Below are 56,378 nucleotides of genomic sequence, written 5' to 3'. Positions count from 1 at the left end.
TGGTCGGGACCGGTCGCGGCGCACAAATGGGCGTGTTGATCAAGGGCCCGGAGGTGCTGGAGTCCACCCGCAAGGTCGACACCGTGGTGTTGGACAAGACCGGCACCGTCACCACCGGCAAGATGACCCTGGTCGACGTCGTCACCTCGCCAGGAACCGAACGCGCAGACCTGCTCCGGCTGGCCGGCGCATTGGAGAACGCTTCGGAGCACCCGATCGCCCAAGCCATCGCCATCGCCGCCACCGAAGAACTCGGGATCCTGGACACCCCTGAGGATTTCGCCAATGCCGAAGGCAAGGGTGTGCAGGGCATCGTCGACGGACACGCCGTCGTCGTGGGCCGCGAATCACTGCTCGCCGACTGGGCCCAACACCTGAGCCCCGAGTTGGTGCAGGCGAAAGACGCGGCCGAAGCGCAGGGCAAGACGGTGGTCGCCGTCGGCTGGGACGGTCAGGCCCGCGGCGTACTCGTCGTCGCGGATACCGTGAAGCCGACCAGTGCTCAAGCGATCTCACAGATGCGTGAGCTTGGTCTGACGCCTGTGCTGCTCACCGGCGACAACGAAGCCGTCGCCCGCCAGATCGCCGCTGAGGTCGGCATCGACACCGTGATCGCCGAGGTCATGCCCAAAGACAAAGTCGACGTCATCACCCGGCTGCAATCCGAGGGCAGGACCGTGGCGATGGTCGGCGATGGCGTCAACGATGCGCCCGCCCTCGCCCAAGCCGACCTCGGCCTGGCCATGGGTACTGGAACTGACGTGGCGATCGAGGCCTCCGACATCACCCTGGTGCGCGGCGACCTGCGCAGCGCCGTCGACGCGATCCGGCTATCCCGCAGAACATTGTCGACGATCAAGACGAACCTGTTCTGGGCGTTCGCCTATAACGTCGCTGCCATACCGGTCGCAGCCCTGGGGCTGCTCAACCCGATGCTCGCCGGCGCGGCCATGGCGTTCTCCAGCGTCTTCGTCGTGGGCAACAGCCTCCGACTGCGCGGCTTCAAATCCACATCCACATCCTCTGCCTCTACCCACTGAACCCCTTCTGCATCAAGGAGAACTCATGTCCGACAACAAGAACCTGACGTCGAGCTGCTGCTGCAGCGGCTCAACACAAGACCTCGACACGACGGTCATCAATCCGGGGACCACGAACCTCCTCGACTCCCTAACGGACGAGACAACATGCCCGGTCATGCCCGGCACGCCGGTGAACAAGGCGGCCGCCGAAGCCGCGGGCCTATTCCGCGACTACCGAGGCCGACGGTATTGGTTCTGCTGCAACGGATGTGGACCGCGCTTCGACCGAGACCCCGACAAGTACGCCAGCGCGGCGTGACCGACCTGCCGAACTCCGGCCGCCCAACCCACACACCGAAGGTGTTGCCATGACTCACGTCGACGACGCTGACCACTGCCCGGCATCGGGTTCAGTCCACCACGGCTACATCACCGACAAGGACAAGTACCTCAAACGCTTGAAACGCATTGAGGGCCAAGCCCGCGGCATCAGTCGGATGATCGAGGAGGAACGCTATTGCATCGACATCCTCACCCAAGCTGACGCACTGACCAAAGCCCTGCAAAGCGTCTCGCTGGCACTGCTCGACGACCATATCCGACACTGCGTTCGAGACGCTGCTGCCGCCGGTGGGCCGGCCGCCGACGCCAAACTCACCGAAGCATCCGAAGCCATCGCCCGCCTCGTGCGGTCATGAGCCGCACCGGCGGTGCACTGACGCCGCCTCACTCCTACACACCCGCGCGAACGAACACGTGAGACTCCTCAAGGAGAGCACAACATGACCAGCCACGACGAGCACGCATTAGCGACATCCCACAACGGCGTCCACGACGAGCACGCCGCTCACGACTCCGGCCCCCACCACGACGACGATGCCGGCCACGGGGGTCACGCCGGGCACGGCGCCGATCACGTCGCCGTGTTCCGGAAGCTCTTCTGGATCAACCTGATCATCGCCATCCCGGTCATCGCGTTCTCCACCATGTTCGCCATGCTGCTCGGCTACGCCGTGCCCGACGTGCCCGGCGCCCGCTGGATCGCGCCATTGCTGGGCACGGTCATGTACGTCGTCGGCGGTCGCCCCTTCCTCACCGGCGCCGCAAGCGAAATCCGTTCCCGCAAACCCGGAATGATGCTGCTCATCGGGCTAGCGATCACCGTCGCATTCTTCGCCTCCTGGGGCGCGAGCCTGGGCCTGCTCCACCACGAACTGGAGTTCTGGTGGGAACTGGCGCTGCTGATTGTCATCATGCTGCTCGGCCACTGGGTCGAGATGCGCTCCCTGGCTCAGACCACCTCCGCACTGGACTCCCTGGCCGCCCTGCTTCCCGACGAGGCCGAGAAGGTCGACGGCGACCGCATCATCACCGTCTCACCCGCCGACCTGCAGGTGGGAGATCTGGTGGTCGTGCGACCCGGTGGCAGCGTCCCCGCCGACGGCAAAATCGTCGACGGGCGCGCGGACATGGACGAGTCGATGGTGACCGGTGAATCGCGGCCGGTGGCCCGCAGCGTCGGAGATGCGGTGACAGCCGGAACGGTCGCCACAGATTCCGGGTTGCGGGTCGAGATCACCGCCACCGGCGACGACACCGCCCTGGCAGGAATCCAGCGCCTGGTCACCGAAGCCCAGTACTCATCCTCGCGAGCCCAGCGCCTCGCCGATAGGGCGGCCGGCTGGCTGTTCTGGTTCGCCCTAGGGACCGCCGCCATCACCGCCGTGGCGTGGTCGATTGTCGGAGACCCTGACGCCTCCGTCGTCCGGGCGATCACCGTGCTCGTCATCGCTTGCCCCCATGCGTTGGGCTTGGCGATACCACTGGTCGTGTCCATCGCCACCGAACGCGCTGCGCGGGGCGGCGTGCTAATCAAGGATCGCCTCGCCCTGGAAGGGATGCGCACCGTCGACGCCGTGCTCTTCGACAAGACCGGCACCCTCACCAAGGGCGAACCAACCGTGACCGCGATCGAGGTCCGCGGCGACCTCGACGACGACACCGTGCTCGCCCTAGCCGCCGCCGCCGAGGCCGACAGTGAACACCCCCTGGCACGGGCGATCGTGAAAGCCGCCGAGGAGCGGGGACTGACTGTGCCACGCGCGAACGGTTTCTCGTCGTCTCCCGCCGTCGGGGTGACTGCCACGGTCGACGGGCACGAGATCCGCGTGGGCGGCCCCCGCCTGCTCGAAGAGATCGGCGCGCAAGAGGTTCACGCGGCGACCTCGTGGCGCGACGAGGGCGCGATCATCCTGCACGTCATCCGCAACGGTGCCGTGGTCGGCGGGCTGCGCCTGGCCGACGAGATCCGCCCCGAGTCGCGCGACGCCGTCGATGCCTTGCACAAGCTCGGCGTAGAGGTGGTCATGATCACCGGTGACGCCGAAGCCGTCGCGCAGGCGGTAGGTCACGAACTGGGCATCGACCGGGTGTTCGCCGGAGTACGCCCGGAAGACAAGGCGTCGAAAGTTGCTGCGCTGCAACAGGAGGGCAAGAAGGTCGCAATGGTCGGCGATGGTGTCAACGATGCCCCCGCGTTGGCACAGGCTGACATCGGCATCGCGATCGGCGCCGGCACAGATGTTGCCATCGCCTCTGCCGGCGTGATCCTGGCCAGCTCCGACCCGCGCTCGGTGCTGTCGGTCATCGAACTGTCGCGAGCCAGCTACCGGAAAATGAAGCAGAACCTCTGGTGGGGCGCCGGATACAACCTCATCGCAGTGCCGTTGGCTGCCGGTGTGCTCGCACCGCTTGGATTCGTCTTACCGATGTCGGTCGGCGCTATCCTCATGTCACTGTCGACGATCGTCGTAGCGCTCAACGCGCAACTGTTGCGCCGCCTTGACCTGACGCCCGAGGCAAGTACCCGCGCCGTCCTCAACCGCTAGGAACCGTCGACCGTGTGCAGGTATCCCGGCGCAGCTGTCCAGTGCGTCGGATCGGCCGAGATCGTGGATCATGACGACGCCGACGCGCGGAGGGCATTCCACGCGTGGTGGTTCTCCGCCGCATCCTTCCCGCCGAGGAGCGCATCGTCGCTCAGCGTGCTCAGCTGCGCTTTATCGTCTCCCCGGCCGAGGCGATTGCTATCCACCTACGGCATCGGCATGTCGGCCCTCGCCACCGTGCGGCATCCGGGCGGGGCCATCGGCCGGCGAGACTTGACGGGCGGCAACTACGAGACCGAGGCGCGCGATTGGCTGCTACGCGGGACCGCGTCAATGCACGTGGTCATGGTCTCGGTGGTCGTCTAGCAGCTCCGCCGCAGGAAGCGGTTCGTTGATTGGCACCGGCGTGGCCGCATCAGGCGCACTGCTAGGGGCGGGCGCAGGTACTTCAACCAGGTGGGCAGCAGGCGGGGGAGACGCCGGCTCCGGATCGTGACCGTGATCGGCGTCGCCGTGTTCTACGCCCGTCCCGTGATCACTGCCTCCTGTGTTCTCAGGGGGCGCTGCAGGGTCGGGCTCAGGGTGATTGTGATGGTCCTCGGCTTGTCCCGAATCAATCCCGTGATGGTGGGCCCCCGCTTCCGCACCCGCTGGCGCGTGGTGGCCATGGCGCAAACCAGATGCAGCACCCACGGTCGACGCCAGCGTCACGACCCCGATCGCGCCGAGGAGCACCATCGCGCTCCCGAAGGCCGGCAACGGTTCTCCTTGCAGGCCGCGATACCAGACCCATCCTGCGCCCATCACGACATAAATCTGAAGCAACAGCGCGCATAAGTCCGCGGCTTGGACCAATTCGGCTTCACCGGCGTGGGGGCCGAACGGCGCACCAGCGGTTCTCGACACGGACCAGAGCCCGATGACCGCGAGGTTGACCATGATGCCGAGGGCTAGCACCGGGTTGGTGGTTCGGGCGAGAACCAGGCGCGCCCAGCAGAGTTGGAAAACCGCGAGGGATGCGAAGAACAAGCCTGCCGGCATCCACTCCTGCCAGTGGGTGGGTACGACGGCGAAGTGGATAACAGAAGCGCCCAACGAGGCGAGCGCGGCGAGCCGAGCGGCGAGCCTGCTGTCGGTCTTCCTCGCTGTCCTGGGGGCCACGGAACCATGATGACAGCGCCATCCCCGACAGCGGTTGCCAGACACCACATCTCAATCCGACCGAGACCCGTTCGTCATATCCTACTGACTTGCTACGTAGATGACATCGATACTCTGCCACGAGCTGACGCCCGAGGCGAGCACCCGCGCGGTCCTTGATCGCTGACAAGCAGGCTCGGGTCAGGCCCCGAACAGGAGGTACAGGCCCGCAAACGTATAGCCGACCATTGTCAGCATCATCGCGAGCTGGCCGGTCAATTGATGGCCAACGGGCAAGACCCGTAATGCTTTATCGTGCGCGGCGATGACAGCCAGCATATGTCCGATTACAACGGAGGCGACCTTGATCGTCCACAGCAACGTCGGGTTCAGAGAGAGGACGTACTGCACGTCGGCGGCGTCAAGGCCGAGTAGGTGCCAGCCCCTGTCGAGCGGGTCGGCGAGCCGCACGATGGTTTCCTGACCGCGCTCGACGAGGTACGAGAGGTAGTGCGCGAAGATGTAGCCCACGACTATGGGAATCAGGCTATGAGCGAGGAGGGCCGGCAGTTGCCGGCGTTGCTCGCGACTCACACCGGCGGTCGCGCGAGCCGCGGCCGAGAAGGTCACTCCGACTGCGAGGACGAAAAGTAGAAGCCCGAGGGATCGCAGTACCGTGCCGCCCGCGGAGGGGCCGACGAGAGGGATGCCGGCGGCGTTGCGAGTGACGAAGTTACTGAAGACGGAAGACTGAGAGAAGCTGTCGAACGCGGTGGATCCGAGCAGCACCGCCATGACCGCTACGGTGCCTGGCCGCACCGGCATGGTCGGCAGATGATCGAGCGGATTCCCGAGAACGATGCGTCCTGTCGTGCGGTTTCTCCTGAAAGGTGCCAGCCGCGAGACTGTCACGCTGTAGACCTCGAACGGATCAGCTCGGGCGAACCACGTAGTTCCGAAAAGTGCTGCGCCAGCCAGCATTGTGACGGCGTAGAGGAGTATCCAGATCTTGATCGCCGTCAGTGAGCCAGGATCTGAACTCGCTAGTTCCAGCCATACGAACGCGAAGAGGCCAATGACACCCGGCCAGTACCCCCAGCCCGGCCGGTACTGCATGCGCCCCTCTTCGGGGGCCGCGCCGCGCCGCCCAATGTGCAAGAATCGCCATACGGTGCGCACGGGCGAGATCACGCGCCAAATTGGGCCTACGACAACCGATATGGCGACCAGGCCGACCCACAGCAGCACGTAGAACACGCCCGGTAGGGCGTTGTCACTGCCCTGGGGTCCCCAGATCGCGGCGATGGCCACCCAAACGGTGAACATTGCGGCGGCAATCGCGGCGATCCATCGGACAGCGGGGGAGTCGACGACTGCAGACACCCACTCCGGCAACTCTCGTCCCGGCTTCGCTGGGTCAAACCGCGGCGTCCGCCACGCCACGGCCACGATGGCGAAGGTCGCCGCCAACGCCCATGCGGCTCCAATCAGCGCGTAGGACAATGGCACTGGGAGATCGGTCGATCCGCCTACGCCGTGCGCCAGGAACGCTTCAGCGGCTCCGCGCGTCAAGGCCGGACTTCGATGGTGACGACGGTGACGTGCAAGTCGTGCAATTCCACTGCGACTCGCCCGGGGATGTTGACAGTGAACTCGAAGCGCTGATCTGGAGTGGCTGCAACGTCGAACACGTTCTCGGGCACCGAATGCACGTGCAGGCTGTCGACTGCGTCGCTGCTCACCTTGAGCACGATCGGCTGCCCAGCGACAGCTTGGGCCTCTGCATTGGTGGGTGTCACCGCGCCGCCGTCGATTGAGATGTCGATGACCGTGCCGGCTTCAGCGCTTGCCGAAGGGGTGCTGCCAGGGGCTTGAGGGGAGGCCGAAGGCGCGGCGGAGGAGGAGCTCGTCGACGGCGGCGGTGAGCCACACCCCGCGACCATGGCGACGGCCGCGCCCATGGTCACGCTGACTTTCAAGAAAACACTGCGAGTACTCATCGATGGTCTGTCCTTGCGAATGGCCGGGGTAGATGAAGCGTTCACGCTCGTAGCAGTTCGACGCCAACCGGGCTCTACCGCAGTGGCAGAGCCCAGCTGGGAGTGACGGTCTTCGGCAGGCAGGTCTTTACTCAGCGACAGCTGAGCGCTCGGGAGGCGCCGCAGCGCCCAGCGAGCCGGTGTCAGCGGACCGGCGAGCCCGGTCGATCGCGAAAATGCCCAGGGCAACGGCGATCACCGCGAAACCCAGTGCAGTCCAGGCGATCACAGATGTCATAGCGCTCCCGCCGCTAGGAGCAGTGTCTGTACTCGCCCCGAGTGTCACTGTCGGCACGGGGAACTCCGGGTCACTGCCTTCGGGTGCCGGTTCAGTCCAAGCGTCGGTGGTGCCATCAGCGAAGGTCTGAAAGGTTGGCAGGGAGAGAGTTTCGACATCCGGCAGCGGGCCCGCTTCGAGGACGAAGTCATCGAACTGGCCGGGCATAAGCCCCGGACCGACCGCGGTCCACGTCACCGAACTCACCACCTCATCGACTGCCGTGCCGTCGTCCCTGTAGATCGTTGGATTCGTCTTCTTCTTCTGTATATCGAGTTGCCAGCCTGCAACCGGCTGCGGCCGCACGGTGCGGATCTGAATGTCGTCAGGAATTCGCACTTCCACCTTGGTGGTAGGCGGGTTGTCTGACTCTGCGGGAACCCGCAGCGTGATCAGCCCCGTCTCTCCCGGCTCCCCGCCCTCAATGTATGCACCTACATGGGCGGTCGCCGAGGGGCTCACAAGCAGTGCCACCACTCCACTGACCATGAGAACTCCGACGATGCGCAGCAGAATCTTCAGCACCGGCCACCTCCGTGTGTGTGAATTGCAGTCTTCGAATAGGCATCGAGAGCGTTTGGCTCAGTTTGGAATTGCTTCCGCGGGAAGGGCCGGTGATCACGCCACACAGTCCCTCCGTATGCAATCTGCTATAGCCTCCCGGATGCGCTCGCGCACCCACCTCAACGAGGCACAGCCTACGGGGTAAGTCCGTAGATGGGTGTAGCTGGGTCTCGGCGGGTCGCCGCTCACGGAGTTCGCGAGGCGCACAAACGTGAACCGGCCGAGACAGTGTTTTCACGCCGTTGCGAGTGCCGTCTCCTGACCTCACCATCCCCAGCGGGACGTGCGTGTCACCAACGCTGAACCATGATGAGAGCTACATTGTCCCCAACCAAGCAGTCGAAGAACGCGGTGAACGGGCCGTGTCGAAGGAGAGCACGACATGCTGCAGCGAGGTTTCGGTGACCTGGAAGCGGTCATCATGGACCTCATCTGGAACTACGAAGATCCAGTGACGGTGCGTCGGATCTTCGACGAACTCTCCGCCGACCGGCAGATCGCGTACACCACCGTGATGTCGACGATGGACAATCTTTATCGCAAAAAGTGGCTGAGCCGTGAACGCAGCGGCAAAGCGTACTCGTACCGTGCCGTGATGAGCCGCGAGGAGCGTTCCGCTCGACTGATGCGGGCTGCCTTCGAGACCGGCGGTGACACGAACGCAGTGTTGGCCTTCTTCGTCGAGCAGATGAGCGCTGAAGAATCTGCACAGCTGCGCTCGGCATTGCGCCGTGGCGGGAACCGGCGCCGATGACGACCGGTTTATGGCTCATGCTCTACGGCACCGCGCTGGCCTGGACGGCACCATCGCTACTCGGACGGCTTACCAAGACAGGCCTCAGCCCGCAGATGGGAGTGGCAGCGTGGCTGACCGCGATGTCAACGACGGTGATCGCTTGGGTCGTCGCCCTGGTGCTTATCGGCGTTGCGGCACTCGACGGTCTGCGAAACTCTTCGACAGTCGCCCTGTGTCTTGAGTTGTTCGGTCTCTCCGAGCACGGGGGACTGCCTGGGCTGAGTGGTTCCATCGCAGTGACCGTCGCCGGCAGCGCGGTGTCCGTCATCTTTCTTCTGAGAACCGGACGATCGGTCGCACGGCTCAGGTCGCGTAGTCGCGAACACGCTAACGCGGTCATGCTGGTCGGCCGGCCGACAACCTGCCCAGGTGTTGTGGTGATCGACGCCCCCAGGCCGGCGGCTTACTGCGTGTCGGGGCGCCCCCCCGCCATTGTGGTGACCAGTGCCGCCTGGTCGGCGTTGGGCCAGTCAGAGCTGGCGGCCGTCTTGGCGCATGAGCAGGCACATATAGCGGGTCGCCACCATCAATTGCTGATCATGCTGCGAGCAGCGGCGACGGCCCTACCGCGGGTACCCGTGATGAAGCAGAGCGCACCCGCTGTTGCTGAACTGCTGGAGATGTGTGCTGACGACGCCGCCGCACGACGGCACGGGGTGAACTCGCTGCTGGGCGGCATACTCGCGATGGCGGACACCCACCCAGTGCCCGCAGAAGGCTTGGCGGCGGCCGGCACCGCCACCGCAGCGCGAGCGATGCGGTTGGCCGAGCCCACGAGCAGCCGCGCCCAATGGACTCAGCGGGCGGTGCTGGGACTGGCAATGACCTCGATGTTGGGTACGCCTGGCCTGATCGAACTGCTGTGTCACCACTGAGCGATCACGATAAGTATTTGCCAGGAACGTTCGCCCTTCGACGAATAGCTGACGCGACGTCACTCAGCACACCGATCGCGGCGCGCCCTCAATAGCGGTGCGTCGGCACCCCGCGCTTGTGATGCCCATCACAATACTGCCTTGCCGAGGGTCGCTCCGCCGCATGCCGGTGTTAGGCGGGAGGTGTTTCAGCTGTCCGACGCAGTCCAGGAACTAATGAGTCTTGATTGATGTAAGCCCCAGCCGATCTACTGAGCAAAACCGTAGATGAGCAGCACGAACGTCTGCCTCAAGAACATAACGATTCTTCAAAGGCGTTCGTAAGTAAGACTTCTCAGGGGTCATTCGTTTTGACCGGCCACCAGCTGCGATCGAACAAACACGCGGTTGTCGCGGCGCGATCACAACATGGCGTCGAATCGACGGGTCACTCAATGGCGCAACATCCGCTGCTACAGTCGGGCTCATTGTGAGGTACAACGACGCCCCCACTGCGCGACGGCACGCCGTCGTAGCGTTACTTTTGGCGCTCATAGTCCTGGTAACCGGCACAGGTTGGAAGCTCACCGAGCACAGCCCTGCGGCGCATCATGGCCCTCACGCACTGTCATCCGGTATCTTTGTCGACTTTGCTGCCGTCGTCGAGCATCCCCATGCGCAGGACGGCTCAGCGCCCATGGCGCCGGATGCGTTCGCCGAAGCGGCCCTGCCACGCAACGTGACGCTGCTGGTTGCTTTCGGCCTCGTCGCCATCATCGGCGCCGCATTCTCATGGCGGTCGACGGGCGCGTCGGTCGTTATCCGAGGCCCCCCGAGATGGGGCGGATACGTCACCGCCGGACAGCATCTGCTGCTTCGGCTCTGCATCGCGCGCCGCTGACGGGGTAGCGCCAGACTCGCGTCGCTGAGACGTGCGTCGGTGATCGCTACCCATGTCAGTCGCCGCGGCAACGAACGTCGTGGCATCACCGAAAGACCCACGTTCATGAGCCGCGCTCTGTCCATTCATTCACCCAGCCATATCGCCGTCCATCACCGCCTGCGTCGTTTTGACATGCCGGGAACGATGATCGGGAATACACCTGTTCTGAGGATCGGGGCGCCGTTCAGTGACGACAACAGCCACGGTTTCTGGGCCAAACTCGAAGGATTCAACCCCGGCGGTATGAAGGACCGCCCCGCTATGCACATGGTCGAGCGAGGCCGCGCGCGGGGTGACTTGCGGGCCGGCGGTCGAATCGTCGAATCAACAAGCGGCACATTGGGACTGGGGTTGGCTCTAGCGGGCACCGTATACGGCCATCCCGTAACCCTCGTTACAGACCCCGGCCTGGAACCGATCATTTCGCGGATGCTTACCGCCTATGGTGCCGATGTCGATGTCGTGGGCGAACCGCATCCTGCAGGCGGATGGCAGCAAGCGCGACGCAACCGGGTCATCGAGATCCTGGAATCTGACCCGAGCGCGTGGTACCCGGATCAATACAACAACCCCGATAACGTTGACGCCTACCGCGGTCTGGCAGAGGAGCTGTCTGCTCAACTCGGCACGATCGACGTACTTGTCTGCTCCGTCGGCACCGGAGGGCATTCGGCCGGAATAGCGCGGGTGCTGCGCGAAACCAATCCCGGCCTGCGGCTGATTGGGGTGGACACCATTGGCTCAACGATCTTTGGTCAGCCTGCACAATCCCGGTTGATGCGTGGGCTGGGCTCCAGTATTTACCCTCGTAACGTGGACTACGCCGCCTTCGATGAGGTTCACTGGGTCGCTCCTGCAGAGGCCGTCTGGGCATGCCGCGCCCTGGCGTCTACCCACTACGCCAGTGGCGGCTGGAGTGTTGGCGCTGTCGCACTGGTAGCTGGCTGGGTCGCGCGGACGAACTCATCGAGCACAACGGTCGCCGCCGTCTTCCCAGACGGGCCTCAGCGCTACTTCGACACCATCTACAACGACGACTACTGCCACAGCCATGGGCTCTTGGGAGGCACTCCGCCCCGGAATCCAGAGGTCATTACAGATCCCCGCGGACATATCGTCACGTCCTGGACCCGCACCTCAGCCGTTACAGATCCGACGGCAGTGGTACCTCAATGAGCTTCATGGCGCAGTTCCGTACGTTCGGCTGGCCGAGCCGGCTGCTGATGGTCAATCAGTTCGGCATCAACCTCGGTTTCTACATGCTGATGCCCTACCTCGCGGGGTACCTCGCGGGTCCGTTAGGTCTAGCGGCCTGGGCTGTCGGACTTGTTCTTGGAGTGCGGAACTTCTCTCAGCAGGGCATGTTCATCGTCGGCGGTACTCTCGCCGATCGTCTCGGCTACAAGCCGCTGATAGTCGCCGGCTGCGTACTACGCACCGGCGGGTTTGCGCTCCTGGTTGTCGCTGATTCACTACCCGCAGTGCTGATCGCCTCCGCGGCAACAGGATTCGCAGGCGCTCTCTTCAACCCGGCTGTGCGCGCCTACCTCGCCGCCGATTCTGGACCGAGACGCGTCGAGGCCTTCGCGACCTTCAACATCTTCTATCAGGCGGGCATTCTGGCCGGGCCATTGGTCGGACTTGCGTTGTTGACTCTCGACTTCCGTATCGTTGCCGCATCGGCGGCAGGCGTTTTTGCGATCCTCACTGTGGCCCAGCTTTTCGCCTTACCGCAACATCGAGTGACGCCGCAGGGCGAGAAAACCACCGTGCTGCAAGACTGGCGGACCGTCATCAGGAACCGGTCATTCTTGTTGTTCTCCACGGCGATGATCGGTTCGTACGTTCTCTCTTTCCAGGTGTACCTGGCGCTGCCATTGCATGCGAAGGCGCTGTTTCCCGCGCATGAATCCCTAATCGTGGCAATGGTGTTCGTCGTCTCGGGCCTTGTGGCTGTTGCCGGGCAGCTCCGCATCACCCGGTGGTTCACCCAGCGTTGGGGGTCAGGGCATTCGCTGGTGATCGGAATGCTGATCCTCGCAGCCGCCTTCACACCGATGATCACGATCCCCAACGTCGAACGGTGGGGCGGAGTCGCAGCGGTAACCGCGCTCGTCGTAGCGGCAGCGGTCCTCGCCGTAGGTTCTGCGGCGGTGTTCCCCTTCGAGATGGACACCGTCGTTTCGCTCGCCGAAAACCGATTGGTGGGCACATATTACGGCTTCTATAACACCATCGTCGGTATCGGCATCTTGGCAGGAAACCTGGCCACCGGTGCGCTGATGCAAGCGGCACGAGACGCCGGCCGGGATGAAATCGTCTGGATCGTGTTGACCGCGATAGGGCTGATTGCTGCCGCCGCACTGTACCGGCTAGACCGAACAGGCCGACTGGTCCCCGATTCGGCGAAGACCACAACACACGCGGCTTGACGATAAGCAATATTTCGGTGCCTCCGCCGTCCGTTGCGAGGTCGGGCTGCACTTACGAACCCGAACTGAACAAGGCGCGATCGAATAAGGCCGCTCGCTCCGAACGCGGAGCGCATCAGCAGGAAATACACGACGGTAGCGTCACGCCAGCAGAAGACGAAGGTCAGTCGTTCCTCCGCTGCCGTGAAGGCCGCCGCGAGACAGCCGCGGAGGGGAGCAAGATGACCGGCCCTCCTGTCAGCGCCAAAGCCAGAGCGATCGCGGAGTCGACAGTTCACATCCGTGACTGGCCAGGTAGTGAGAGAATCGCACCCATGCAGAGGTCTGGCCGCCCGCTGTAGGGCCGCGATGCAACCGGCCCCGGTGGAACGAGCTACGAGTGACGTCAGACATGGACGACGACGTGGATGCGCTGGCTGACGAGTTGGCCAGGCGGCTGCACCTTGGTGGGCGCAGCGAGGCGATTCTTTTCGCATTGAGAGCTAGCCTCGCGGCCGCGGGATACGAGTCGTTGATTCGTCGTGATCGCCTGCTTGAGGTGATGAAGTCTGAGATCTGGCCGCTGCTTGACGACCGCGAGCCGATCTCAAAAGACGAGCGCGAGAACATTCTTGGCCTCAACCCGTCGACGGGTGCATGACCCTTTGGAGTCCGCTGCTCGGACCGCTGTTTGTACCGGCCGTCAAATCGCGCAGAGTGGCCGTGGGGACGAGCTGCCTTGCAGACAGAGCCGGCGGGGAGGCTACATCCGCCGCGGACGGCGTCGCCGAACCGTAGGTGCCGCAGAAGCCTGCGCAAGCATGCTCTGCAACTCGGGCGTCGCGTTGTATTCGTTCTGCGCGTCGGCCGCACCCGATTCCAGATTGGTCCGGTAGATCATCGTTGCGTAGCTGTCGGCGTCGAAATGGTCGGACACATTCATGTCGGTGTGGGACCGTGGCTCCTCCGCGTAGTTCGAACCCGCGGAATCAGGGTGCCCGGAGTTCTGGTCAGCAGCGAGATCCCCGCCATCTGCATCGACAACCACAGTTCAACCATATCGCCGGAACTGACATGGCCGCGGCTCGCCGCAGGCCCACCCGAGTCACGGCAGAGGCGGTTCAAGCCCCTAGGCCCGGGAAGGCCGCGAGGCGCCACACCACGGAGGTATCGACAACCAATGAAAAAACCTGTCAGGGGGGGTGACGACGCGACAGAATGACCCGATGAGCACCTGGAACTACCGAGTGGTGCAATCAGCCGATGGCGCCGAGTACTTCATCGCCGAGGTGTACTACGACGGCGACAGGCTGAGTTGGGTCGACGACTCTCGCGACTGCCTGCGTTGGGACAAGTACGACGACCTGAAGAGCACCGTCGATCTAATTCGGCAGGCGTTCGACAAGCCCGTGCTAAGAGTGACCGACGACGAGCGTCTCGTCGAGGGCCGGCCCACCTGACCTATCGGACTCTCCGACGCTCAGGTCTGCCGTCCGACGCGGTGAGCGAGCAGTCCCGGCCACCATGTCGGACTGGCCCTGCGTGTCGTGTGCTTAGACGGCAAGTCCGAGTTTCGCGGCTTGGCTGAACGTGTCGTCGACGAGCACAACGGTGCGGTCGTCGCGGTCGATCATGGATGCGGCGATGGAGGCGCGATACCCCGATCCGCAGTGCACCCAGACCTCTCCAGCGGGAACCTCATTAGTCCTTTGGGCGACTTCGTGCAGGGGTATGTTGATCGCCCCGTTGACGTGTCCGACGTCGTATTCGCTTTGTTGGCGGACGTCGAGCACGGTCAGGTCGCCGTGGGCCAGTGCGTCGGCCAGGTCGCCGAAATCGGCGACCCGGTAGGACCGCATAGGACTGCCGTTGGAGAGGCGAGACAGGTCTCCGACTGCTGATCCGGTGACGTTGTCGACGCCAATGCGGACCAGTTCGCGCTGTGCATCTGCGATTTGGTCGTGGTCGTCGCCGATCAGGGTCAGCGGTGCGCCCCATTGATAGAGCCATCCGAGGTAGGTGACGAAGGAGGTCGACAACTCGAACGCGACGGTCCCGTCAAGGTGTCCTGCGGCGAATGCGGTGCGTTTGCGCAGGTCCACGACCCACTCTCCGGCGTCGATGCGGCGGCGCAGCTCCTCTGGCTGGACGGGCGCGGGGGGCGACAGGTTGACGGGCGCGGGTCCTTGGCTGTTGAGGACGCCCATGTGGGCGTAGTACGCGGGGTAGGCGGACAGTCCGGCGATGAGTTCATCGACGTAGGTCTGCTCGTCCTGGGTGAGCGCGGGGTTGTTGGTGCGTTGTTCGGCGATGGTGGAGGTGTCACCGCTGGCGGGGGTGGCTGAGCAGAAGCTGCCGAAGCCGTGGGTGGGATACACCTGGGTGTCAGCGGGGAGTTCGTCGGCGAGGCGGCGGACCGAGTGGAATTGGGCGTGGGTCAGGTCGTGGGTGTGCTCATCGCCGAGCAGGTCGGTGCGACCGGTGGTGCCGTGCAGCATGGAGCCGCCGGTGAAGACGCCCACTGCTGCGCCCTTGTCGTCGTGCAGGATGTAGCTGACGTGATGATGGGTGTGGCCGGGGGTGTGAACGGCCTGTAGCCGGATGGGTCCGGCGTCGATGACGTCGCCGTCGTTGATGGCGCGTCGCTGGTATGCGACGTCGTCTCCGGCAGGGACCACGTATTCGGCTCCGGTGACGTGGGCGAGTTCCAGTCCGCCGGTGACGTAGTCGTTGTGGATGTGGGTTTCCAGGACGTGGGTGATGCGGACGCCGGCGTCGCGGGCGAGGTCGAGAACCCGGTCGATGTCGCGCTGGGGGTCCACGACCACGGCGACACCGCCTTCGCTGATCAGGTAGCTGCGGTCGCCGAGTCCGGTGGTTTCGATAATGGACACGTTCACGGTGTTTCCTCTCTTTGTGCGTCCGGTGTTCCGCGTGGGAGTGGAGCGCATGCTTTGGGGTTCAGCGATGTTGGGTTAGTGGAGAAGAAGGGTGTCGACCAGGACGTAGGCGGCAACGGCGAAGACCAGGTAGGCGAACCAGTGCTGTAGTCGGCTAGTGTCGACCTTGCTGCCGAGGTGCCCCGCGATCAGTGATCCGACGATGGCGGTACCGACGAACGCGGCCGTGATGCCCCAGTCGATGTGCGCGCCATTCAGATGGGAGAACACAGCTGCTGCGGAGTTCGCGGTGATGATCAACAGCGAGGTCCCCACGGCGATGGGCATTTCGACGCCGAGCATCAGCACCAGCGCGGGGATGATGAGGAACCCGCCGCCGACGCCGAACAGCCCGGTCAGGAAGCCGACGACGATCCCGGCGGGGATGGACCGTGGTGCGCAGCGGCGCCAGTTGATTCCGTCGCTGCCGACCCTGCAGGCGGTGCCGGTGTCACCGTTGTCGCGCAGCATCCGTATCCCGGCGGCGATCATCACAATCGCGAACCCGATCATGATCGCGTGCTGTGGAAGGTGTTTCCCGACTGCGGTCCCGACGAAGGTGGCAGGGATGCCAGCGGCGGCGAAGATGCCAGCGAGTCGCCACTGCACCTGATTCGCCCGCACCTTGGGCAGTGCACCCACCGCTGACGCGACAGCTATGACGATCAGTGATACCGGAATAGCTTGGGCCACATCCAATCCGAGTATATAGACGAGGACGGGCACGGCCAGGACCGATCCGCCGCCGCCGAGGAGTCCGAGCAGGACGCCGATGACGGCACCGAAGAGTAGAGACAGGGTGATGGTCATGATCGTGGTCCGTTACCGGGTGCGTCGCAGCACCCTCAAGGTCGATTTACCGGTCGGCGCGGGCTCCGCTGAGGGAGTCGATGGCGGCCTGTAGCTTCGCGGCGGCATCGTTGGCGACGTCCCGCAGTTCCGGTTCGTTGGACACCCGGACCATCACCTGCGGGTCCATCGCGTCGATGATCACCGTTCCCCGATGAGCCACGTCGGCACGCACGACTACGTTGCAAGGCAGCAGTAGTCCGATCTGGCGGTCGGCGTTCATGGCGCGGTGTGCCAGCGGCGGGTTGCACGCGCCCAGGATCAGGTAGTCCTCCATGTCCTCACCGAGCTTTGCTTTCAGGGTGGCCTTCATGTCGATTTCGGTGAGCACGCCGAAACCTTGCTCCGACAGTGCCTTACGGGTCCGGTCGACAGCGTCATCAAAGGTGGTGTGCAGGGTTGTCGACAGTGCGTAGTTCATGTCATGTCCTTGTTTCGCGGATGGTGTTGGGGGGAGCCTTACGCGAGGGCGAGGAACAGCTTCTCCAACTCGGCCTCGGTCATCGGTTGTGAGTTCTCCGGTGTCTCGCCGGTCAAGCACTGCCGCAGTCCGGTGGCGACGATCTTGAATCCGGCTTTGTCCAACGCCTTCGATACGGCGGCCAGTTGGGTGACGACGTCCTTGCAGTCGCGGCCCTGTTCAATCATCGAAATGACGCCTGCCAGTTGACCGTGTGCACGGCGTAGCCGGTTGAGCACCACTCCGATGGCCTCTTCGTCGCCGATCATCTTTAGCTCCTCGCTATACCGGTGGGGGTATCGATACCCTGGTTCAGAAGATACCCCCCTGGGTATTGTTTGTCGAGTAGATGGAGCCTGGCAGCCTTGAGGTGCGGCTTCGGAGAAGGAGTTGAGGATGTGTCGAGCGGTGAGCTGCAAGACCTGCGGGAAGACGACCTGGGCCGGTTGCGGCCAGCACGTCGATCAGGTGTTGCGCGGTGTGCCGACGGTACAGCGTTGCAAGGGACACAAGGCGGAGTCGCGCAGGTGGACTGACGCCATCTCTCGTTTCCTGCGGCGGTCACCAACCTGATAGCGGATTGCGTGTGGGCGTCAGGCGATAAGGGGTGGGGAGCGTCGAACGCTGTGGGGGCTAGCGGGCTAGGCGGGCAGTCAATATGGCCTGCCCAGGACCGGCAAGCTCGCAGAGGCTGTCGTGCCGACCCGCCATCGCCATAAGGAGTGCTTCACCGGTGCCGGTAACTTCCGGGCCGTCGCCGTGCTTCCATGTCACATCTGTCGCCCTCAGTCGGAGTCCACGGATGCGACGCCCCGCGCCCAAACGTGGATTTCCGGGCACCAGAGGCAGAATCCGTTCCAGGCGATCAACAGGCACCGTGCGCGTATGTCCGAGTGCGCGACGAATGTCCTGATGATGGATGGTCCCATCAACGAGGGCGATCATGCCGCCGAAACCGGCGGTCAGACCTTGCGGACGCAGATGCCGACTCAGGAAGTCTTGTAACTTCGTCGGCGACAACGGTGCGAACTCTGCGACTCCGACTTCATTGGCGCGCAGTACCTTGCCCTTCGCGAATCGCTTCACCAATCCCAACGGGGACAACTCTTCGTAGCTGAGCATGTGCGCGACAACATCCTTGACCGTCCACTTCTCACAGAGGCTCGGCATCTGCCATTCTCGTGGTGACAACGTGGACAGGAACGCCGCCAGGTCGGCGCGCTCGTCATAGGCCATGTCCATCAGCGACTGCCCACCGACGCTCATCGCAGGTCCTCCGGCGTCGCCAGTTCGGCGTAGCGGCGGAGGTATAGCGGCCAACCCGCATCGCCGTTGACACCCTCGAAGACCGACCGCCAACCATCGCCGTGGCGTTCAAGGTGCCGATGCTCCAACTCAACCCGAGTGCGGTCGTCCGACTCCGCAATGAACCGCACTTCAACCTCGCTGGTCTTACTCAGATCGGTTTCCACCTGCCACGTCGGCCCGATGTCCCATGAGAAGACGACACGGTGCGGTGGATCAATGACCAGGATGCGAGACCACTCACACCGGCTACCGTCTGTCCCAACGTCGTAGATGTGGCCGCCGACCCTTGGCTCAAAGATCGTCTCGGCAATCGGGACCGTCAGCAGATTGTGTTCGCGTGGCTTAATGGCGTTGAAATCATTGGTGAACAACGCGAATGCGCGTTCAACGCCAGTGTTGACGACGACGCTCTTCCGTATCGGTTCAACTACTGGCGATGTCATGCGCCTTTCCCTTCCTCGTCGGCGATCCGTTTGAATGCGTGCAACGCCTTGTCCCAGAAAATGTCTAGCTCCGCCCGGAGGGCCTCGATGCCCTTCGGGTCGACCTGGTAAACGCGTCGCGTGCCGACTGCACGATCTACGACGAGTCCGGCGCACTTGAGCACTTTGAGATGCTGCGACACGGCCGGCCTGCTGACCGGTAGTTCCCTAGCCAGCTCGCCCACGGCCATAGGTCCACTGGCGAGGCGTTTGAATATCGCTCTCCTGGTTCCATCGGCTAGTGCCCCCCACGGATCGAGGGCCTCGTCGGTCAGCACATCGGTAAGTCTATACTTACCGATGAATGAAGTCATCCACAGTTGCGGAGGGGGTGGGGGTGCCCCTTCGCTCGCCAACGCGCCGCCTCACACAGCCAGCGTCCGCTTTCTCTGCCTAAACCGGTCGAGCGTGGGCCGTCCGCAGGAGGTCCGTCGAATGTCGTACCTCGCCAACGTCCCAACTTCTGACGTGCGATTTGTTAACGCGCCCCAGTCCGACAAGGGCCTAGCTCAATTCTGTTGGCACGCAGAGTCGACGCCCACATAATCGAGTGTTATCGGCGCGATCGAGCGCTGGGCGTCAGTCCGCAAAGTTGGGTTCGTCACTCCAGACCGCAGACCCCGTGGCCGCTCCGCGCCTAGAACGGAGAAGTAATCGTTCTGAGCCGCGTTATCACTCTTTGATCTGTCCTTCGAGTACGTAGGATGCATCCCTGGCAGACATTTCGACCCATTCGCTCCGGTTGCGTTGCGTGGGGTGTGTTGTTAGGGGCAGTCGCTTAAGCACGCTACGAAGGTCGGCTCGCTCGACCGTTCGACGGTACATAATCCAATCTGTCGCGTCGCCCCACCCCTCCTGGTCAACCACGGCAGGGCCAAGCGAAGCCGGTGAGGGCGAGCACAGCGCCCAAATGAATGGAAAGAAGCAGATCTCAGCGAATACATCGTAGGTCTGCCTAGCGCCGAGCACTTGCATCATGGAGTACGCGCTGGAAATCCGGCATGCTCGGTGCCGTACGCGTGCCACGCGCAGCTGCATCCCGGCGGGGAGGCGAACCTCGTCGCAATCTTGATGCAGTTCATCAACGAACGCGCCGTGCACAAGATTCATTGACGGGGTGAGTGCGATCATCGCCAGCAACAGTGAACGCGCTACGCGGCCGGGCGAAACATGCACGGCGGGAACCCCGCCCGAGCTGACCGGCAATGACCACGAAGCAGTCTCCATCCGATCCTGTCTCGAAACACTCCCGGCGAAGTCACCGTACGCATCGTCATACAGACTGGCGAGGTGGTTGCACGGATCGCACAAGGTCTTAAGCCACAAGCCTCCGTCCAGCGGAGTGTCATGTTGCATAACCCCGTCGCGAATATACGGTCGCATTCGGACGACTCGGCCAGATGAATTTCCCGCGCACCGGGGCGGTATGTGCGCCTTCGTCAGCGTGGTTGACCTCCGGCACAAATGGCACAAGATCCCATCCTTCGGTGTTGACCCCACGTAGTTGCGCTGTGCCGCCACAGCAGCAATGTAGCGGGGGCCTCTGACAATCATGAAAGAACTAGGAGTTGCTTCCGCGAGTTGGCTGCGGTGCGCGTCGGCTGCGACGGACACTTACATTCACCGACACTTTGTTGGATGTTGTTGGCCGTTAGCCATCCACAGATAGCCGGAGTTGGGGGAACGCAGTTTTATGACTGACTCGGCCGAAGAGATACGGCATAAGTTGGCAGCGCGGGAACTCCGGTACGCGGACGGGCTGGCTTCCGCTGAAGCTCAGCTTCTAGAGGTCGCCGAGAGCGTGGTTGCGCAGTGGGGCAAGTGGTGGCGAGATCCGAAAGCTCTGTCCGGGTTGGCCGTTGAAGCCCGCTTACACGACAAGTTCGTAATGTGTTTTCCGTTGGCTGCACACGCGATGAACCACATTGAGGCTGCACTAGCAGCGCGAAACAGGTTCCCCTGGATTGCGAAGTCGAGTACACGTATCGCGTTCGAACATGCCCTGACAGCCCAGTGGGTGTTGATGACAGCGGACGGCGAGAGAAAGCTGAAAGCAAGCTTCGACAACAGCGACCACATCCGCAGCGATCGTTTCGTCAAGGGCGTCCAAAGCCTCGGACACGGTGACGAGAGTTTCGCCGAGGCGGCGCACGGCCTCACTGACGCGCAACTGAGCGAACTTGTACAGGCTCGTTCAGACGCACCGGGTCCCGCCACCGTCGAGGGGATGTGTGAACGCTTCGCGAGCGGTGGTGCCGAACGTCTTCTCTATGACATCTACCGTGAACTGTCGGGTTCCGTGCATCCGTCGCTGTCGCTGTTGCGCGCGCACTTGCACTTCGATAGTTCTGGAGAGGTGCGACAGGTCGATGCCTCCGGGCAAGCTTCGGGAGAGATCACCTTCGGGCGTGAACTCGCGTTGAGCGCGGCGTGGGCGTTGTACGCAGTGGAGGTATGTCGTTTTGGTCAGCCTCATATGGCAGAGGTCGACTCCATAGGTACGGCCGCTGGACTTCCGGTTGACCTTCGTAACAGCGATGTGCGGCCCGACGAGCAGCCAAAGGATCACTCGGCTTACTGGCACGCCTCGCCCGTTGTTGACGCAGAGGACGACGCGCGGACACGTTGAGCCCCTATTCCACGGATCCTGTCGGCGGTGGTACCTACCCTGATCCGATGCCCTTCACCCCGCTGCACCGCAGCCTCGGCCTCCCTCCGAGCACTCTTACTGACGAGATCCTCGACGCGGCGGTCGCTGCAGGCGTGGCCGAGACGGACGATCTCGACTGGAAGTCAGAGCTCCCTCCGGCTAAGGGACTCCCGCAGACTGACCTGCCAAAAGACATCGCAGCGATGGCGAACAGCGGAGGCGGAATGATTGTCTACGGGGTTGAGGAGAGCCAAAAGGGCGCGACCGCTCGCAATGACACGGGTGAATTCACCGAGGCTCACGAGCGCGCCCTCCGTAGCGCAGCGATAACAGCGGTCACCCCGCCGGTATTCGGATTAGAGATCCACAGACTCGGCGGCCACCCGCGAGCAGTCGCCGTGATCGTGCCTGCGAGCGTTGACGGTCCGCACCTCATATACCGGGGTGAGTACTTCGGTGCACCGGTACGCAATAACGCGGACACCGTGTGGATGAAGGAACGCCAGATCGAGGCCATGTATCGAGCGCGGTTCGATGAACGCCGTCTGGCCACCGAAGCGGTGGACGCCCTGTATCGCGAGGCCGCGGCCGGACGCGACGCCGCCAGTCGGGCCTGGCTGATCGCCGTTGCGCATCCGCGCATACCAGGGACGCTCGTCCGTCTCACCAGTGACGAGGCACGTGCGGTCTTTGCGCAGGCGGAGAAAATTTCACTCAGCTACTCGAACCGCAACGGCATCCACCCGCTCCAGAATGTGAACCTATTGAACCCGAGGCCGGGCCTGCGACGGTGGGTCGCACAGAACACCGCGACCGGCGACGGTTCGCGGTGGCGCGAGGCATGGGCAAGTGTGCACCACGACGGCTCGGTCACCCTGGCGGCTGCTGTGGGCGGACACCGAAAGTCCGGTGACGGAAACTTCGAGGGCCAGCAGGTCGAGGCCCGGGCAATCGAGGCTGGCATCGCTGATTTCATGGCATTAGTCCGTGCAACGGCGACGGCGCTGTACCACGGCGAGTACGACCTGTGTGTGGGGATCGTTTGGACTGGCGGACAGCCGCTCAGCATATTGACCGTCGACGGCTCGGGCTACATATACGACGGGGCATCAACCCCGCTGTCGTCGTACACCCCAGTGCGATCGATGATCAACGCAGCCGCCGCTGAAGAGGAGTTCCATCAACAGGTGCACCAGCTGGCCCAGGACTGCGTGAACCAGGGCGGGATCACCTACCTCCACGTAATCTCGGACCCAGATCAGACCGGGGCATAGAGGCCGACGTGTTACTCCGGTGCTGGCCATCACGCGAGCAGAATGAGCATTCTCTGCGCTCACGATGTGTACGGTGCGGCTCATGCCTTCGACCGGGGTGGACGCCGATCACAGCGTCGAACCTCCGCATCGGGACGGGCGTTCGAGCCCGAGAAAGCAGTTGGACATGGTTCATAACATCGATTTCTTTATCAGCTACAACAAGGCAGACCGGTTGTGGGCTGAGTGGATCGCGTGGGTACTCGAGGCGGAGGAGTACACGACAATTGTTCAGGAGTGGGACTTCAAGCCTGGCGGCAACTTCGTCATCGAGATGGACGAAGCTACGAAGCGGTGTGAGCGAACCATCGCTGTTCTATCCCAGGATTATCTGGATGCTGAATTTACGGTGCCGGAGTGGGCCGCAAAATTTGCGCAGGATCCGAAGGGGATTGGCCGCAAACTTATCCCGGTGCGTGTCGCGGCTTGCAACATCGAGGGGTTGCTCGGCCAAGTCATCTATTGCGATCTCGTCGGACTCGATGAGGAAGCGGCGCGAAAGCGCCTGTTATCGCAGCTGAGCCCCGGCCGTACGAAACCCGCTGTAGCCCCATCATTTCCGGGGAGTTCCACGGAGCCAGCCTTCCCGGCCGCGCAACGGTCGCGGGTAGCTGCGCCGCGACGATTGTGGACACCGTTGAGCCAGCCTGTTCGTGTTAATTGGCGTGCGGACATCACACGTTCGGCGTATTCCCGCTCGACGCTCGAACTGCACACCATCCCTATTGATGAACACGGCGTGGAGGCGCGAACGCTACGCGAGTTGCCAGACTTCCTGGCCAGTCTCGGCCGGCAGGGCGGATTGTTCGACAACAACGAAGCAGTTCGAGCCGATGCCTTCGAAGACCGCGCCGAAGCATCCTCGGCTGGAGACGGAGGCCGGCTCGGACACAAAGGAATAGCCGTTTACCGCGATCGGCACGTCGTCACTTGGCTTCCGCTGCCACAAGGCAATCTCGGATCGGTCTTCGACGAGGAGGACGTAAAGAACCGTCTAATCGCGTCGCTGGCGCTGCACGCTGATACCGGACTTAACGTTCAAGGCGAGGTGGCGCTTGCAGTGTCAGTTGAGCCCATCACCATGCTAATCGTGGGGCAAGCGGGTGAAATTGAACGGCGCTCAACGGCACAATTCCTCTACACAATGACTCAAAGTTCGTCTCTCCGCATAGATCCGAGAGAAGCAGTGCCAGCGTTGGCACTCGGCGCCCAAGCGGCCGAGATCGCAGACGAGCTCACTGCGAAGTTGGCGCTCAGGCTCGGCTCCATCCGCTAGGTGCTGGCACCACACGCGGTACGGACAACGATATCGGGGACTGAGAACGCCGCCTGCTAGCCCACAGACTGCTCCAGACGCGCGATTACTTCGCCTTGGTGCATTCCGGCTTGCCACTCGACGACTCGGACCGACCGTCTTCTATGCGGCGATGTACGAGGCAACGGCCGGACTGTGTCGGGAGGTGCGACTAACCTCCGTGTCACCACGGAAGGAGACCCCCCATTGAGTCAACCTAGCGAGCAAGAGTGGGGCCATATCAACGCACATACGTACGCGGCAAATACGCCAGGCGGCCTGGTACGCCTGCCGCCCTACAGCATAATCTTGACTCTCCGGACGCTGGTCGGGACTGCGGACAACATAGTTGCTTCCCATGCGCTGCTCACCCCGGATCCTGAAACCGTCTGGAAGCTATGGGCTTTCACGCCTGATTCGATTGCAGTTGTGGAGGCGACATATGAGGCAGATAACTACGATTTCGGCGAGGACGATCAGAGGCGCCAGGGCAACGGGTTCGGCAATCCCGCAGAGCCAGCCTCAATAACTGCCTGGTCGCGGCCACTGAGGACGGTTGCGGCGTTCGAGATCGCTGAGGTGCGCCACATCTCGCGGAATCGAGGTTTCGGACGTGGAACGTCGAAGTTTTATCCGAGCGTCATCAAAATCTCGTTTGCCGATGAGGCCTCGACCGTGGTCAACGTGGAGAGCTTTCTAGATGACGAGTCCAAACGGCAGCGATGGGAAGACTTCGTGACAGCTGCTCGACAGGCCGCAACATAGGTAAGCCACCGATCGATGCACAACCACTCCAATTGATTCTGGAGAACACGCAGAATCGGAATAGGTGCGCTGGCAATGGACAGCCCTCGGCACCGGCGATCGCTAACCTGCTGTCAGTTCAAGTTCAGCAGCTCCGTTGCACATGAACAACGGCGCTAAGCCCGGACGGCCTGCTTAGCATCCTTCGGCGTTCGGCGTTCGGCGTTCGGCGTTCGGCGTTCGGCGTTCGGCGTTCGGCGTTCGGCGTTCGGCGTTCGGCGTTCGGACTGCGTCACGGACTATGGCCTCGCGCACGGCAGATACCCGAACGGCCTAGACCAGGACTTCTGCAGCGAAGATTAACAAGCTCCCGCGACACGCCCGAGTCTTGTCAAAGTAGCCAGGCGAGTCTTGTCAATCTTCGCTGCATCTCGACAGCGGCGTTGTTGTTGCGGCTTCTTGAACATGTTGTCCACCTCTCATATCAATTGCCCACGCGATGTCCGATTGGATGTTCATCTGAGCACCCGAATCGCAACAGCAACAGCAACAGCAACAGCGGCCGAAGTCCGATGATGCGGTATGTGTCAGCGAACGGAACCGCTGCCAGACTCTTCGACTCTGCGCTCGACCCGGCGTATACGACGCCGCGCGGGTAATCGCGGTCAAGTAGCCAGGCTGATGTCCTCAAAGCGGCCTGCAGACCAGAAGACATTGGTGTGTTCCCCGGGGTTCTCGCCATCCGCAGTCGTCGGTCGACCTCCACCGCGGCGAAACCACCAATGCTGTCTTGAATCTCATCGGCCCTTCGCTAGTCAGCATTCTCTCGCAGCGGGTCCTCGACCCAGTTGCGCAACGTCGCCTGATTGATCCCCAGCAGTGCGATCACAGTCGATCACCAGATCCAGGACGGTTCAAAGTGTGTGTCGCGGGCCCGGCCCGCGTCGGTTCACTCGACGGTGACCGACTTGGCCAGGTTGCGCGGCTTGTCCACGTCGTAACCACGCGCCTGCGCCACTCCGGCGGCGAACACCTGCAGCGGGATCGTGGACAGCAGCGGCTGGAAAAGGACTGAAACCGGTGGGATTTCGATCAGGTGGTCGGCGTACGGGGCCACGGTGTCGTCCCCCTCCTCGGCGATCACGATCGTGATCGCACCGCGCGCCTGGATCTCGCGGATGTTGCTCAGCAGCTTGGCGTGCAGGGTGGCCGCTTTCTTGGGAGACGGCATCACGACGATCACGGGCAGGCCGTCCTCGATCAGCGCGATCGGCCCGTGCTTGAGCTCGCCGGCCGCGAAGCCCTCGGCGTGCATGTACGCCAGCTCTTTGAGTTTCAGCGCGCCCTCGAGTGCCACCGGGTAACCGACGTGGCGGCCCAGGAACAGCACCACGGAGGCCTGGGCGAACCGCTGCGCCAGCGCAGTCACCGGCTCCATGCAGGTCAGTACCCGCGCCACCTGATCGGCCATGGCCTCCAGCTCGTGGTACTCGCGGGCCACCTCGTCGGCGTACTTCGTGCCGCGGGCCTGCGCCAGCGCAAGACCGACCAGGTAGTTCGCCGTCAGCTGCGCCAGGAACGTCTTGGTCGACGCCACCCCGACCTCCGGCCCGGCCCGGGTGTAGAGCACGGCGTCGGCCTCCCGCGGGATCTGGCTGCCGTTGGTGTTGCAGATGGCCAACACCTTGGCCTTCTGCTCCTTGGCGTGCCGCACGGCTTCCAGGGTGTCGGCGGTCTCGCCGGACTGCGAGATCGCGATCACCAGGGTGCTGCAGTCCAGAACCGGGTCCCGATAACGGAATTCGCTGGCGACTTCCACTTCGACAGGTAACCGCGTCCAGTGCTCGATGGCGTATTTGGCCAGCATGCCGGAGTGGTAGGCGGTGCCGCAGGCGACGATGAAGACCTTGTCGACCTCGCGCAGTTCCTGATCGGACAGCCGCTGCTCGTCGAGCACGATGCGGCCGTCGGCGAAGTGGCCGAGCAGGGTGTCGGCGACGGCGGTCGGCTGCTCTGCGATCTCCTTGAGCATGAAGTACTCGTAGCCGCCCTTCTCGGCGGCCGAGAGGTCCCAGTCGATGTGGAACGGGCGGGCGCGATCGGATGCGTCGACACCGTGGAAGTCGGTGATCTGGTAGCCGTCGGCGGAGAGGATCACCGCCTGGTCCTGGCCCAGTTCGACTGCTTCACGGGTGTATTCGATGAACGCCGCGACGTCGGAGCCGATGAACATTTCGCCCTCACCAACGCCGACAACCAGCGGAGTGGAGCGGCGCGCGGCCACGATGGTGCCGGGTTGGTCGGCGAAGGCGAACACCAGGGTGAAGTGGCCTTCGAGCCGGCGCACGACCGACAGCACCGAGCCCACGAAGTCTCCGGCGGTCTCCCCGTCGCGGTAGGCCCGGGCCACCAGGTGGGCGGCCACCTCGGTGTCGGTGTCACTGGCGAACTCGACACCGGAGACCTCCAGGTCGGCACGCAGCGCCGCGAAATTCTCGATGATGCCGTTGTGCACCACGGCGAACTTGCCGCTGCTGTCCCGATGTGGATGGGCATTGCGGTCGGTGGGACGGCCGTGCGAAGCCCAGCGGGTATGGCCGACGCCGGTGCTGCCGGCGAGAACGTCGCCGTCGGTATCGTCGAGCGCCGCTTCAAGATTGATCAACCTGCCGGCACGTCTCCGCACGGTCAGCCCGCCGTCTCCACCGAGCAGGGCGATGCCCGACGAGTCGTAGCCGCGATATTCCATCCGGCGCAGAGCGCCCATCAGAATGTTGCAGGCGGGCCGGCGCCCTACATAACCGACGATTGCACACATGTCCGCAGATCCTTTCGTGGGTCGTGGGTCGTGGCGCCGGTCGGCAGAAGGAGCCGAGCAGATCAGCGGCGCGCCAGCCAGTCGACCAGCCGCGTGGTGCCCAGTTCGGCCTCGTCGTCGGTGACGAGCGTTGTGTAATCGAGGTTCAGCCCGCTGTACGTTGCCGACGGGTCGTCGAGGACGTTGAGCGTTCGGCTCTGGTGGCGCAGCACGGCGCGGGCCATGTCGGAGAACGACATCTTCTGCGGGCCTCCGACGTTGTGGATGGTGTTGAGCGGCTCGTTGACGGCAACGCGGGCCAGGATTGCGGTGACCTCGGAGGAGTCGATGGGCTGGATCAGTGCGGCCGGGGCGCGCACCTCGTCGCCGGCGACCAGGGATTCGGTGATGGGTTCCGCCAATTCGTGAAACTGCGTGGCCCGCACGACCGTCCAGGGAACCCCCGAGGTCGCGGCCGCGCTCTCCTGGGCAACCTTGCCGCGGATGTATCCGGCTTTGGGGGCCATCTCGTCTGCGCCGACGATGGACAGCACGACGTAATGTTTGACGCCGGCCTTGGCGGCGGCAGCGGACAGGTTGGCCGCGGTCTGATGGAAGAAGGCTTCGGCGGAGTCCTCAGGGGTGGCGGAATTGATCACGTCGACGATGACCTCAGCGTCGGCGAGGGCATCGTCAAGGCCCTGCCCGGTGAGCAGGTCGACACCGGAGTCACGGGAGGCTGCAGTGACGCTGTGACCAGCGTCGCGGAGTAAGGGGACGAGTTGACGGCCGATCAGGCCGGTAGCGCCGATGACGGTAATGCTCTTCGTGGGTTCGGCCATTGCCGTGCTGCCTTTCTATCGAGGTGACGCGGTTGAAAAGGGTTTCGAGAGTCAGTGTTCGGCTTCGGGTTGTGCGTAGCCGGTCCGGACGGACTCTCACAGGTTAGGAGTCACCCGACCGGGGTCAGTCCATCGTGAGCGATCCGTACGCGCGACCCGCTGACGCGTACGCCCGATGGCGGCTCCACCGTCAACGCTCAGGGTGGTGCCGGTGATGCAGCTTGCGCGGGGTGAAGCGAGAAATGCGATGGCTGCGGCGATTTCACTGGGCTCCGCTGTGCGCCCGAGTGCGTTGTCGGTTCCCGGGGGGCCGGGAGCGACGCTGTTGACCCGGATGCCGTGCGGACCGAATTCGGCCGCCCAGGTGCGGGTTAGAGATCGGAGGGCAGCGCTGAACTCGGGCGCGCTGGGGAGAACGTTGATTATCGCGCCGCCGCCACGGCGGATCATCGGTGGGGCCACCGCGGCCACCAGGAAGTACACCCCTTGGAGAAGGCGTAGGTCGGCGATGACGGCGGCGGCAATCAGGATGTCGATCGGGGTCTGCCGCGCAAGAAAATCGACGTCACCTAGGTCGGCAAGGCTAGCGGGAAGGAACCGCGTGCCGCTGCCGAGCCGAGTTGCGGCCAGCTTGCCCCGGTCGGGGTCCTCGTCGCTGACGATGACGTGGGAGCCGGCGTGTGTAAGCAGCTGCGCGGTGGCCAGTCCAATGCCCGAAGTCCCGCCTGTCACCAGGGCGGTGCAACCCCTTAGTTCCGCAACGCTCACGTAGCCTCCAATACCGCGTTAGGTCAACACTGTCAGGCGCTCCGGCGGTAAGGCCCACGGAAACCCCGTAGTCCGCGAGCAGGCGCGCCAGCCGACGACCTTCGGTTCGCCCGGGGCGCCGTCACCACCGGGTGTCGGCGCATCGAGAAGTCCGCCGGGTGTCCGTCCAGCGCGCTTCTGTTGTCGCCCCGCCAGTGCGATACGCGGGTCAGTGCGTGTTCTTTCCAGCGATGATTTCCCGTACCAATGCGGCACCGCGTTCCAGGAAGTCGATACCGTCCGCGACGACCCTGCGCATCTGCGTCTTCGTCGGACGTTCAGGTCCCAACAGCGCGGTGACGGCCTGGGCCAATACAGTCGCAGGATCCGACGTCGCTGGTTCGGTGTGCTTCTCGTCGCCGAGAAGCAGGAAGCCGCGGTAGAGCGCCATGAGTGCATAGGTTTGCGCGTCAAGACTCCAGTCCGTGAGCGCAAGGCCGTTGTCCCGCCAGGTCGGCAGCAGCGTGTTCATCAGCGCGTCGGGCCCCAAGGCGTCCACGAGTGCCGCGGACGTCGGGTCCTCGGCAAGCGACCCCAGCAGTTCGTCGTCGTCGCGCAGCATCGCTTTGACGAACGGTCGATGTGCCGCCCGGTTCATCAGGCTCGGGAACAGCCGAGAGGGCCGGGCCAAATCTGGGTCGGTCCGCAGGTCGCCGATGAATTGTTCGGCCAGATCGAGGAAGTCGCGACCGATCAGACCGAGAAGGAGTTCGGATTTGCTGGACCAGTAGAGGTATACGGTGCCCGTGCCGACGTGCGCCTTCTGCGCGACGGCGGCGATTGTGACCGCCTTGCTGCCGCGCCGCTGCAACAAGTCCTGAGCAGCGTCGACGATGCGTGCCGCCGTCGGAGAATGGTGCTCCGGGAGTTCGGATGTCACGTCTGTATTCATACCGTCGCCGGCGGCCTGATTCCGAGACGTTGCAGCGCCGTGGCCGTGATGTCGGCGGTCCGCGCCTCCCCGGCGCCCTCCAGGATGGCGCTGAGAACCCGACGCCCAATCGAGAAGCGTGTCACCACGGACATCGCCCGCCGCAGCCGGACCTGGCCCGACGTGTCCGGAACAAAGAATGCCCGCTGCTTCAGGCCCACCGCCTGATACTCCTGGACATAGGGGCGCAGCCCCTGCTCCCATTCGCTCAACGCGGTCGCGGTGTCGTGGGGGTGGCGTTCAAGAAGCTCACCCAGCAGGTCGGCGCCGATCAGACCGGCCGAGACGCCCATCCCCGCATAGAGCGTGACGCACCATGCTGAATCGCCGAGCAGCACCACCCGCCCCTCGTGCCAACGGTCCATGTGGACCTGCTCGGCGGAATCGAAGAGCACATTGTCGGCGTGGTCGAGGACGCCGAGCACGTCGGCCAGCGTGGCTCCGAGGGGTTGATCGGAAAAGACCTCACGGATGCGTTCAGGGGCGGGGCGGGTGAACTCGGCGTCTACGTCGTCGGTCCGGTAGGAGATCATGATGGTCGGGTTGTGGTCTTCGAACGCGAACACCCACATCGCCCGGTCGGGCTCGACCAACTGCACGCTGACGCCCGGCTCGAGACCGGCCGGAGTGCCGGGAAATTCGAACGCGGCGACCATGTAGCCCAAGCGATGCAGGTAGTTCTCGTGTGGGCCGAATGCCAGGGACCGTACCGTTGACCGCAGTCCGTCGGCGCCGACCACGAGGTCGAAGCGTTCGGTCACGGTGTCGCCGGACTGCGAGTTCAGCAAGGTGACGTCAACCCCCTGGTCGTCCTGTGTGATGGCCGTCGGCATCGTCGAGTAACGGACCTCCACATCCGCGGGCAGCGTCGCGAAAGCGGCTTGCTCGACGTCACCACGCAACATCAACCACGGACGCCCCGGCAGATCCTTCATGGAGAAGGTGCGCAGCTGGTGTCCGCTGCGGTCAATGAGGTAGCTGAGGGCGCCGGGATTGCGGTCGTGAAGGTGGCCGAGGATGCCGAGTCGATCCGCGGAGATCATTCCTGCCTCGAAGAGTCCGATGAAGTAGCCGCCCCGTCGGCGTTCTGCGGCGCGCTCGATGATCACCGGCATCCACCCCGCGGCGCGCAGACGCGTTGCTGCGGCGATCCCGCTGACACCCATTCCGACCACCAGGGCGCGGTTGTTGTCGGGCGTCGGTCGCTTTGATGCTGCTTGTTTGGTAGTCATACTGAACATAATCGTCACTCATTCAGTTTCATTCCCTGACGTTGGGGTTGCTGAGCGCGGACTATTCCAGCTCCCTGGCCGGTTGTACCGATCGGCCCCGCCGGGGCGCCCGAGAGCGAAAGGACTCCACGATGGCTCCGATCCAATGCTGTGGAACGACAGCTGTGACCCAGCGCGAGTTGGAGGTCTCCTACGACAAGCTGGACCCCGTGGGGATGGAGGCGTTGATCGGTACCTGGGAGGTCGACCCCAGTTACGCCGAGACGCCGGGCGGCAAGATGTTCATCGAGAGTGGTTGGTGGGGGGTGCGATTCGTCGACTCCGAGACCGTCGACCCGCTGTTGTACCCGGACGCGGACGGCACAGGAGTGTTCGCCGCCGACCTGGTGTCGTTGCTTGCGCTGTTCGACACGGGTTCGCGGGACGTCTCGGCGCGGAGAAGGGACGTCGAGACCATGACGCCGAACGGGCGGGTGCGCTCGATCGAGTACCGCGGCGTGGTCAGCAGCGCACTGATTTATGACCGGGCGCCGGTCATCGACTATTTGCGCGCCGTAGACCGCGACACGATTGTGGCCGCTGTCGAACGGCGTGGCATGGTGGACCGCCCTGCATACGCGCTGCTTCGCCGTTGCGCTGAACCGCGGTGAATGGCCTCGCTGCGAATGCGATGGAACGCCCGCAAGGCCAGGCGGCACTGGTTCGGGGGAGTTCGCGCCGCCGAATCAACGGGGCGGCTGGCTTACTGCATTGTCTTGGGCGGCGCTCGACCCGGCTTCGTGTCTTGCCCAGTCCCCGGGTCATGCGCAGCTCTGCCTTCAGTGCGCGAGCGTGGCAGAATTTGCCCGTGTTTGGCCCACGGGGCGTGAGTTGACGACAACCTCCTACCAGGCCGCGGCGTTGTCGGGCCGCGATCCCGAGTGGCGAAGGCTGCAGCGGCTGCTCACTGCCCTGCGGTCTGGCCGCAGCGAGGTTCTGGTGCTCCTCGGCGAAGCTGGTATCGGCAAAACCGCTCTTCTGCAGAACCTCCGAGACTCGGCGGCTGACTGCACCGTGCTGTCTGTGGTGGGCGTGGAGTCCGACATGGATCTCGCGTTCGCCGGTCTGCAGCAGCTGTGCGCACCAGTGCTCGGCTTCCGCGGGGGACTTCCGCTACCGCAACGCGAGGCTCTGGAGCACGCTTTCGGTATCAGCGATGCCGGCGGTGCGCCACATCGCTTCTTGGTCGGGCTAGCGGTGCTAGGGCTGCTGGCTGCCGCCGCCGAGGAACGGCCAGTGCTCTGCTTGGTCGACGACGCGCAGTGGCTGGACTCGGTATCGGCGCAGACGCTGTTCTTCGTCGCGCGTCGCTTGGACGCCGAGGCGGTCGGGCTGGTGTTCGCGCTGCGCACTCCGATCGACGGCACGGCCGGCCTGCCGACCCTGGCCGTCGGCGGGCTCAACGACGGGGACGCCCGCAACCTGCTGGAGTCGGCGTTTCCGGGGCGCCTCGACTCCGCCATCGCGGACCGCATTGTCGCTGAGTCGCACGGGAACCCGTTGGCACTGCTCGAAAGCTCACGTGCCCTCAGTGTTTTCGACTCCGCCGGAGCGAAACACGGGCCGGTGAGCGCTGGCGTCGAAGGGCGATACCTCCAGCTGGTGTCGGAACTACCCGCCGAAACGCAGATGTGTCTGGTGACGGCAGCCGCGGAACCAGTGGGTGATCCGGCGCTGCTGTTCCGCGCGCTGGCGCAGCTGGACCTCAAGCCCGTCGCGATGCTGCCGGCGCAGGACATTGGACTACTCCGGATCGACACCCGCGTGCAGTTCCATCACCCGCTGGCGCGTTCGGTCGCCTACCGATCGGCCACCCCGGAACAACGGCGGCGCGCGCATGGAGCGCTGGCCGCAGTGACCGACCCCGCGGCGGATCCGGACCGTCGGGCGTGGCATCGCGCGTTGGCCTGCGAGGCACTTGACGAACCGGTGGCGCTCGACCTGGAGGCCTCGGCGGGCCGAGCGCGGCAACGGGGCGGGACAGCCGCCGCGGCGGCGTTTTTGACGCGGGCAGTCGAGTTGACACCCGACCCATCCATGCGCAGCACCCGCGCCCTGGCCGCCGCGGAAGCTCACCACGAGCTCGCGTCCTTCGACCAGTCACGCCACCTGCTGGCGACGGCCGAACTGGGCCCATTGACCGATCTGCAGCGGGCACGATTGGCCCAGCTGCGGACGCGATTGGCGTTCACGTCGGCGCGGGCCAGCGGGCATGCCGCTGCCCTGTCCGAAGCGGTCACCGAATTCACCGCGGTGGCCGCGCAACTGAAGGTCCTGGACGCTGCTCTGGCTACCGAGACGTACCTGGAGGCGCTGAGTACAGCGATGTACGTGGGTCGCAGCGCGCCCGGTCTGACTGTGCAGATCGCCGAGACCGCCCGGGCAGCGCTGGCGGACCTGCCACCGCAGACGCCACTCGACGTGATCACCCACGCGCTGGCCGATCGCCTGGCCCTGGGCGCCGCGGCGGCGATGCCGACGATGCGCCGCGCACGGGATGCCCTCATGGGGTGCGTCCGCTCGGATACAGGATGGTTCTGGCGAGCCTTTCCGCTGGTGCACGAATGCTTGATCCACGAGACGTGGGAGGACGGCTGGAGCGCGGTGTCGGCGCACGCCGTGCGGTTGGCCTCTGATGCCGGGGCAATGGCACTGCTGCCGTCGGCGCTGCTGTCGCGCGCCGGTGCACACGTAGACAACGGTGAATTGACCACAGCCGCTGGGTTAGTCGCAGAGGCCGGCGATTTGTCGAACGCCATCAACTACGTCCCGTTGCGGTATCACGGCCTCAGCGTGGCGGCATGGAAGGGTGACGATACCGAGGTTGCCGCGCTCGCGACCGCCGCAATCGAGTCGAGTCGACTCCGCGGCGAGGGCCGCGCCATCGGGTTGGCGCATTACGCCACGGCGTTGGTCAACAATGGGCGTGGCCGCTACCCCGACGCCCTTGCCGCCGCACGCCGAGGACTCGAATATGACGACCTCGGCTTCCACGGCTACGTGTTGGTCGAAGCGATCGAAGCGGCTGTGCGCACCGACGACTTGCAGTTCGCCGAGCAAGCACTTGAGCAACTGCGCGAGCGGACACTGGCGGCCGGCACGCCGCGGGCGCTGGGTTCGCTGGCCCGCTCGGAAGCGCTTCTCAACAGCGGAAAGCGCGCCGAAGCGCTCTATCTGGAGAGCATCGGGTATTTCGAGGCCACCTCCCAGGTAGTGCAACTGGCTCGGGTGCGGCTGTTGTACGGAGAGTGGTTGCGCCGCAACGGCCCTGCCACTGCGGCGCGAGAACCGCTGCGAGTTGCCCATAGGGATCTAGTCGCGATGGGGTCGATGGCGTTCGCTGAGCGGGCCCGCCGCGAGCTGCAGGCTGCGGGGCAGAAGACCAGGAAGTCGCCCACCGCCGTCGGCGATGACCTGAGCCCTCAAGAGCGCCAGATCGCCGAACTGGCAGGCAAGGGTCTGACCAACCAGGAGATCGCCGGCCAGCTGTTCCTCAGTGCGCACACCGTAGATTGGCATCTGCGCAAGGTGTACACCAAAATGGGTGTTCGCACCAGACGTGAACTCCGGCAGAAGTTCGCTTAACCGGCGTCAGGGGCCGGAGCCTCCAGCGGCAGGCACACGATGAACCGCGTGTCACCCGGCTCGGACTGCACGGTGATGTGGCCGCGGTGCCGGTTCGCCACGACCCGCCACGCCAAGTCCAGACCCAGGCCAGAGCCGGAGCCGACAGGCTTCGTGGTGAAGAACGGGTCGAAGATGCGACCGAGAATGTGCTCGGGGATCCCAGGGCCATCGTCGCAGATCTCCACCCGGACCATGGCCTCGCCGTCGCGCCGGGTGCGGACGGTGAGAGTGCCGTGCCCGTCCATCGCGTAGAGCGCGTTGTCGATCAAGTTGGTCCATACTTGGTTGAGATCAGCAGGATAGCAATGTATTTCGGGCAGAGAGAAATCGAGGTCCTTGACTAGGGTGATGGGCTTTCCCTTGTCGGCCATAGCGATCTTGTCGCCGAACATCAGCACGGTGCTGCGTAGCATTTCGTGGATATCTATGCACTGATATGGGCCGCGGTCCATCTGCGAGTAGGGTTTGACGCCGTTGACCAGGGCTGCGATGCGGGCGCCGGCTTCGGCGATCTCACGCACCCGCATCTCGGTGTCGACGAACTGCTTGATCCAGCTCACGGCGCACTCCAAAGTTGCCGCTGTCACCGCCGTTTCGATGCGCTCAAGCCACTCTTCGTCGACGCCGGCGTCGACGAACGTCGAGGTGTAGCGCCAGCTGTCGGCGATACCGCGCCTCGCGAGCCAGTCGTCGAGTGCTTCTTCGCGGTCCGCGGTCTCCAGCGGAGACAACGGTGATGGGGTCGCTACCAAGCTGGTGATGCCGGCACGGATGTCGAGCAGGTCGCCCAATGCATCGGGGGCGGTCATGGCGAGCGCCCTGAGATTGCGGTCGGACTCAGCCATACTGTCGCGCAGGTCGGCCACCGCCCGGACGGTGGCTGCAGCCGGGTTGTTCAGCTGGTGGGTGAGGCCGGCGGTAATGGTCGCCAAGGCGTGCTGGCGTTCCTGCAAACCGAGCAGTTGACGCTGACTCAGACTGCGGGCAACACTGGTGTCGAGCAGGTGCATCGCGATGGGCCACCAGCTCTGAGTGAAGCGTGCGAACGACTCGGCCTCAACCACGAATAGCCGCGATCGCAGCGTCATTCGGACAGTGACGTCGTGGACCTGGGTGGAACTGGAGATCGCACCGAAGTACGTTCCAAGCTCGGAAGTGCGATGCAACTCGACGTCACGACCGCCGGATCGCTTGGTCGCAACCACTTCACCGCCGTCGAGGAACACGTAGAAGAAACTGGCCGGCTCACCTTCATGAGCTACCGGCCCCGGCCCGACAGTGTGGACGCTTCCATTGCTGCACAACGTATCGAGTTGCTCGTCACTGAGAAACTGAAAGATGAAGACTGTCCGAAGCTCGTCTCGAAGGTCTGCAGTCACGTTAGTCGTCGAGGACAACGACATTTTCGGAGACTGGATTTCGCGGAGTGTCGATGCTGTTGGCCGCAAAGGCAGGGTCGGCGTACCCGATGCAGATGCCGCACAGAACGGTCAGGTCGTCGGGAATGTCGAGCTGCTGGCGCACCAGGTCCGGGTAGAGCGCGGTCGAGACCTGCACGCAGCTGTCAAGACCGCGTTCGGTCAGGGCGAGCAGCAGGGTCTGCAAGAACATACCCACTCCAACGGCGTCGGGCAGTCCGAGGTCGCGGTGCATGCAGACGATTCCGGCGACCGGGGCGTTGAAGAAATCCCAGTTGCGCAGCTGGGCGTTCCAGCGTCCCTGGTTGTCGTCGCGTGCTACGCCCATGGCACCGTAGAGCAGGGCGCCGAGCTGGCGGCGCAGGTGGCTGTGGGAGTCGGGCAGACCGAGTGTGGGCGGCGGGTCGGTGCGCACCTTCGCTGCCAACGACGCGGCGAGGCGGTCACGGCGGGCGCCCGATGCCAAAAACAGCCGCCAGGGCTGAACATTCGAGTTCGACGGTGCCCGCATGGCCAGCGTCAGAGCTTCGTTCAGCAATTCCCGCGGGACGGGTTTGTCGGACAGGAACATACGCGAGGAGTGGCGGCGAATCACCACGTCATCGAAGTCCATCAGGATCCTTTCAGACGGCGGTGCCGCCGCCATCGACGTGCAATGTGGTGCCGGTGATGAAACTGGCGCTCGGTGAGGCCAGGAAGTAGATCGCCTCGGCGATCTCCGCGGGATCGGCGGTGCGTCCCAGGGGCAGGGCGCGGCCGAGTTCGTCGTTGGTTGCGCCCCATTCGGCGACGACGCCCTCGGTGGCGGTCGGGCCCGGGGCGACGTTGTTGACCCGGATGTTGTGGGCGCCGAATTCGACGGCCCAGGTCCGGGTCAACTGCTCGACTGCAGCTTTCGACGCGCTGTACACCGAGGCGCCGGGAACACCTTTGGACGCCACCATGGAGGTGATGTTGACGATGGCCCCGCCACCGCGGCGGATCATAGCGGGAACTGTTGCAGCAACCAGGAAGTAGAGACCGCGCACGTTGGTGGCGAAAGTGTGCCCGAAGTCGCTCTCGTCCTGGTCGACGGTCAGTGCGGCGGGAAATCGTGCCGCATTGTTGACCAGGATGTCGAGTTCGAAGCCGCGGGAGAGCCGGTCCACGCCGTCCGGATCGGCCATGTCGACGGCGACGAACCGGGCGTGCGGCCCGAGTTCGTCCTGCGCGTGTTCTCCGCGTTCCCGGTTACGCCCGGTGACGACGACGAAGGCACCGGCGTCCACCAGTCGACGAGCGGTGGCAAGCCCGATGCCGGCGGTGCCGCCGGTGACCAGCGCGGTGCGGCCTGCCAGCTCGCTTTCGATCACTGTTGACTCAGCCAATCGACCAGGCGGGTGCTGCCCCGTTCAGCGCCGTCATCGGTGACCAGGCTGTTCTGCTGGACCGGAACGCCGAAATAGGTCGCCTGTGGGTCGACAGTGACGGGCAGATCCTTGCCCTGATGGGAGAAGACGGTGCGGGCCATCTCGGCGAACGGCATCTTCTCCGGCCCGCCGAAATTCAGCACGCCGTTGCGAGGCGCCTCGGCGGCAATGCGCGCGACGACGCCGGCGACCTCGGCGGCGGCGACGGGCTGGATCAGCGCATCCGGTACGCGGACTTCACCGTCCACCAGCAGTGACCCGGCGATGCCTTCGGTGAATTCGTGGAACTGGGTGGCCCGCACGATGGTGTAGGGCACACCGGAGGTGGCCACTAGCTCCTCCTGGAGGTGTTTGCCGCGCAAATAGCCGTCGGCCTCGATACCGTCCACGCCCACAATGGACAGCAGCACATAGTTCTTCACCTGCGCCGTTGTGGCCTCCGACAGCAGCGTGGTCGCCGCGCCGGTGAAGAATTCCAAGGCCGGGCCGGGTTCCAAGCTGGGTGAGTTGAGGACGTCGACGATGACGTCGGCACCGTCGAACGCGGCCGCCACACCATCGCCCGAGATGGCATCCACCCCTGACGAACGCGACGCCGCGGCGACCTGATGGCCCGCTTCGGTGAGCAATTCGACAACCCGGGAGCCAATCTGTCCGGTGGCGCCCACAACGGTGATCTTCATCAGTGTCCTTTCGGGATGCGGCGGGCTTTGCGTTGTTCGAGTTCGACGTCGTCGACGAGGACGAACATGTCGACGCCCGGTCGGCACAGCATGGTCACCAGGAAGCGCAGCGGGACGTCTTCGCGATTGTTGCCGTCGGAGTAGTGGATGACGTCGCCACCCGGTTCCCAGAAGGCTTCGCCGGCCTTGATGACCCGCGGCGCTTCACCTTCCAGCTCGAAGAGCATCTCGCCTTCCAGGACGTAGCCGAAGCACGGTCCGCCGGGGTGACGGTGCGGCGGCGCGCCCGCGTCGCCGGGGCCCCATTCGATGATCGCGGTCATCGCATCGGCGTCCTGGGGGATGATCGGCGGTGTGACGGACTGGATGACCGTCATGGCCTTCGTGAGCTTTTCCATCACCTCAGACATGTGCCGCACCCTTCTGTAGATTCTGTTGTCTCTTACCGCCTTTGGGCCAGGAGTAGCTACCCGGCTTACGGGCCTCCTTGGTCAAGAACGACACGGTGCCCTTGCACACTTGCTCTTTGATGATGGCCGCGAGGCGCCCGCCGAGATGCACCGGCATGGCGACATCATTGAAATGCGACATCTGAATGGTGCCGGCGTGGCGACCCAGGCTGATGCACTGACCCACTGAGGCAGGGTTCAGGTTCGTGGGTTTCTTGCCATCCAGGCGGGCCAGAAGGGCATCGGCGGCGTGGGAGGCCAGCGGCATGGCGAGCTGGCAGCTCATCCGCAGCGGCACGCCCGACGGGGATGCGGCGTCGCCGGCGGCGATGATCGAGGAATCATCGATGCTGCTGAGGGTCTCGTCGGTGAGCAGCCGGCCGAGCCGGTCCGTGGTCAAGCCGCTGGCGGCGGCCAGGTTCGGTACACCGAAACCGGCTGTCCATACCGTCGCTGCACTGGGCAAGTTCGTGCCGTCGCGCAACGTGACGCGATCCGCATGTACGTGACTGACAAGGGCGTTCTCTACTACGGTCACGCCCAGCATCTTCAGGCGTTTGGCCACCGAGTGGCGGCCACCCTTTGCCAGCGACGGGCCTAGTGCCCCGGTGACCAGGGTGACGTGTCGGCCGGCCTCGGCGAACTCAGACGCCGCTTCAATCCCGGTCAGGCCTCCGCCGACGACCACGATGGGCGCCAGCAGCGGGACGTCCGACAGTCGTTGGGTAAGCCGTTGGGCAGCCTCATATTCGCCAAGTGGAACGGCGAAGTCGCGAGCACCGGGTACCGCATCGGGCACCGGTGCGGTGCTGCCGACGGCGTACACCAGGTAGTCGTAGTCCAGCGTGGCTCCCGAAGCCAGGTGCAGTTGACGGCCGGTGGCGTCGATGCGCGTGGCGGTGTCGACCACCAGCTTGGCGCGGTCGGTCAGGACCGTCGCGTAGTCCTGCACGGCGTCGTCATTGCCGGCTACCAACTGGTGCAGGCGAATTCGCTCGACGAAATGCGGGCGCGGGTTGACCATGATGATGTCGGTGTCGGAACGCTGGCTCAGCCTGTTGGCGGCCAGGACGCCGGCGTATCCGCCGCCGACGACTACAACGGTGGTGGTCATGAGATCTCCTGTGCATAGGCGCTGTTACTGAAGTGGCCGGCCTTCGCGAGCAGTGCGTCAGCCGAGTCGATGGGTGGGTAGATCCACTGGGTATTGACGGCGTGCTTCATCGCTTTGGCTTCGGCGCCTGCCTTCTCGACGGTGCGTTCCCAGCCCACCGTCGTCAACGCCCCGGCGGCACCGAGATCGATGCAGCTGCTGTACGGAGCCGCAGTAAACGGAAGCATCGGCAAACCGAGCAAATCCGCGGCGACGTTGTGGCCCGCGTACTTACCCATTGGCTGTGCGTGTTGACAGCTTTGGATGGTCGGGTGGCCGCCATCGGCGACGGCCGCAGCGGTGTCGCCGGCAGCGTAGACGGTCGGCGTCACACGCAGGTACTCGTCTACGGGCAGGCGGCCGAACCGGTCGCGTTCGGCGGGGATTTGCGCCGTCAGCGGGCTGGCCGACATGCCGACGGTCCAGATCAGCGTCGCGGCTGGGATCACCTCGCCATCATCGAGAGTCACCTGCCCCTCGGTGGCTGAGACAACGGTGCGACCCAGGCGTCGCTCGACACCTAGCGTGTCAAGCGCGTCAACAATCAAGGGACGCGGCGCATCTCCTAGCTCAGGACCTGGCGCCTCGGCGCGCTCCACCAGGATCACCCGAACTTCTTGGTTCGGCGCGACATCGCGAAGCCGCCCGACGAGTTCCGTAGCGATCTCCAGTCCTGTGAAACCGGCACCGACCACAACCGCGGTGTACCGAGCGTGTGTTGACAGCTGCGGCAAGTGATGCAAATGAGTATCGAGAGCAACCGCGGCGTCGAGCGTGTCGATGTCGAACGCGTGCGCGGCGCCGGGGAAAGCAGGCCGGTTGAGCTGGCTGCCGGTGGCCAGCACCAGCCGGTCATAAGCCGCTTTAACCAATACGCCATCGACGCCGCGGGCCATCACAGTCTGCGAGGCGGCGTCGATGGACTCCACTCGTGCGTTGAGACGCTCGACACCAATGGGCTTGAGCAGCCTATCCAGGTCGATCCGCATCTTGTCCGGATTGCGTTCGTAGAGCCGCGGCCGGATCACCATGTCATCGCCGGCGCTGATCAGCCGCACCCGCAAGTTATCGCTGCCCGCCGATCGGGCCAGCCGCACGGCACCTGCCGCGCTCCACACTCCCGCGAAGCCCCCGCCAAGTATCAGAGCGTCCTTCATGACCGCCGTGCCCTTCTATCGTCGAGTGATGTCTTGACAGTTGCATGCAACGAGGTACCAAGGACCACGCAAATCCCGTAGTCCATGAGAGGGTTACGTGGCTACCCCTGGGTTCAGCGAGGTGCGGCCGGCTCGAATACCGCGTCAACCACCCGGAACTTCCGGAGCCGACACCCGCCACGCCTACCGGCGCGGCAGGCTCTACACCTGCTCGCAGTAACTGGGTGGTCATAGCGTTGCAGTGTCAGAACAGCTGGTGGGCGAACGCCGCTTTCCGTCAGCAAACCTGCGCCGCGCCTGCGACGCCTGCCACCCAGCGTCGTCGTGGGCCATCAACACGCACGATTGCGCCACAAGATAGACGAGTTGGCGGCTGATGGAGGGAGAGCCGTCTGCCTAGGGTTGCTGTCGATCCATCCCCAGTGGACACGAAAGTGAGAAGTCGAGGTATGGACGCAACCTGAGAAAGGCGGACGCAGATAGAGGCCAGCTCTCGGCTGCATACGAAGTCTCAGAAGTCACAGATGCTGTGGAATCCATTGAGCGTGGCGGAATCTCATGCCAAAGTGTCGAACTGGAGGCGAGTTTCGGATGACCTGAGGTCAGGCGGTGCGGTGCTGGGGTGCCTCGTAGGAAATGCAGCGATTCGTGAGACAAACCTCGATGCAGCCGCCGTGAGACAAAAATTAAACACCCTGGTCAGACACGTGTGCTGGTGCAGCCAAGTTCGAGAACCTACAGACATGTGTGACTTCTCATACTTCATGACCAATTGGTCACGACGTGTGAGACAGATCCGGGGTGAAGCCTCCCGGGGTTCGTGCACCCTCGGGGTTCTGTGAGCCGGCCGGTTGGCCGTCACGAGTTCGGAATAGTAGCGGGCCTCGGCTTCGGCGGGTGGAATGCGTCGGAGTCGGGCATGAGACGCTGCGGTCGAACCAGGGTACCTAGTCGGCGGTGATGTACTCGACGTCGCCAAGGGTGTGCAGCGGGTCCGGGGCGAAACCGGGAAATCCGTTGGGATACATCCGTTCTTGTACAGCCCGATGGTGATCTCGGCCAGCATGTTGTCATAGGCATCCCCGAGACTGCCGATCGAAGGGCGTAGCCGGAAGACTGAGTGGCTCAACGAATCTCACACTGGTGTACTGACCAGGTTCAACCAGGGGACGCAACAGCCCGACGATGGAGGTGTATTAGTGGACGACCACCGGGACGGCCGCCGATACGTAGAGATCTCGAACGCGCATTCTGGACGCAGATCGCGGCCGGGGTAGCGGGACTCAACTACGAGTGGCCCAGACTCGGCCGATAGTCCGCCACCTCGGACTCAGCAGCAAGAATCGCACCCAACTCGCCCTCCTGCTGGGCAACAAACACGCCGATCACTTGGCGGCACACCTCCGGCACGCTCACCCCACGCATATCAGCGATACGTTTCAACCCGATCAGCATTGACGTAGACACGTGAAACTGCACGGCGAATTGACCGCACGAACCATCCTCGGGTGCCAACCCCGGTCCTACCACCACGAGATCATTCGCCCCGAACTCGTCCACCTCAGAACGAAGCGCCCTCTCTACGACCCCACCACCAGTGCCGCCAGCAGCGCGGTCCGCTGAGTCTCCGAATTCCTCATGGCTGAACAAACCCATTCCGCCAACGTTAGACCTCGCAGAACTTCCGAAGCCGCCAAGTGAGCGGCGCCGCTTGCCGGGTCTGACCGACTGCGACGGGGTCTGCCGTGGAGTTGCTCGCTCCACGCGAGCGGAAACTGCCTCACGGGTAACCTCGCCAGATGCCGCGGAAACTCACTGATGACGAAATCACGGCGCTTCTCGACAGCCGCCCGGGTTGGGCGATCCTGACCACCATCGAGAAGGACGGATTCCCGCACACCGTGCCGCTGGGGTACTTCCGGCTGGGCGGCGATGTCGTCATGGGTGTGCGAGACGGCACGCGCAAAGTGGCCAACGCTGAGCGCAACCCGGCCGTGAGCGTCATGCTTGAAGTCGGCTCCACCATGGCGGATATCCGCGGGGTGATGTTCCAGGGTCACGCACGCATCGTTCGGGAACCCGCTGAGGCGCTGGAGCTCGCACGGCACGGTGCCCGGTCGCGCGGCGTGCCGGAGTCCGAGTGGCCCACCGCGCCGAGACCGGGTGCCACCTACATCTACGTGACCCCCGTGCGAACCCTGTCTTGGGACTACGGCGACTCGACGTCCGACGACGATTAGCCCCGAGTAGGCGTGGTGGGCAGTGTAGATAACCCGAGCGGCCTGAGGATGGGCACTGCCGCCGGCCGGTCTTGGCTGTACTGATGGGCACGTTTTCGGTGCGCATCGACAAGGCCACCGAGTCGGGCGTGACGTGGACGTCGTGGATGTTGTGGTCCACCGACGGGTCGGCGTAGCACGCAGGCGGTGGTCCGGTTGGGACCGATACCCGCGACGACAGCATTAGAACAGAAGGGCACTGACATCCAGCGCACGCCAGCACAATTGAGCGAGATCCGGCAGCGGTTCCTCGCGGTGGACACCGCCATTGTCGGCGACGTCCTACACGATCCAAGGTGAGATGGCCACCTACTCGGGCACCGGCGACGCACTGAAGATGCAGGCCTGCCACGGCATCAGCCCCGATGGGGTCTCGGTGTGGAGCGGTGGCGGCGAGGTGGTGGCTGCCTTCCGCTCGGCGATCCAATCGATCGGCCGGTGGCGGGTCACAGGCTTCCAGGCTCCGGTCTACTTACCCGGAGCCACGACCGCACACGTAAGCGTCTCCCCGGGCGACTTCATCCTCGCCGACGAGGACGGCGCGATCGTCATCCCCAACAGCATCGTCGAGGACGCGTTGACCAAAGCCGAGGAGATGACCGCCCGAGAGGTCGCCGTCCGCGAGGCGATCGGCAACGGTCTCTCACTCGCTGATGCGCTCAAGCAATTCGGCCACGTCTAACTCGTCGGTAGACCGGCGACCCTCGACCACCTCGGCTCCGATCAGCGCACGGCGTCGAGCGCCCTGACCGCGATCTCGAACGGACCCTGCTGTTTGTCGAGAATGTAGAGCGACACCTCATCGATACTGGAGGGATCCAGCGTCGGCGGCGCCTCGGGCGCGGGATCGAAGCGCTTGCCCACCGGCTCGAAATCGCCTACGGGCAGTTCGTATATCCGATCGACGTCGTCCTCGGTCGAGAACCGCTGGATGTACGACCACGGCTGCGCGTCAGCGCCCACGCTCAGCACGTAGGTCTTCCCATCGCCCCGAGCGTGCACTCGGAGCGCCTTGGCTCCCGTTGCCTTCCGCCCGATCTCAGCGTCCTGCGGACTGCTCACGGACGCGAATCCACCGTTGTTCTCCAGCGAGACCTCGCCCGAGAACACGAGGCCGCCGTCGGCGAACGTCACCCTCGAGATCGACCTGCCGCCCATGACAGGGTCGTTGACCGTCGTCCAGGCGGCCACCGCGCTGGGGTCGCCCAGGTCGACGAGAGCCACGCCGGGCCCCGCGTTCGGTGTCTGCTCCGCGGTGGGGGACGGCGAGGCGCTACTGCACGACGGCGCCAGCAGCGCCGAGCACGCCAACACCGTTGCGACGACGCGGCCGTCAACACCCATTCGAATCGGCACCCATCTCGCGGCCTCGCATCGGCATGCCGTCGATCACGGCATAGAACGCCTCGAGATCGGGCACCTCGTCGACGCGCAGCTTCTCACCGCCGTCCTTTCCGATCAGCAGCACGCTGAAGGCGCCCTCGTCGACAGCGAATCGGTTCACCAGCTCTTGTGACTCCGCGGCGTCGAGGGGCCGACCGTCGAGCGTGCTGTCGCCCGGGGTCACCACGCCGAGCACCATGTCGCGACTGTCAAAGGCACATCGGCTCGCCTCGACCCGGCTCAGCGTTTCGACGAGCCGCGCGTCGGTGGCGGTCGGCGTGAACACCAGGAGCGGACGGCGTTCCCAGAGGTAGGTACCGAGTTCGTCAGCCGCGGCGGTCGCTGTGCCGACGGCCGTGCCCGCGCCCCAGACGACGAGCGTGAGCGCCACCAGCCGAACACCGCGCTTTCCTACCATGGTCGTCCCGACTGTACGGACTGTGAGGACGCCGCGTCCCTCAGACTTTCTCCGCCTCGACGAGGTCGTGCGGAACGACCGAGAACGTGCGGCCCGTGGGTCGTAGGCCGGCATCGGTCAGCAGCGCCGACAGTTCTTGCACCGAACGCAGACGTCCACCGTCGCGTTGCGTCAACGTATGGAGGTCGAGCAGCGGCGAATACGGATTCGGGCGATTGGGGTGCTGGAGATATTCGACGACCACCAGCCGGCTGCCGGTGGGCATGCTCGCCGCCACCGCGGTGAGGATCTGCCTACAGCGTTCGTCGTCCCAGTCGTGCAGCACATCCTTGAGCAGATAGACGTCGGCAGTCGCGTTGATGGTGTGGAAGATGTCCCCCTCGACACGCTCGATGCGGGCAGCGACGTCGCGTCCGGCGAGGAACCGTTCGGCTTCGGCGATCATCCCCGCGCTGTCGACCAACACCCCGCGCAGGTTCGACGGGGACTCGGCCACGATCACCGACAGCAAGGTGCCGATCCCACCGGCGACGTCGCACACCACGGCACCCTCCGGCCACGGATAGACGCGCGCGATGGCGCGGGCGCTGATCGTGGTGGCCTGGCGCATCGTCGACGCGAAGATGCGTTCCTCGTCGGGATGCGCGGCATACCAGTCCCACACCGACATTCCGTGCACTTGCTCGAAAGAGCTGCGGCCGCTGCGCACGCTGGCGGCCAGACCACCCCATGCGTCCACGGTCGACCGCATGCCCTTGTATCGCATCCAGGCCCGCAAAGACGCCGGATGGTCACTGCGCAAGACGGCTCCGGTCCGGGTCAATGCCACCGCTCCGGTTCGGTGATCCATGGTGCAGAGGCCGCACGCGACCGCACCACGCAACAGACGATGGGTCGTGTCTGCATCACTGTCGACGCGAGCGGCGATCTGCGGGGCGGTCATCGGCCCGTCGGCGAGCACATCGGCGATACCGAGTTCGGCGATGGCCGCGGCGACCTGGACGGCGCCGACGCCCTCGCCGAGATCGAGCATCGCGATCTCCGGCGGCACCAGGCGGTCGGCGAGCTGCTTGAGTCTGCGACGAAGGGCGAGCGTGGCCAGCACCACGGGGAGAGGCGTCGACGGCATGCGTGCAGGTTAGTGCGGTGGTATCGGCGGCGGCGCAGGCCGCCAGATAGCAGGCTGGGAGCATGAGCGACGTCGAGGTGGTCACCAGCCGGGAGGTGCCGCTGGGCGGTGCGCGCGCGATGACGGTTCGCCGCACGCTGCCGCAACGGATCCGATCCATGGTCGGCGCCTGGTGCTTTGTCGACCACTTCGGCCCCGACGACCTGGCCCGGACCGGCGGCATGGACGTCCCCCCGCATCCGCACACCGGACTGCAGACGGTCAGCTGGCTGTTCGACGGTGAGATCGAGCACCGCGACAGCAGCGGTGTGCAGGCCCTGGTCCGGCCCGGGGAGCTGAACCTGATGACCGGCGGATACGGGGTGGCGCACTCGGAGGTATCGACCGCCACCGCCCCGACGCTGCACGGGGTCCAGCTGTGGGTGGCACTTCCCGATCACGCCAGACACGTTCCGCGCGGATTCGTCCATCACGTGCCCTCACCGGTCCGGCTCGAGACCGCGACCGTGCGAGTCCTGGTCGGCGCCCTGGCCGGCGACTCCTCGCCGGTCGCCACCCATACCCCACTGCTGGGTGCCGAGGTGGTGCTCCATCCGCGCGCCGAGCTGATTCTCGACGTACAACCGGAGTTCGAGCACGGCGTGCTCATCGACACCGGCCCGGTCCTCCTCGACGGGGTCGAATTGGCCCGCGCCGAACTCGGCTACCTGCCATCTGGCGCGAATCGCCTCAGGCTTGCCAACCCCGGCGATCGTCCGGCCCGGGTGATGCTTTTGGGCGGACCACCTTTCATCGAGCCGGTGCTGATGTGGTGGAACTTCGTCGGACGGAGCCACGACGAGATCGCAGCGTTCCGGGATGAGTGGGAGAGCGGGTCGGAGCGCTTCGGACGCGTTGAGGGTTATCGCGGTCCGGTGCAGCGCCTGCCGGCGCCCCCGCTGCCGTCGGTACGCCTGAAGCCGAGGCTGACGCCGCCTGGCGCCGGCGACCGCAGCGCGTGGGGATAAGTCGGACCGGTCAGCGAGGCATCAACCGAGCAAAGACTCCGGTACGTCCCACTGCACGCCGGCAAATCTGCCGAAGTCGTTGTCGTAGGACACAATTCGTGCGCGGTGCTCGACCGCGAGTGCGGCCAGATGGGCATCGTTGACGAGGTTGCCCCCGGTCCCGACGCTCGACACCAAGGTGGCAAGAACGTCGGCGTGCCGGGCGGTCGGGTTGACGATCACGGCGCCCGGTGCCGAGCACCAGGCGGTGATCTGTGCCAAGGCTTCGTCGGGCGTCAGCGGCGACGGGAACAGTCCGTGCTTTGTGGCGAGCCGGGCGAAGGCGAGCATGGGCACCCACGCAAGTCCGACGACGTCGTTCCCCGACAGGGCGCCGTCGAGCCAGCGTCTGCTCGCGTCGTGGTGGTCCGACGAAGAGTTCACCGCGTAGAGAAGGACGTTGGCGTCGACGATTCTCATGAACCCCGGCGCATCCGGCGGATGAGCTCTTCGTCTTCCAGGTCCCCGGCCAACTGCAGGGCGCGATCCAGGCTGATGGACGGCACCCCGAGATCGGCGACCCGGGTCGAGAAAGCTGCCGGCGCGGGTCTGTTGGCAGCGCCGTCGCGGACGGCGTTGTTCAGCGCCTCCTTGAAGGAGATGCCCTGCTCGGCCATCCGTCGTCTGATGAGCGCCAGGGTGTCATCGTCAAGAGTCACCGTAGTGCGCATCTTGACAGCTTAGCATCACCAATGATGACAGCATGCTGTCATCGCTCTAAAGCATGCAGCCCGATCGAGAATGCCGCCTGGTCGTTTCGATCGAACGGGTCGCGGCCGGTGAGCTCCAGAATCCGACCCAGCCGGTGCCGGACCGTATTGGTGTGCAGATACAGCACGCGAGCGGTGTCGCTCAGTGAACCGTTCGCGGCGAGGAATGCGCGCAGCGTGCGGACGTGCTGGGTGCCTCGGCGCTGATCCATCTCCGCCAGCGGATCGATGAGCTGCTGGCGGAACGGCGCCAGCTGCGCTGGCGGAAGTTGTTCGAGCAGGCTCTCGAGCGTGCTCAGCTGATCGGGCCCGACGGGTCGGCCCCGACGCTGCGCGAGATCCAGCGCGATCCGCGCCTGGCCGATGGCCGAACCGATCTCCGTCAGCGCCACCGGAGCCGAATGCCCTGATGGCAGCGACAGGTCATCGGTCACATCGAGCGACTGCGTGGTCAGCATCAGGCACAGATCCGGCGCATCGCCCACCAACGCGCCGGGAACGGCCATCGACAGCAGCGCCCCCGCCCCGGCCGGCCAAGCCGAACAGGTGACCTGTCCCGACGCGAACCCGGGCCAATCCAGTAGCTGACTCAACGCATCGGGCAGCAGCATCCGGCGTTCGACGAGGGAGAGCAGCTGCCCGACGCGTTCACGGGCCAGCGCTGCCTCCACATCGCGTTCCACCTGGGTTGCCCGCACGAACCGCGCGATCAGGTCGAGCAGCGCCGGTTCCGGCGGATCGCCGCTGCCCATCCACCCGAGACTGCCCACCCCGGGCACGACGACCGACACCGTCGCCGACTCCTCCGAGGACTCTGGCTCGAGCAGGAAGTAGCACCCCAGGATCTGGCCGGCGGTGTCGAGCAGTTCCCGTGCCGACGCGTGGCGTCGCAACGCGGACAGCAGCTCCGGCACCAGTGCGTAGGTCGCCCGCGCGACCGCAATCTCCGCGCCGAGTTCGTATTCGGCGATGAACCGGCTGACCGAACTGAAGGGCACGCTCGGCTCCGCGATCAGCACCGGCAGCCGCTGCCGCGAACACGCGTCCAGCAGCGCGGCGGGCACCTCGTCGTGCCCGTCGCCGACGCCGAAACAGACCCCGGCGGCGCCCGCGCTCGCCAATGCATCGGCGAAAGTGCGGCAGTCCTGCGGGCTCTGCAGGCTCAGGCCGACCGTGCACACCAACTCCCCGCCGCGCAGGTAGCGCGACGGATCGCGCATCTCGGTGATGTGCGCCCAGCTGATCGGCCGGTCGAGATCATGCGCCGCAAAGTCGGGGACGGCCAGGCCCGGCCGCGCGTCCAGCAGCGCTCGAAAGGTGGGAGCTCCCGTATCGACGAGACCCTTCGTCATTGGACAAGCGTAACGCCGACGACATATTTGCGGGCCGTCGCGTTGTGCGATCGTCCAATGCGACCCCGTACCCCGGTGGGATCGCTACGTCTTCGGGACATCGTTTGGCCGCAACGCTGAGCCGGGGTGATAGTTCCTGGCAAAGCCCGCAGATCCAGGGGAGCACCACATGTCGTCATCGATCGCAGAGCAGTCTCAGCAGCTGCGCCGGGAGTTCTCCCTGTGGTCGGCGTTCGCCTTCGCGTTCGCCTTCATCTCGCCCATCGTCGCCCTCTACGCCATTTTCGGCCTCGCTCTCAGTGCCGCCGGACCCTCGTTCTGGTGGGGTTTCCTGCTGGTGTTCGGCGGGCAGTTCCTGGTCGCGCTGGTGTTCGCGATGCTGGTCTCGCGCTGGCCACTGGAGGGTTCGATCTACCAGTGGTCGCGCCGGCTGCTCGGCACCGGATACGGCTGGTTCGCCGGCTGGGCCTACATGTGGACGCTGGTGATCGCCATGGCGACCGTCGCCCTCGGCGCCGCCGGCTTCGTCGCCAACATCATCGGCATCGAGGCGCCGTCGGGAGGCACGCAGGCGTTGATCGCGCTGGTGATTCTGCTGGGCGGGACTGCGGTCAACCTCATCGGCCGCGGAGCGCTGAAGGTGTTCATGACCGCGAGCATCATCGCCGAGGTGATCGGCTCGGTCGGCCTGGGCACGTGGTTGCTGCTGTTCCACCGCGAGAACTCGCTGTCGGTGCTGTTCACCGGCGGCGGGGCGGACGTGGACGTCCTCGCCTACCTGTCCGGGCCGTTCCTGCTGGCGGTGGCGTTCATCGGTTTCTCGTTCGTCGGCTTCGAAAGCGCGGGCTCGATCGCCGAGGAGGTGCACGAGCCACGGCGCTACCTGCCCAAGGCGGTGCTGTTCTCGCTCGGCTTCATCGCCCTCGTCGTCGCCTATTCCAGCCTCGCGATCATCCTCGCGGTCCCCGATCTGGATGCGGTCGCCGAAGGCGCCGTCGCCGACCCGGTGTACGAAACGCTGACCACCGCGCTCGGGCCCGGCATCGCCAAACCCGTCCAGGTGATGTTCGTGATCGGCTTCCTCGCCAGCTTCCTCGCGCTGCAGACATCAGCCTCCCGCGTGATCTGGGCCTACGCCCGTGACGGTGCGCTGCCGGCGTCGGGCACGCTGGCCCGGCTGCGCGGTCAGGCGCGCATTCCCACCATCCCGATCCTGATCACCACCGCGGTCGGTGCGGCGCTGTTCGGCCTGAGCATCGTCGCAGGCGACGTCTACACGCTGATGGTGAACTTCACCTCCGGTGGCTTCTACCTGGCGTTCCTGTTCCCCCTCATCGGCTTCCTGGTGGTGCTGCTGCGCCGCCGGTGGACGCCGGCCCGGTTCTCACTCGGCGCCTGGACGCTGCCGGTGGCCGCGACGGCCGTGGTGTGGGCGGTGCTGCAATTCATCAACATCGCCTGGCCGCGCGTCGCCTTCGAGGAGCGCTATCTGGACTGGTCGGTGTGGATCGGCGTGCTGGTGCTGCTGGTGCTCGGCGCCGCACTGTTCGCCTCGGTGCGCAACCGCATCCTCCCGGCTGCGGTGATCGACGAGATCGAGGCCGAAGACGAGATCCGAGACTCCCGGGCCGGCCGCCTGTGACGGCACCAGTCGCACTGGTCACCGGTGGCGCCAGCGGTATCGGCGCCGAGGTCGTGACCGCGCTGACCCGGCGCGGCTACACCGTCGGATGCCTGGACCGCAACCCCGCACCCAACGTCGAACATGCTGTCGCCGTGGATATCTCGGACGGTCCCGCGGTCTCATCCGCGGTCGCCGAGCTGCGGGAACGGCTAGGCCCGATCAGCGCGGTGGTGAACTCCGCCGGCCACTACGCCATGGTTCCGGTCGCCGACATCACCCCCGAGGCGTGGCACACGATGCTGCGCGTCCACCTCGGCGGGCTGGTCAACATCACCCGCGCCACCCTGCCCGACCTCGTCGACACCCGCGGCACCCTGGTGGCGATTGCCAGCGAGCTGGCCGTCGGCGGCGGTGACGGCGACGCGCACTACGCGGCGGCCAAAGGCGCGGTCCTCGGCCTGGTCCGCAGCCTGGCCGCCGAGGTCGCCGCCTCCGGGGTCCGAATCAACGCGGTGGCGCCGGGGCCGACCGATACCCCATTGCTGGCCGCCGACAATCCCTGCCGCACACCGGAATACCTGAACTGGCTACCCCTGAGGCGGCTCACGACTCCGCGCGAAGTGGCCCGCTGCGTCGAATACCTGGTGTGCGACGCGACGTTCAGCACCGGTGAGGTCGTCAACGTCAACGCCGGAGCGGTGATATGAGCACTGATCTGACCGGCCGGGTCGCCCTGGTGACCGGCGCGGCGCAGGGGATGGGCGCCGCACACGCGCGCCGGCTGGCGGCCGCGGGAGCAACGGTGGCCGTCAACGACCTTCGCGACAGCGAGGCGCTGCGGGCGCTGGCCACCGAGATCGGCGGGCTGACGGCCGCCGGCGACGTCTCCGATCGGCAGGAGTGCGTCCGCATCGCCGGCCACGTCGCGGGTCTCGCCGGGCGGCTCGACGTGCTGGTGGCCAACCACGCCTACATGACCATGGCGCCACTGCTCGACCACGATCCCGACGACTGGTGGAAGGTCGTCGACACCAACCTCGGCGGCACCTTCTTCCTGGTGCAGGCCGTTCTCCCGCACATGCGGGCGGCCGGAGGCGGACGCATCGTGGTGGTCAGCAGCGAGTGGGGGGTCACCGGTTGGCCGGAGGCGACCGCCTATGCGGCGTCGAAGGCCGGCTTGATCGCTCTGGTCAAGACGCTCGGCCGGGAGCTGGCACCGGAGCGGATCATCGTCAACGCGGTGGCACCCGGGGTGACCGATACCCCCCAGCTGCGCGTCGACGCCGACGCGGCCGGAGTGGACCTGTCCACCGTGCAGCGGCAGTACGCCGCGGGAATCCCCCTCGGCCGCATCGGTTCTGCCGACGAGATCGCCGCGGCGGTGGAACTACTCGCCGACTTCGATCTCGAAGCGATTGTGGGACAGGTGGTCTCGTGTAACGGCGGATCGACGAGGGTAAGGGTATGACGACAGAGGGAGCGCACGTGCAGTACGTACAGTCCGCGGAGGGGAACCTCGGGCCGGTGGATGCACAGGCGGTGCCCCGCTACGCGGGGATCGCGACCTTCGCGCGGCTGCCGCAGCGCCACGAGGTCGACGACTACGACGTCGCCGTGGTGGGGGTGCCGTTCGACGGCGGGGTGACCTACCGGCCCGGCGCCCGATTCGGACCGGCCGCCATCCGGCAGGCGTCCCGTCTGCTGAAGCCCTACCACCCCGCACTCGACGTGAGCCCGTTCGCGCAGGCGCAGGTCGTCGACGCCGGGGACATCGCGGCCAACCCGTTCGACCTCACCGCCGCCGTCGATGAAATCCGCGCCGGGGTGCGCGGATTGCTGAGCCGACCCGAACAGCGGGTGGTGCTGCTCGGCGGGGATCACACCATCGCGCTGCCCGCGCTGCAGGCGGTCAACGAGGTTCACGGCCCGGTGGCGCTGGTGCACTTCGACGCCCACCTCGACACCTGGGACACCTACTTCGGTGCCCCCTGCACCCACGGCACTCCGTTCCGGCGCGCCTCCGAACAGGGGCTGTTGGTCAAGGACCACTCGGCGCATGTCGGCATCCGCGGTTCGCTCTACGACCGCGCCGACCTCCTCGAGGACGCCGAACTCGGGTTCACCGTGGTGCACTGCCGCGACATCGACCGCATCGGCGTCGACGGCGTCATCGACCGGGTGCTCGAACGCGTCGGTGAGCATCCGGTGTACGTGTCGATCGACGTCGACGTGCTGGATCCGGCGTTCGCCCCCGGCACGGGGACCCCGGAGATCGGCGGAATGACGAGCCGGGAATTGGTGGCGGTGCTGCGGGCCATGCGAGGGCTGAACATCGTGGCCGCCGACATCGTCGAAGTGGCACCGGCCTACGACCAGGCTGAGGTCACCGCGGTCGCCGGAGCCAACCTCGCCTACGAACTCGTCACGCTGATGGCCGATCGATGACCGAGTTGCGCTGGCCCGACGGCAAAGTCGCGGCGGCGGCGTTCACCTTCGACGTGGACGCCGAGTCGGCGGTGCTGTGGGGGCCCCCAGGCAATCTGGAGGCCGTCGGCGCGCGGATGAGCGTGATGAGCCACCAGGCGTACGGACCACTGGTCGGTATTCCCCGCATCCTCGACCTGCTCGAGCGTCATCAGATCCCATCGACGTTCTTCGTGCCCGGCCACACCGCGGACCGCTATCCCGATGCGATCCGCAGCATCGTCACCGCCGGACACGAGATCGCTCACCACGGATATCTGCACGAACAGCCCACCGCCCTGACGCTCGAGGAGGAGATCGTCGTCATCGACCGGGGTCTGGCCGCCCTGGCCGACGTGGCCGGGGTGCGGCCGGTCGGCTACCGGGCGCCAATGTGGGATCTGTCGTGGCGCACGCCCGGGCTGCTGGCCGAACGGGGATTCCTCTACGACTCGAGCCTCATGGATGCCGATCACCCGTACGAGCTGGCGGTGCCCGGACACGATCCGCTGGTCGAGATCCCCATTCAGTGGGCGCTCGACGATTGGGAGCAGTACTGCTTTCTGCCCGACATCTCCGGCAGCGGCCTCATCGAGAGTCCCCGCAAGGCGCGGGAGCTGTGGCAGCTGGAGTTCGACGGGCTGCGCCGGGCCGGCGGCTGCTGGGTGCTGACCAACCATCCGTTCCTGACCGGTCGGACCTCTCGCGCGGCCGAACTCGACGACCTGATGCGCTACGTGCTCGACCACGGCGACGTGTGGACGACCAACCTCGGGGCGATCGCCGAACATGTCCGGGGATTGGGGCTGCCGCCCCGGAGCATCACACCCCCGATGTGACGGGACGGGTGGACAGCTTCCGAACCAGTTCGTAACCTTGCCGGGTCTTGTGAAGCCGGACCAACGAAGGATCGTGGCAATACGTATGACCGGGGTGCGCCCTTCACTTCGGCGTATGGCGGGCGGTGCTGCCGCCGCTGTCCTCGTGTCGGCGCTGTCGGTGAGCGGCGTCCACGCCGACCCCGCCGCGGACGCCCTCGCCCGACTCAACGAATTGTCCGAGCAGGCGGTCGAGACGCGCGAGGCCGTCACGGCTGCGCAGCGCGAGGCCGACGCCAAACTCGCTGCTCAGACGGCGGCCGACGATCGCCACCGCATCGACCTCGAGGCCCTGGCTGGTGTCACCGCCGAGCTCGCGCCCTACCAGGAGGCGGTCGACCGCATCGCGGCGATGACCTATATGGGGGGCCGCGACAGCCAGATGGTCGCGGTCCTCACCGCCCCCTCGCCGCAGCAGTTGATCGACAGGTTGTCGGTGCAGCGGGTGGTGGCCGCGACGACCGCCGAGCAGATGCGGGCCTACCGCGCCAAGCGCGAACAGGCCGCCGCCGCCGCCCACGCGTCCGAGCGGTCGGCCGCCGACGCCCGAGCCGCCGCCGAGCAGGCCGCGACGGTGCGCGCAGACCTGCAGGCGAAGTGGGGCGAACTGATGCGCAAGATCGCCGCCGCGGAGGCGCAGTACGCCGCGTTGACACCGCAGCAGCAGGCGATGATCGAGGCCGCGGTACCGTCGCCGCCACCTCCTGCGGCGGCTGCGCCGTTGCCTGCGCCCGCTCCGCAGGACCCGGCCATCGTCGCGATGCCCGGCCCGCCCAGCTTCGAGGTACCGGAGGCGCTGCCCATGGGTGTGGCGTCCGAGGCCGGGTTGCAGCCCAACACCGTCCTGGCGGCCCGCGCCGTCAGCGCCCGGTTCCCGCAGATCGCCGACATCGACGGAGTCCGGCCCGACTCGAAGCCGTGGCACCCGAGCGGGTTGGCGATCGACATCATGATTCCCAATCCCGAGAGCCCGGAGGGCATCGCCCTCGGCGACCAGATCCGCGATTTCGCGATGGCCAATGCCGCCCGGTTCGGACTGCAGGACGTGATCTGGCGCGGCACGTACTACACGCCCGCCGGGCCGCAGGCGAGCGGCTACGGCCACTACGACCACGTGCACATCACCACGACGCCACGCGGCTGACGTCTAGTTCACCGGCGGCGGTTTCGGTTCGAACGGCGTGTACCACCACCAGTCGGCGCGTTCCCCGGTCGGCCCGGGGCAGGGTTTGACCTCCGGTGGGGGCTTGGTGGGTGGCCGGGTGAGGGCGCGGTTGGTCATGGGTTGGCCGGTGGCGTCGGTGACGGCGAGGTGGTCGGCGGGTCCGGTGAGGGTGATGTCGCCGCGGTGATGGGCGCGGTGGTGAAACGGGCAGACCAGGGCCAGGTTCCACAGTTCGGTGGGTCCGCCGTCTTCCCAGTGCTGCAGGTGGTGGGCGTGTAGTCCGCGGGTGGCCCCACAGCCGGGCACGACACAGGACTGGTCGCGGTGTTCCAGGGCGCGGCGTAGGCGGCGGTTGATGGTGCGGGTGGAGCGGGCCGCACCGATGGGTTGGCCGTGGCGCTGCAGCCACACCTC

Annotated in this window: 58 protein-coding genes and 1 pseudogene (1 of these 59 running past the window's edge); 26 read left to right on the top strand and 33 right to left on the bottom strand. The window is 65.2% G+C overall.

Going from position 1 to position 56,378, the window contains the following annotated elements; genetic code table 11:
* The 4 genes from A5757_RS12875 to A5757_RS12860 all read left to right on the top strand — a co-directional run.
* Positions 1-1,040 carry the 3' portion of a cation-translocating P-type ATPase gene (locus A5757_RS12875; RefSeq protein ID WP_066834839.1) on the top strand. 1,234 nt of this gene lie to the left of the window's left edge, so 1,040 of the gene's 2,274 nt are visible here — the last part of the coding sequence; the start codon falls outside the window, past its left edge; its stop codon occupies positions 1,038-1,040.
* A 25-nt stretch (positions 1,041-1,065) separates the two neighbouring features.
* Positions 1,066-1,341, top strand: coding sequence for a YHS domain-containing protein (locus tag A5757_RS12870; protein WP_066834653.1), 276 nt, complete (start codon positions 1,066-1,068; stop codon positions 1,339-1,341).
* A gap of 49 nt (positions 1,342-1,390) precedes the next feature.
* The gene (locus A5757_RS12865; protein WP_013473237.1) at positions 1,391-1,720 is read left to right on the top strand and encodes a metal-sensitive transcriptional regulator; all 330 of its coding nucleotides are present in this window, start codon (positions 1,391-1,393) and stop codon (positions 1,718-1,720) included.
* Between the two features lie 84 nt (positions 1,721-1,804).
* Positions 1,805-3,910, top strand: a complete 2,106-nt coding sequence (locus tag A5757_RS12860; RefSeq protein ID WP_066834650.1) for a heavy metal translocating P-type ATPase — start codon at positions 1,805-1,807, stop codon at positions 3,908-3,910.
* A 330-nt stretch (positions 3,911-4,240) separates the two neighbouring features.
* Here the strand turns inward: A5757_RS12860 and A5757_RS22780 are convergent, their stop codons facing one another.
* The 4 genes from A5757_RS22780 to A5757_RS12840 all read right to left on the bottom strand — a co-directional run bounded on the left by A5757_RS22780 (position 4,241) and on the right by A5757_RS12840 (position 7,891).
* A complete protein-coding gene (locus A5757_RS22780) occupies positions 4,241-5,119 on the bottom strand; it encodes a hypothetical protein (RefSeq protein WP_082929447.1) in 879 nt (292 codons plus the stop codon).
* A 132-nt stretch (positions 5,120-5,251) separates the two neighbouring features.
* On the bottom strand, positions 5,252-6,622 hold the full coding sequence (locus A5757_RS12850; RefSeq protein WP_066834646.1) for a hypothetical protein: 1,371 nt from the start codon (positions 6,620-6,622) through the stop codon (positions 5,252-5,254).
* The gene (locus tag A5757_RS12845) at positions 6,619-7,050 is read right to left on the bottom strand and encodes a hypothetical protein (protein ID WP_066834644.1); all 432 of its coding nucleotides are present in this window, start codon (positions 7,048-7,050) and stop codon (positions 6,619-6,621) included. Before A5757_RS12845 ends, A5757_RS12850 begins: the two co-directional genes overlap by 4 nt.
* Positions 7,051-7,177: 127 nt before the next feature.
* A complete protein-coding gene (locus A5757_RS12840; protein WP_066834633.1) occupies positions 7,178-7,891 on the bottom strand; it encodes a YcnI family protein in 714 nt (237 codons plus the stop codon).
* 421 nt (positions 7,892-8,312) lie between these two features.
* Here A5757_RS12840 and A5757_RS12835 point away from each other — a divergent pair, with 421 nt between their 5' ends.
* The 6 genes from A5757_RS12835 to A5757_RS12810 all read left to right on the top strand — a co-directional run bounded on the left by A5757_RS12835 (position 8,313) and on the right by A5757_RS12810 (position 13,595).
* The gene (locus A5757_RS12835) at positions 8,313-8,684 is read left to right on the top strand and encodes a BlaI/MecI/CopY family transcriptional regulator (protein WP_066834631.1); all 372 of its coding nucleotides are present in this window, start codon (positions 8,313-8,315) and stop codon (positions 8,682-8,684) included.
* Positions 8,685-8,701: 17 nt separating this feature from the next.
* On the top strand, positions 8,702-9,601 hold the full coding sequence (locus tag A5757_RS12830; RefSeq protein WP_308195071.1) for a M56 family metallopeptidase: 900 nt from the start codon (positions 8,702-8,704) through the stop codon (positions 9,599-9,601).
* A gap of 469 nt (positions 9,602-10,070) precedes the next feature.
* A complete protein-coding gene (locus A5757_RS23175; RefSeq protein WP_066834201.1) occupies positions 10,071-10,481 on the top strand; it encodes a hypothetical protein in 411 nt (136 codons plus the stop codon).
* 174 nt (positions 10,482-10,655) lie between these two features.
* Positions 10,656-11,699, top strand: a complete 1,044-nt coding sequence (locus A5757_RS22770) for a PLP-dependent cysteine synthase family protein (RefSeq protein WP_369815946.1) — start codon at positions 10,656-10,658, stop codon at positions 11,697-11,699.
* Positions 11,696-12,955 carry an MFS transporter gene (locus A5757_RS12815; RefSeq protein WP_066834196.1) on the top strand — a complete coding sequence of 420 codons (1,260 nt, stop codon included), beginning with the start codon at positions 11,696-11,698 and terminating at the stop codon, positions 12,953-12,955. Before A5757_RS22770 ends, A5757_RS12815 begins: the two co-directional genes overlap by 4 nt.
* A 391-nt stretch (positions 12,956-13,346) precedes the next feature.
* Positions 13,347-13,595 (top strand): type II toxin-antitoxin system VapB family antitoxin, encoded by a 249-nt coding sequence (locus A5757_RS12810; protein WP_066834194.1) that lies wholly within the window; start codon positions 13,347-13,349, stop codon positions 13,593-13,595.
* 102 nt (positions 13,596-13,697) lie between these two features.
* Here the strand turns inward: A5757_RS12810 and A5757_RS23170 are convergent, their stop codons facing one another.
* A complete protein-coding gene (locus A5757_RS23170; RefSeq protein ID WP_156618360.1) occupies positions 13,698-13,982 on the bottom strand; it encodes a hypothetical protein in 285 nt (94 codons plus the stop codon).
* Positions 13,983-14,160: 178 nt separating this feature from the next.
* On the opposite strand from A5757_RS23170, the gene A5757_RS12800 reads away from it, so the two are divergent.
* A complete protein-coding gene (locus tag A5757_RS12800; RefSeq protein WP_156618358.1) occupies positions 14,161-14,394 on the top strand; it encodes a hypothetical protein in 234 nt (77 codons plus the stop codon).
* A 93-nt stretch (positions 14,395-14,487) separates the two neighbouring features.
* Here A5757_RS12800 and A5757_RS12795 read toward each other — a convergent pair whose 3' ends face one another.
* From A5757_RS12795 to A5757_RS12765, 7 genes are all read right to left on the bottom strand, one after another.
* Positions 14,488-15,834 carry a rhodanese-like domain-containing protein gene (locus A5757_RS12795; RefSeq protein ID WP_066834186.1) on the bottom strand — a complete coding sequence of 449 codons (1,347 nt, stop codon included), beginning with the start codon at positions 15,832-15,834 and terminating at the stop codon, positions 14,488-14,490.
* 75 nt (positions 15,835-15,909) lie between these two features.
* Positions 15,910-16,683, bottom strand: a complete 774-nt coding sequence (locus A5757_RS12790) for a sulfite exporter TauE/SafE family protein (protein WP_066834185.1) — start codon at positions 16,681-16,683, stop codon at positions 15,910-15,912.
* Positions 16,684-16,729: 46 nt separating this feature from the next.
* On the bottom strand, positions 16,730-17,143 hold the full coding sequence (locus A5757_RS12785) for a DUF302 domain-containing protein (RefSeq protein WP_066834183.1): 414 nt from the start codon (positions 17,141-17,143) through the stop codon (positions 16,730-16,732).
* A gap of 38 nt (positions 17,144-17,181) precedes the next feature.
* The gene (locus A5757_RS12780) at positions 17,182-17,451 is read right to left on the bottom strand and encodes a metal-sensitive transcriptional regulator (RefSeq protein WP_066834176.1); all 270 of its coding nucleotides are present in this window, start codon (positions 17,449-17,451) and stop codon (positions 17,182-17,184) included.
* 364 nt (positions 17,452-17,815) lie between these two features.
* Positions 17,816-18,448, bottom strand: coding sequence for a maleylpyruvate isomerase family mycothiol-dependent enzyme (locus A5757_RS12775; RefSeq protein WP_066834173.1), 633 nt, complete (start codon positions 18,446-18,448; stop codon positions 17,816-17,818).
* A complete protein-coding gene (locus tag A5757_RS12770; RefSeq protein WP_066834169.1) occupies positions 18,445-18,933 on the bottom strand; it encodes an SRPBCC family protein in 489 nt (162 codons plus the stop codon). Before A5757_RS12770 ends, A5757_RS12775 begins: the two co-directional genes overlap by 4 nt.
* The gene (locus A5757_RS12765) at positions 18,930-19,250 is read right to left on the bottom strand and encodes a helix-turn-helix transcriptional regulator (RefSeq protein WP_066834165.1); all 321 of its coding nucleotides are present in this window, start codon (positions 19,248-19,250) and stop codon (positions 18,930-18,932) included. Before A5757_RS12765 ends, A5757_RS12770 begins: the two co-directional genes overlap by 4 nt.
* A gap of 1,415 nt (positions 19,251-20,665) precedes the next feature.
* Here A5757_RS12765 and A5757_RS12760 point away from each other — a divergent pair.
* The 4 genes from A5757_RS12760 to A5757_RS22760 all read left to right on the top strand — a co-directional run bounded on the left by A5757_RS12760 (position 20,666) and on the right by A5757_RS22760 (position 24,994).
* Positions 20,666-21,601: a hypothetical protein gene (locus tag A5757_RS12760; RefSeq protein ID WP_156618353.1), complete on the top strand. Its 936-nt coding sequence runs from the start codon at positions 20,666-20,668 to the stop codon at positions 21,599-21,601.
* A 47-nt stretch (positions 21,602-21,648) separates the two neighbouring features.
* Complete coding sequence (locus A5757_RS12755) at positions 21,649-22,896, top strand: helix-turn-helix domain-containing protein (protein ID WP_066834161.1); 1,248 nt, start codon at positions 21,649-21,651, stop codon at positions 22,894-22,896.
* A gap of 82 nt (positions 22,897-22,978) precedes the next feature.
* Entirely contained in the window at positions 22,979-24,211 is a 1,233-nt protein-coding gene (locus tag A5757_RS22765; RefSeq protein WP_197497332.1) for a toll/interleukin-1 receptor domain-containing protein, read from the top strand.
* A gap of 225 nt (positions 24,212-24,436) precedes the next feature.
* Positions 24,437-24,994 carry a hypothetical protein gene (locus A5757_RS22760; RefSeq protein WP_082929443.1) on the top strand — a complete coding sequence of 186 codons (558 nt, stop codon included), beginning with the start codon at positions 24,437-24,439 and terminating at the stop codon, positions 24,992-24,994.
* A gap of 928 nt (positions 24,995-25,922) precedes the next feature.
* Here A5757_RS22760 and glmS read toward each other — a convergent pair.
* From glmS to A5757_RS12730, 5 genes are all read right to left on the bottom strand, one after another.
* Positions 25,923-27,791 (bottom strand): glutamine--fructose-6-phosphate transaminase (isomerizing), encoded by a 1,869-nt coding sequence (gene glmS, locus A5757_RS12750; RefSeq protein ID WP_066834159.1) that lies wholly within the window; start codon positions 27,789-27,791, stop codon positions 25,923-25,925.
* 62 nt (positions 27,792-27,853) lie between these two features.
* Positions 27,854-28,612 carry an SDR family oxidoreductase gene (locus A5757_RS12745; protein ID WP_066834157.1) on the bottom strand — a complete coding sequence of 253 codons (759 nt, stop codon included), beginning with the start codon at positions 28,610-28,612 and terminating at the stop codon, positions 27,854-27,856.
* 96 nt (positions 28,613-28,708) lie between these two features.
* Complete coding sequence (locus A5757_RS12740; protein WP_066834155.1) at positions 28,709-29,380, bottom strand: SDR family NAD(P)-dependent oxidoreductase; 672 nt, start codon at positions 29,378-29,380, stop codon at positions 28,709-28,711.
* A 208-nt stretch (positions 29,381-29,588) separates the two neighbouring features.
* Entirely contained in the window at positions 29,589-30,299 is a 711-nt protein-coding gene (locus A5757_RS12735; RefSeq protein ID WP_231983970.1) for a TetR/AcrR family transcriptional regulator, read from the bottom strand.
* A gap of 8 nt (positions 30,300-30,307) precedes the next feature.
* Positions 30,308-31,582: an FAD-dependent monooxygenase gene (locus tag A5757_RS12730; RefSeq protein WP_231983969.1), complete on the bottom strand. Its 1,275-nt coding sequence runs from the start codon at positions 31,580-31,582 to the stop codon at positions 30,308-30,310.
* A gap of 164 nt (positions 31,583-31,746) precedes the next feature.
* Here A5757_RS12730 and A5757_RS12725 point away from each other — a divergent pair, with 164 nt between their 5' ends.
* A complete protein-coding gene (locus A5757_RS12725; RefSeq protein WP_066834150.1) occupies positions 31,747-32,232 on the top strand; it encodes a DUF4334 domain-containing protein in 486 nt (161 codons plus the stop codon).
* Positions 32,233-32,332: 100 nt separating this feature from the next.
* On the top strand, positions 32,333-35,206 hold the full coding sequence (locus A5757_RS12720; protein WP_369815941.1) for an AAA family ATPase: 2,874 nt from the start codon (positions 32,333-32,335) through the stop codon (positions 35,204-35,206).
* Here A5757_RS12720 and A5757_RS12715 read toward each other — a convergent pair.
* The 9 genes and pseudogenes from A5757_RS12715 to A5757_RS12680 form a co-directional block, all read right to left on the bottom strand.
* Positions 35,203-36,651 (bottom strand): ATP-binding protein, encoded by a 1,449-nt coding sequence (locus tag A5757_RS12715; RefSeq protein WP_066834146.1) that lies wholly within the window; start codon positions 36,649-36,651, stop codon positions 35,203-35,205. The two genes, A5757_RS12720 and A5757_RS12715, sit on opposite strands and share 4 nt — an antisense overlap.
* Positions 36,629-37,312 carry a nitroreductase gene (locus tag A5757_RS12710; RefSeq protein ID WP_369815940.1) on the bottom strand — a complete coding sequence of 228 codons (684 nt, stop codon included), beginning with the start codon at positions 37,310-37,312 and terminating at the stop codon, positions 36,629-36,631. The genes A5757_RS12715 and A5757_RS12710 overlap by 23 nt, the downstream gene beginning before the upstream one ends.
* Positions 37,290-38,018 (bottom strand): SDR family NAD(P)-dependent oxidoreductase, encoded by a 729-nt coding sequence (locus A5757_RS12705; RefSeq protein WP_066834142.1) that lies wholly within the window; start codon positions 38,016-38,018, stop codon positions 37,290-37,292. Before A5757_RS12705 ends, A5757_RS12710 begins: the two co-directional genes overlap by 23 nt.
* Positions 38,015-38,758: an SDR family oxidoreductase gene (locus A5757_RS12700; protein WP_066834139.1), complete on the bottom strand. Its 744-nt coding sequence runs from the start codon at positions 38,756-38,758 to the stop codon at positions 38,015-38,017. The genes A5757_RS12705 and A5757_RS12700 overlap by 4 nt, the downstream gene beginning before the upstream one ends.
* Complete coding sequence (locus tag A5757_RS12695) at positions 38,758-39,168, bottom strand: cupin domain-containing protein (RefSeq protein ID WP_066834835.1); 411 nt, start codon at positions 39,166-39,168, stop codon at positions 38,758-38,760. The genes A5757_RS12700 and A5757_RS12695 overlap by 1 nt, the downstream gene beginning before the upstream one ends.
* Positions 39,161-40,321 (bottom strand): NAD(P)/FAD-dependent oxidoreductase, encoded by a 1,161-nt coding sequence (locus tag A5757_RS12690; RefSeq protein ID WP_066834136.1) that lies wholly within the window; start codon positions 40,319-40,321, stop codon positions 39,161-39,163. The genes A5757_RS12695 and A5757_RS12690 overlap by 8 nt, the downstream gene beginning before the upstream one ends.
* Positions 40,318-41,517, bottom strand: a complete 1,200-nt coding sequence (locus A5757_RS12685; RefSeq protein WP_082929440.1) for an NAD(P)/FAD-dependent oxidoreductase — start codon at positions 41,515-41,517, stop codon at positions 40,318-40,320. Before A5757_RS12685 ends, A5757_RS12690 begins: the two co-directional genes overlap by 4 nt.
* A 776-nt stretch (positions 41,518-42,293) precedes the next feature.
* Positions 42,294-42,668 (bottom strand): annotated as a pseudogene (locus tag A5757_RS22755) (hypothetical protein); the annotation flags it as partial.
* A 136-nt stretch (positions 42,669-42,804) separates the two neighbouring features.
* A complete protein-coding gene (locus tag A5757_RS12680) occupies positions 42,805-43,173 on the bottom strand; it encodes a hypothetical protein (protein ID WP_066834135.1) in 369 nt (122 codons plus the stop codon).
* Between the two features lie 143 nt (positions 43,174-43,316).
* Here A5757_RS12680 and A5757_RS12675 point away from each other — a divergent pair, with 143 nt between their 5' ends.
* Together A5757_RS12675 and A5757_RS12670 are read left to right on the top strand one after the other, a co-directional pair.
* Positions 43,317-43,757, top strand: coding sequence for a pyridoxamine 5'-phosphate oxidase family protein (locus A5757_RS12675; RefSeq protein WP_066834132.1), 441 nt, complete (start codon positions 43,317-43,319; stop codon positions 43,755-43,757).
* A 340-nt stretch (positions 43,758-44,097) separates the two neighbouring features.
* A complete protein-coding gene (locus tag A5757_RS12670; RefSeq protein ID WP_066834130.1) occupies positions 44,098-44,478 on the top strand; it encodes an aldolase in 381 nt (126 codons plus the stop codon).
* Positions 44,479-44,519: 41 nt separating this feature from the next.
* Here A5757_RS12670 and A5757_RS12665 read toward each other — a convergent pair whose 3' ends face one another.
* The 3 genes from A5757_RS12665 to A5757_RS12655 are packed head-to-tail and all read right to left on the bottom strand — an operon-like array spanning position 44,520 to position 46,726.
* The gene (locus tag A5757_RS12665) at positions 44,520-45,140 is read right to left on the bottom strand and encodes a CIA30 family protein (RefSeq protein ID WP_066834128.1); all 621 of its coding nucleotides are present in this window, start codon (positions 45,138-45,140) and stop codon (positions 44,520-44,522) included.
* Entirely contained in the window at positions 45,130-45,597 is a 468-nt protein-coding gene (locus A5757_RS12660) for a DUF4174 domain-containing protein (RefSeq protein WP_066834126.1), read from the bottom strand. The genes A5757_RS12665 and A5757_RS12660 overlap by 11 nt, the downstream gene beginning before the upstream one ends.
* Before the next feature lie 40 nt (positions 45,598-45,637).
* Positions 45,638-46,726, bottom strand: coding sequence for a methyltransferase (locus tag A5757_RS12655; RefSeq protein WP_082929439.1), 1,089 nt, complete (start codon positions 46,724-46,726; stop codon positions 45,638-45,640).
* Positions 46,727-46,788: 62 nt separating this feature from the next.
* Between A5757_RS12655 and A5757_RS12650 the strand changes: the two genes are divergently transcribed.
* On the top strand, positions 46,789-47,733 hold the full coding sequence (locus tag A5757_RS12650) for a pirin family protein (protein WP_066834112.1): 945 nt from the start codon (positions 46,789-46,791) through the stop codon (positions 47,731-47,733).
* Between the two features lie 21 nt (positions 47,734-47,754).
* Here the strand turns inward: A5757_RS12650 and A5757_RS12645 are convergent, their stop codons facing one another.
* From A5757_RS12645 to A5757_RS12635, 3 genes are read right to left on the bottom strand one after another with little or no spacing between them, the layout of a single operon-like run.
* Positions 47,755-48,192 (bottom strand): type II toxin-antitoxin system VapC family toxin, encoded by a 438-nt coding sequence (locus tag A5757_RS12645; RefSeq protein WP_066834109.1) that lies wholly within the window; start codon positions 48,190-48,192, stop codon positions 47,755-47,757.
* Positions 48,189-48,443, bottom strand: coding sequence for an antitoxin (locus tag A5757_RS12640; protein WP_066834103.1), 255 nt, complete (start codon positions 48,441-48,443; stop codon positions 48,189-48,191). Before A5757_RS12640 ends, A5757_RS12645 begins: the two co-directional genes overlap by 4 nt.
* A 38-nt stretch (positions 48,444-48,481) precedes the next feature.
* Entirely contained in the window at positions 48,482-49,834 is a 1,353-nt protein-coding gene (locus A5757_RS12635) for a PucR family transcriptional regulator (RefSeq protein ID WP_066834100.1), read from the bottom strand.
* Positions 49,835-50,003: 169 nt separating this feature from the next.
* On the opposite strand from A5757_RS12635, the gene A5757_RS12630 reads away from it, so the two are divergent.
* The 6 genes from A5757_RS12630 (at position 50,004) to A5757_RS12605 (ending at position 55,943) form a co-directional block, all read left to right on the top strand.
* Positions 50,004-51,476, top strand: coding sequence for an APC family permease (locus A5757_RS12630; protein ID WP_066834092.1), 1,473 nt, complete (start codon positions 50,004-50,006; stop codon positions 51,474-51,476).
* Positions 51,473-52,165, top strand: coding sequence for an SDR family NAD(P)-dependent oxidoreductase (locus A5757_RS12625; protein ID WP_066834089.1), 693 nt, complete (start codon positions 51,473-51,475; stop codon positions 52,163-52,165). Before A5757_RS12630 ends, A5757_RS12625 begins: the two co-directional genes overlap by 4 nt.
* Entirely contained in the window at positions 52,162-52,926 is a 765-nt protein-coding gene (locus tag A5757_RS12620; protein ID WP_066834088.1) for an SDR family NAD(P)-dependent oxidoreductase, read from the top strand. The genes A5757_RS12625 and A5757_RS12620 overlap by 4 nt, the downstream gene beginning before the upstream one ends.
* Positions 52,923-53,903, top strand: coding sequence for an agmatinase (gene speB / locus A5757_RS12615; protein ID WP_066834084.1), 981 nt, complete (start codon positions 52,923-52,925; stop codon positions 53,901-53,903). The genes A5757_RS12620 and speB overlap by 4 nt, the downstream gene beginning before the upstream one ends.
* On the top strand, positions 53,900-54,760 hold the full coding sequence (locus tag A5757_RS12610) for a polysaccharide deacetylase (protein WP_066834082.1): 861 nt from the start codon (positions 53,900-53,902) through the stop codon (positions 54,758-54,760). The genes speB and A5757_RS12610 overlap by 4 nt, the downstream gene beginning before the upstream one ends.
* An 85-nt stretch (positions 54,761-54,845) precedes the next feature.
* Positions 54,846-55,943: a glycoside hydrolase gene (locus A5757_RS12605; protein WP_066834079.1), complete on the top strand. Its 1,098-nt coding sequence runs from the start codon at positions 54,846-54,848 to the stop codon at positions 55,941-55,943.
* A 3-nt stretch (positions 55,944-55,946) separates the two neighbouring features.
* Here the strand turns inward: A5757_RS12605 and A5757_RS12600 are convergent.
* Positions 55,947-56,378, bottom strand: a 432-nt coding sequence (locus tag A5757_RS12600) for an HNH endonuclease signature motif containing protein (RefSeq protein ID WP_156618351.1), incomplete at its 5' end; no start/stop codon positions are given.

This window comes from Mycobacterium sp. 852013-51886_SCH5428379 (assembly GCF_001665575.1).
Classification (GTDB): domain Bacteria; phylum Actinomycetota; class Actinomycetes; order Mycobacteriales; family Mycobacteriaceae; genus Mycobacterium.
Note: the sequence above shows the minus strand (reverse complement) of the source record. Positions and strands in the feature narration are given on the sequence as shown.

Bases quoted from the DNA above. Each gene is read 5' to 3' on its own strand.
- A5757_RS22770 (WP_369815946.1), top strand. From the start codon at position 10,656: ATGCCGGGAACGATGATCGGGAATACACCTGTTCTGAGGATCGGGGCG.
- A5757_RS12680 (WP_066834135.1), bottom strand. From the start codon at position 43,173: ATGGGTTTGTTCAGCCATGAGGAATTCGGAGACTCAGCGGACCGCGCT.
- A5757_RS12605 (WP_066834079.1), top strand. From the start codon at position 54,846: ATGACCGGGGTGCGCCCTTCACTTCGGCGTATGGCGGGCGGTGCTGCC.
- speB (WP_066834084.1), top strand. From the start codon at position 52,923: ATGACGACAGAGGGAGCGCACGTGCAGTACGTACAGTCCGCGGAGGGG.
- A5757_RS12780 (WP_066834176.1), bottom strand. From the start codon at position 17,451: ATGATCGGCGACGAAGAGGCCATCGGAGTGGTGCTCAACCGGCTACGC.
- A5757_RS12620 (WP_066834088.1), top strand. From the start codon at position 52,162: ATGAGCACTGATCTGACCGGCCGGGTCGCCCTGGTGACCGGCGCGGCG.
- A5757_RS12670 (WP_066834130.1), top strand. From the start codon at position 44,098: ATGGCCACCTACTCGGGCACCGGCGACGCACTGAAGATGCAGGCCTGC.
- A5757_RS12665 (WP_066834128.1), bottom strand. From the start codon at position 45,140: ATGGGTGTTGACGGCCGCGTCGTCGCAACGGTGTTGGCGTGCTCGGCG.
- A5757_RS22765 (WP_197497332.1), top strand. From the start codon at position 22,979: ATGCCTTCGACCGGGGTGGACGCCGATCACAGCGTCGAACCTCCGCAT.
- A5757_RS12715 (WP_066834146.1), bottom strand. From the start codon at position 36,651: ATGTCGTTGTCCTCGACGACTAACGTGACTGCAGACCTTCGAGACGAG.
- A5757_RS12675 (WP_066834132.1), top strand. From the start codon at position 43,317: ATGCCGCGGAAACTCACTGATGACGAAATCACGGCGCTTCTCGACAGC.
- A5757_RS12790 (WP_066834185.1), bottom strand. From the start codon at position 16,683: ATGACCATCACCCTGTCTCTACTCTTCGGTGCCGTCATCGGCGTCCTG.
- A5757_RS12695 (WP_066834835.1), bottom strand. From the start codon at position 39,168: ATGTCTGAGGTGATGGAAAAGCTCACGAAGGCCATGACGGTCATCCAG.
- A5757_RS12645 (WP_066834109.1), bottom strand. From the start codon at position 48,192: ATGAGAATCGTCGACGCCAACGTCCTTCTCTACGCGGTGAACTCTTCG.
- A5757_RS12785 (WP_066834183.1), bottom strand. From the start codon at position 17,143: ATGAACTACGCACTGTCGACAACCCTGCACACCACCTTTGATGACGCT.
- A5757_RS12630 (WP_066834092.1), top strand. From the start codon at position 50,004: ATGTCGTCATCGATCGCAGAGCAGTCTCAGCAGCTGCGCCGGGAGTTC.
- A5757_RS12760 (WP_156618353.1), top strand. From the start codon at position 20,666: ATGACTGACTCGGCCGAAGAGATACGGCATAAGTTGGCAGCGCGGGAA.
- A5757_RS12835 (WP_066834631.1), top strand. From the start codon at position 8,313: ATGCTGCAGCGAGGTTTCGGTGACCTGGAAGCGGTCATCATGGACCTC.
- A5757_RS12815 (WP_066834196.1), top strand. From the start codon at position 11,696: ATGAGCTTCATGGCGCAGTTCCGTACGTTCGGCTGGCCGAGCCGGCTG.
- A5757_RS12655 (WP_082929439.1), bottom strand. From the start codon at position 46,726: ATGCCGTCGACGCCTCTCCCCGTGGTGCTGGCCACGCTCGCCCTTCGT.
- A5757_RS12730 (WP_231983969.1), bottom strand. From the start codon at position 31,582: ATGACTACCAAACAAGCAGCATCAAAGCGACCGACGCCCGACAACAAC.
- A5757_RS12610 (WP_066834082.1), top strand. From the start codon at position 53,900: ATGACCGAGTTGCGCTGGCCCGACGGCAAAGTCGCGGCGGCGGCGTTC.
- A5757_RS12700 (WP_066834139.1), bottom strand. From the start codon at position 38,758: ATGAAGATCACCGTTGTGGGCGCCACCGGACAGATTGGCTCCCGGGTT.
- A5757_RS12690 (WP_066834136.1), bottom strand. From the start codon at position 40,321: ATGACCACCACCGTTGTAGTCGTCGGCGGCGGATACGCCGGCGTCCTG.
- A5757_RS12640 (WP_066834103.1), bottom strand. From the start codon at position 48,443: ATGCGCACTACGGTGACTCTTGACGATGACACCCTGGCGCTCATCAGA.
- A5757_RS12745 (WP_066834157.1), bottom strand. From the start codon at position 28,612: ATGGCCGAACCCACGAAGAGCATTACCGTCATCGGCGCTACCGGCCTG.
- A5757_RS12660 (WP_066834126.1), bottom strand. From the start codon at position 45,597: ATGGTAGGAAAGCGCGGTGTTCGGCTGGTGGCGCTCACGCTCGTCGTC.
- A5757_RS12635 (WP_066834100.1), bottom strand. From the start codon at position 49,834: ATGACGAAGGGTCTCGTCGATACGGGAGCTCCCACCTTTCGAGCGCTG.
- A5757_RS12770 (WP_066834169.1), bottom strand. From the start codon at position 18,933: ATGACATCGCCAGTAGTTGAACCGATACGGAAGAGCGTCGTCGTCAAC.
- glmS (WP_066834159.1), bottom strand. From the start codon at position 27,791: ATGTGTGCAATCGTCGGTTATGTAGGGCGCCGGCCCGCCTGCAACATT.
- A5757_RS12860 (WP_066834650.1), top strand. From the start codon at position 1,805: ATGACCAGCCACGACGAGCACGCATTAGCGACATCCCACAACGGCGTC.
- A5757_RS12685 (WP_082929440.1), bottom strand. From the start codon at position 41,517: ATGAAGGACGCTCTGATACTTGGCGGGGGCTTCGCGGGAGTGTGGAGC.
- A5757_RS12845 (WP_066834644.1), bottom strand. From the start codon at position 7,050: ATGAGTACTCGCAGTGTTTTCTTGAAAGTCAGCGTGACCATGGGCGCG.
- A5757_RS12710 (WP_369815940.1), bottom strand. From the start codon at position 37,312: ATGGCGGCGGCACCGCCGTCTGAAAGGATCCTGATGGACTTCGATGAC.
- A5757_RS12800 (WP_156618358.1), top strand. From the start codon at position 14,161: ATGAGCACCTGGAACTACCGAGTGGTGCAATCAGCCGATGGCGCCGAG.
- A5757_RS12650 (WP_066834112.1), top strand. From the start codon at position 46,789: ATGAGCGACGTCGAGGTGGTCACCAGCCGGGAGGTGCCGCTGGGCGGT.
- A5757_RS12830 (WP_308195071.1), top strand. From the start codon at position 8,702: ATGCTCTACGGCACCGCGCTGGCCTGGACGGCACCATCGCTACTCGGA.
- A5757_RS12865 (WP_013473237.1), top strand. From the start codon at position 1,391: ATGACTCACGTCGACGACGCTGACCACTGCCCGGCATCGGGTTCAGTC.
- A5757_RS12755 (WP_066834161.1), top strand. From the start codon at position 21,649: ATGCCCTTCACCCCGCTGCACCGCAGCCTCGGCCTCCCTCCGAGCACT.
- A5757_RS12775 (WP_066834173.1), bottom strand. From the start codon at position 18,448: ATGAGCGTCGGTGGGCAGTCGCTGATGGACATGGCCTATGACGAGCGC.
- A5757_RS12870 (WP_066834653.1), top strand. From the start codon at position 1,066: ATGTCCGACAACAAGAACCTGACGTCGAGCTGCTGCTGCAGCGGCTCA.
- A5757_RS12810 (WP_066834194.1), top strand. From the start codon at position 13,347: ATGGACGACGACGTGGATGCGCTGGCTGACGAGTTGGCCAGGCGGCTG.